General features: G+C 73.0%; 50 protein-coding genes (2 of these 50 running past the window's edge). 25 read left to right on the top strand and 25 right to left on the bottom strand.

From position 1 onward, the window contains the following. A protein-coding gene (locus OEIGOIKO_RS04765; protein WP_218039977.1) for an amino acid permease crosses the window boundary here: on the bottom strand, positions 1-914 show its 5' portion. It extends 514 nt beyond the left edge of the window; the window shows 914 of its 1,428 coding nt (coding positions 1-914); the start codon lies at positions 912-914; its stop codon lies off the left edge, out of view. Positions 915-1,161: 247 nt separating this feature from the next. Here OEIGOIKO_RS04765 and OEIGOIKO_RS04760 point away from each other — a divergent pair, with 247 nt between their 5' ends. Next, positions 1,162-2,247 carry a tetratricopeptide repeat protein gene (locus tag OEIGOIKO_RS04760; protein ID WP_125052144.1) on the top strand — a complete coding sequence of 362 codons (1,086 nt, stop codon included), beginning with the start codon at positions 1,162-1,164 and terminating at the stop codon, positions 2,245-2,247. On the opposite strand, the gene OEIGOIKO_RS04755 is transcribed toward OEIGOIKO_RS04760, so the two are convergent. Further along, complete coding sequence (locus OEIGOIKO_RS04755; RefSeq protein ID WP_125052142.1) at positions 2,144-3,571, bottom strand: lipase maturation factor family protein; 1,428 nt, start codon at positions 3,569-3,571, stop codon at positions 2,144-2,146. The genes OEIGOIKO_RS04760 and OEIGOIKO_RS04755 overlap by 104 nt on opposite strands. A gap of 95 nt (positions 3,572-3,666) precedes the next feature. On the opposite strand from OEIGOIKO_RS04755, the gene OEIGOIKO_RS04750 reads away from it, so the two are divergent. After that, complete coding sequence (locus OEIGOIKO_RS04750) at positions 3,667-4,542, top strand: Fpg/Nei family DNA glycosylase (protein WP_125052140.1); 876 nt, start codon at positions 3,667-3,669, stop codon at positions 4,540-4,542. Between the two features lie 345 nt (positions 4,543-4,887). After that, the gene (locus OEIGOIKO_RS41400; protein ID WP_154806360.1) at positions 4,888-5,058 is read left to right on the top strand and encodes a hypothetical protein; all 171 of its coding nucleotides are present in this window, start codon (positions 4,888-4,890) and stop codon (positions 5,056-5,058) included. Between the two features lie 90 nt (positions 5,059-5,148). On the opposite strand, the gene OEIGOIKO_RS04745 is transcribed toward OEIGOIKO_RS41400, so the two are convergent. Further along, the gene (locus OEIGOIKO_RS04745) at positions 5,149-5,781 is read right to left on the bottom strand and encodes a TIGR03086 family metal-binding protein (RefSeq protein WP_125052138.1); all 633 of its coding nucleotides are present in this window, start codon (positions 5,779-5,781) and stop codon (positions 5,149-5,151) included. Positions 5,782-6,211: 430 nt separating this feature from the next. On the opposite strand from OEIGOIKO_RS04745, the gene OEIGOIKO_RS04740 reads away from it, so the two are divergent. The 3 genes from OEIGOIKO_RS04740 (at position 6,212) to OEIGOIKO_RS04735 (ending at position 9,257) form a co-directional block, all read left to right on the top strand. Next, positions 6,212-7,762 carry an AMP-binding protein gene (locus tag OEIGOIKO_RS04740; protein ID WP_125052136.1) on the top strand — a complete coding sequence of 517 codons (1,551 nt, stop codon included), beginning with the start codon at positions 6,212-6,214 and terminating at the stop codon, positions 7,760-7,762. Between the two features lie 218 nt (positions 7,763-7,980). Beyond that, the gene (locus OEIGOIKO_RS42495; protein WP_246177203.1) at positions 7,981-8,124 is read left to right on the top strand and encodes a hypothetical protein; all 144 of its coding nucleotides are present in this window, start codon (positions 7,981-7,983) and stop codon (positions 8,122-8,124) included. Next, positions 8,121-9,257, top strand: coding sequence for a methyltransferase domain-containing protein (locus OEIGOIKO_RS04735; protein ID WP_246177202.1), 1,137 nt, complete (start codon positions 8,121-8,123; stop codon positions 9,255-9,257). The genes OEIGOIKO_RS42495 and OEIGOIKO_RS04735 overlap by 4 nt, the downstream gene beginning before the upstream one ends. A gap of 43 nt (positions 9,258-9,300) precedes the next feature. On the opposite strand, the gene OEIGOIKO_RS04730 is transcribed toward OEIGOIKO_RS04735, so the two are convergent. The 3 genes from OEIGOIKO_RS04730 to OEIGOIKO_RS04720 form a co-directional block, all read right to left on the bottom strand. Then, positions 9,301-9,729: a VOC family protein gene (locus OEIGOIKO_RS04730; protein WP_125052132.1), complete on the bottom strand. Its 429-nt coding sequence runs from the start codon at positions 9,727-9,729 to the stop codon at positions 9,301-9,303. Between the two features lie 58 nt (positions 9,730-9,787). Further along, complete coding sequence (locus OEIGOIKO_RS04725; RefSeq protein WP_125052130.1) at positions 9,788-10,690, bottom strand: LysR family transcriptional regulator; 903 nt, start codon at positions 10,688-10,690, stop codon at positions 9,788-9,790. Between the two features lie 102 nt (positions 10,691-10,792). Then, complete coding sequence (locus tag OEIGOIKO_RS04720) at positions 10,793-11,317, bottom strand: hypothetical protein (protein WP_125052128.1); 525 nt, start codon at positions 11,315-11,317, stop codon at positions 10,793-10,795. Between the two features lie 208 nt (positions 11,318-11,525). Here OEIGOIKO_RS04720 and OEIGOIKO_RS04715 point away from each other — a divergent pair, with 208 nt between their 5' ends. Next, complete coding sequence (locus tag OEIGOIKO_RS04715) at positions 11,526-12,578, top strand: serine aminopeptidase domain-containing protein (RefSeq protein WP_125058440.1); 1,053 nt, start codon at positions 11,526-11,528, stop codon at positions 12,576-12,578. A 109-nt stretch (positions 12,579-12,687) separates the two neighbouring features. Here the strand turns inward: OEIGOIKO_RS04715 and OEIGOIKO_RS04710 are convergent, their stop codons facing one another. Further along, entirely contained in the window at positions 12,688-13,215 is a 528-nt protein-coding gene (locus OEIGOIKO_RS04710; RefSeq protein WP_125052126.1) for a DUF6790 family protein, read from the bottom strand. Between the two features lie 56 nt (positions 13,216-13,271). Here OEIGOIKO_RS04710 and OEIGOIKO_RS04705 point away from each other — a divergent pair, with 56 nt between their 5' ends. Beyond that, on the top strand, positions 13,272-13,778 hold the full coding sequence (locus tag OEIGOIKO_RS04705) for a MarR family winged helix-turn-helix transcriptional regulator (RefSeq protein WP_246177201.1): 507 nt from the start codon (positions 13,272-13,274) through the stop codon (positions 13,776-13,778). A 219-nt stretch (positions 13,779-13,997) separates the two neighbouring features. Further along, on the top strand, positions 13,998-14,924 hold the full coding sequence (locus OEIGOIKO_RS04700) for an SDR family oxidoreductase (protein ID WP_125052124.1): 927 nt from the start codon (positions 13,998-14,000) through the stop codon (positions 14,922-14,924). Positions 14,925-14,946: 22 nt separating this feature from the next. On the opposite strand, the gene OEIGOIKO_RS04695 is transcribed toward OEIGOIKO_RS04700, so the two are convergent. From OEIGOIKO_RS04695 to OEIGOIKO_RS04675, 5 genes are all read right to left on the bottom strand, one after another. Further along, positions 14,947-15,144 carry a hypothetical protein gene (locus OEIGOIKO_RS04695; protein WP_125052122.1) on the bottom strand — a complete coding sequence of 66 codons (198 nt, stop codon included), beginning with the start codon at positions 15,142-15,144 and terminating at the stop codon, positions 14,947-14,949. 37 nt (positions 15,145-15,181) lie between these two features. After that, positions 15,182-16,195, bottom strand: a complete 1,014-nt coding sequence (locus OEIGOIKO_RS04690; protein WP_125052120.1) for a zinc-dependent alcohol dehydrogenase family protein — start codon at positions 16,193-16,195, stop codon at positions 15,182-15,184. Between the two features lie 52 nt (positions 16,196-16,247). Next, positions 16,248-16,724: an RpiB/LacA/LacB family sugar-phosphate isomerase gene (locus OEIGOIKO_RS04685; protein WP_125052118.1), complete on the bottom strand. Its 477-nt coding sequence runs from the start codon at positions 16,722-16,724 to the stop codon at positions 16,248-16,250. Between the two features lie 10 nt (positions 16,725-16,734). Then, on the bottom strand, positions 16,735-17,574 hold the full coding sequence (locus tag OEIGOIKO_RS04680; protein ID WP_246177200.1) for a triose-phosphate isomerase family protein: 840 nt from the start codon (positions 17,572-17,574) through the stop codon (positions 16,735-16,737). Positions 17,575-17,700: 126 nt separating this feature from the next. Further along, complete coding sequence (locus OEIGOIKO_RS04675) at positions 17,701-19,020, bottom strand: aldehyde dehydrogenase family protein (protein ID WP_125052114.1); 1,320 nt, start codon at positions 19,018-19,020, stop codon at positions 17,701-17,703. A gap of 152 nt (positions 19,021-19,172) precedes the next feature. Between OEIGOIKO_RS04675 and OEIGOIKO_RS04670 the strand changes: the two genes are divergently transcribed. The 3 genes from OEIGOIKO_RS04670 (at position 19,173) to OEIGOIKO_RS04660 (ending at position 22,963) form a co-directional block, all read left to right on the top strand. Continuing rightward, positions 19,173-19,601, top strand: a complete 429-nt coding sequence (locus OEIGOIKO_RS04670) for a MarR family winged helix-turn-helix transcriptional regulator (protein WP_125052112.1) — start codon at positions 19,173-19,175, stop codon at positions 19,599-19,601. A 220-nt stretch (positions 19,602-19,821) separates the two neighbouring features. After that, the gene (locus tag OEIGOIKO_RS04665; protein ID WP_125052110.1) at positions 19,822-21,951 is read left to right on the top strand and encodes a restriction endonuclease; all 2,130 of its coding nucleotides are present in this window, start codon (positions 19,822-19,824) and stop codon (positions 21,949-21,951) included. A 28-nt stretch (positions 21,952-21,979) separates the two neighbouring features. Next, positions 21,980-22,963 carry a phosphotransferase family protein gene (locus OEIGOIKO_RS04660; RefSeq protein WP_371858885.1) on the top strand — a complete coding sequence of 328 codons (984 nt, stop codon included), beginning with the start codon at positions 21,980-21,982 and terminating at the stop codon, positions 22,961-22,963. A gap of 3 nt (positions 22,964-22,966) precedes the next feature. Here OEIGOIKO_RS04660 and OEIGOIKO_RS04655 read toward each other — a convergent pair whose 3' ends face one another. Beyond that, positions 22,967-23,914, bottom strand: a complete 948-nt coding sequence (locus OEIGOIKO_RS04655; RefSeq protein ID WP_125052108.1) for an aminoglycoside phosphotransferase family protein — start codon at positions 23,912-23,914, stop codon at positions 22,967-22,969. A 165-nt stretch (positions 23,915-24,079) separates the two neighbouring features. Between OEIGOIKO_RS04655 and OEIGOIKO_RS04650 the strand changes: the two genes are divergently transcribed. The 8 genes from OEIGOIKO_RS04650 (at position 24,080) to OEIGOIKO_RS04615 (ending at position 33,840) form a co-directional block, all read left to right on the top strand. After that, the gene (locus OEIGOIKO_RS04650; protein ID WP_125052106.1) at positions 24,080-25,258 is read left to right on the top strand and encodes a CapA family protein; all 1,179 of its coding nucleotides are present in this window, start codon (positions 24,080-24,082) and stop codon (positions 25,256-25,258) included. Positions 25,259-25,443: 185 nt separating this feature from the next. Then, complete coding sequence (locus tag OEIGOIKO_RS04645) at positions 25,444-26,070, top strand: TetR/AcrR family transcriptional regulator (protein WP_174857285.1); 627 nt, start codon at positions 25,444-25,446, stop codon at positions 26,068-26,070. 244 nt (positions 26,071-26,314) lie between these two features. After that, positions 26,315-27,559, top strand: a complete 1,245-nt coding sequence (locus OEIGOIKO_RS04640; protein WP_125052102.1) for a cytochrome P450 — start codon at positions 26,315-26,317, stop codon at positions 27,557-27,559. Positions 27,560-27,602: 43 nt separating this feature from the next. After that, entirely contained in the window at positions 27,603-27,797 is a 195-nt protein-coding gene (locus tag OEIGOIKO_RS04635) for a ferredoxin (RefSeq protein ID WP_030022493.1), read from the top strand. Next, the gene (locus tag OEIGOIKO_RS04630; RefSeq protein ID WP_125052100.1) at positions 27,794-29,077 is read left to right on the top strand and encodes an NAD(P)/FAD-dependent oxidoreductase; all 1,284 of its coding nucleotides are present in this window, start codon (positions 27,794-27,796) and stop codon (positions 29,075-29,077) included. The genes OEIGOIKO_RS04635 and OEIGOIKO_RS04630 overlap by 4 nt, the downstream gene beginning before the upstream one ends. A gap of 83 nt (positions 29,078-29,160) precedes the next feature. Next, positions 29,161-31,584 (top strand): excinuclease ABC subunit UvrA, encoded by a 2,424-nt coding sequence (gene uvrA, locus OEIGOIKO_RS04625; RefSeq protein ID WP_125052098.1) that lies wholly within the window; start codon positions 29,161-29,163, stop codon positions 31,582-31,584. A 138-nt stretch (positions 31,585-31,722) separates the two neighbouring features. After that, positions 31,723-31,935, top strand: a complete 213-nt coding sequence (locus tag OEIGOIKO_RS04620; RefSeq protein WP_125052096.1) for an EF-hand domain-containing protein — start codon at positions 31,723-31,725, stop codon at positions 31,933-31,935. A 1,230-nt stretch (positions 31,936-33,165) separates the two neighbouring features. After that, positions 33,166-33,840: a transglycosylase SLT domain-containing protein gene (locus OEIGOIKO_RS04615; RefSeq protein WP_125052094.1), complete on the top strand. Its 675-nt coding sequence runs from the start codon at positions 33,166-33,168 to the stop codon at positions 33,838-33,840. A gap of 192 nt (positions 33,841-34,032) precedes the next feature. On the opposite strand, the gene OEIGOIKO_RS04610 is transcribed toward OEIGOIKO_RS04615, so the two are convergent. After that, positions 34,033-35,478, bottom strand: a complete 1,446-nt coding sequence (locus tag OEIGOIKO_RS04610; RefSeq protein WP_125052092.1) for an amino acid permease — start codon at positions 35,476-35,478, stop codon at positions 34,033-34,035. A gap of 189 nt (positions 35,479-35,667) precedes the next feature. On the opposite strand from OEIGOIKO_RS04610, the gene OEIGOIKO_RS04605 reads away from it, so the two are divergent. Next, the gene (locus OEIGOIKO_RS04605) at positions 35,668-35,889 is read left to right on the top strand and encodes a dodecin (protein WP_125043833.1); all 222 of its coding nucleotides are present in this window, start codon (positions 35,668-35,670) and stop codon (positions 35,887-35,889) included. Positions 35,890-35,951: 62 nt separating this feature from the next. Here the strand turns inward: OEIGOIKO_RS04605 and OEIGOIKO_RS04600 are convergent, their stop codons facing one another. The 8 genes from OEIGOIKO_RS04600 to OEIGOIKO_RS04565 form a co-directional block, all read right to left on the bottom strand. Continuing rightward, positions 35,952-36,827, bottom strand: a complete 876-nt coding sequence (locus tag OEIGOIKO_RS04600; protein WP_125052090.1) for an ABC transporter permease — start codon at positions 36,825-36,827, stop codon at positions 35,952-35,954. Continuing rightward, on the bottom strand, positions 36,824-37,744 hold the full coding sequence (locus OEIGOIKO_RS04595; RefSeq protein WP_125052088.1) for an ABC transporter ATP-binding protein: 921 nt from the start codon (positions 37,742-37,744) through the stop codon (positions 36,824-36,826). Before OEIGOIKO_RS04595 ends, OEIGOIKO_RS04600 begins: the two co-directional genes overlap by 4 nt. Further along, on the bottom strand, positions 37,741-38,499 hold the full coding sequence (locus OEIGOIKO_RS04590) for a PIG-L deacetylase family protein (protein WP_125052086.1): 759 nt from the start codon (positions 38,497-38,499) through the stop codon (positions 37,741-37,743). The genes OEIGOIKO_RS04595 and OEIGOIKO_RS04590 overlap by 4 nt, the downstream gene beginning before the upstream one ends. 8 nt (positions 38,500-38,507) lie before the next feature. Continuing rightward, positions 38,508-39,191 (bottom strand): DUF1796 family putative cysteine peptidase, encoded by a 684-nt coding sequence (locus tag OEIGOIKO_RS04585; RefSeq protein WP_125052084.1) that lies wholly within the window; start codon positions 39,189-39,191, stop codon positions 38,508-38,510. An 86-nt stretch (positions 39,192-39,277) separates the two neighbouring features. Continuing rightward, positions 39,278-40,795, bottom strand: coding sequence for a glycoside hydrolase family 3 protein (locus tag OEIGOIKO_RS04580; RefSeq protein ID WP_125052082.1), 1,518 nt, complete (start codon positions 40,793-40,795; stop codon positions 39,278-39,280). Between the two features lie 232 nt (positions 40,796-41,027). After that, positions 41,028-42,224, bottom strand: coding sequence for a methyltransferase domain-containing protein (locus tag OEIGOIKO_RS04575; protein WP_125052080.1), 1,197 nt, complete (start codon positions 42,222-42,224; stop codon positions 41,028-41,030). A gap of 341 nt (positions 42,225-42,565) precedes the next feature. After that, a complete protein-coding gene (locus OEIGOIKO_RS04570; RefSeq protein WP_125052078.1) occupies positions 42,566-43,027 on the bottom strand; it encodes a universal stress protein in 462 nt (153 codons plus the stop codon). A gap of 139 nt (positions 43,028-43,166) precedes the next feature. Continuing rightward, entirely contained in the window at positions 43,167-46,025 is a 2,859-nt protein-coding gene (locus OEIGOIKO_RS04565) for a peroxidase family protein (RefSeq protein ID WP_125052076.1), read from the bottom strand. A gap of 518 nt (positions 46,026-46,543) precedes the next feature. Here OEIGOIKO_RS04565 and OEIGOIKO_RS04560 point away from each other — a divergent pair. Next, entirely contained in the window at positions 46,544-48,214 is a 1,671-nt protein-coding gene (locus OEIGOIKO_RS04560; protein WP_125052074.1) for a bactofilin family protein, read from the top strand. A gap of 174 nt (positions 48,215-48,388) precedes the next feature. Here the strand turns inward: OEIGOIKO_RS04560 and OEIGOIKO_RS04555 are convergent, their stop codons facing one another. Then, positions 48,389-49,039, bottom strand: a complete 651-nt coding sequence (locus OEIGOIKO_RS04555; RefSeq protein ID WP_125052072.1) for a PAS domain-containing protein — start codon at positions 49,037-49,039, stop codon at positions 48,389-48,391. Between the two features lie 105 nt (positions 49,040-49,144). Between OEIGOIKO_RS04555 and OEIGOIKO_RS04550 the strand changes: the two genes are divergently transcribed. From OEIGOIKO_RS04550 to OEIGOIKO_RS04540, 3 genes are all read left to right on the top strand, one after another. Next, positions 49,145-52,369, top strand: coding sequence for a cytochrome P450 (locus OEIGOIKO_RS04550; protein WP_125052070.1), 3,225 nt, complete (start codon positions 49,145-49,147; stop codon positions 52,367-52,369). Between the two features lie 133 nt (positions 52,370-52,502). Then, the gene (locus tag OEIGOIKO_RS04545) at positions 52,503-53,678 is read left to right on the top strand and encodes an FAD-dependent monooxygenase (RefSeq protein WP_125052068.1); all 1,176 of its coding nucleotides are present in this window, start codon (positions 52,503-52,505) and stop codon (positions 53,676-53,678) included. A 99-nt stretch (positions 53,679-53,777) separates the two neighbouring features. Then, a complete protein-coding gene (locus OEIGOIKO_RS04540) occupies positions 53,778-54,206 on the top strand; it encodes a hypothetical protein (RefSeq protein ID WP_125052066.1) in 429 nt (142 codons plus the stop codon). Positions 54,207-54,242: 36 nt separating this feature from the next. Here the strand turns inward: OEIGOIKO_RS04540 and OEIGOIKO_RS04535 are convergent, their stop codons facing one another. Together OEIGOIKO_RS04535 and glgX are read right to left on the bottom strand one after the other, a co-directional pair. Then, entirely contained in the window at positions 54,243-54,761 is a 519-nt protein-coding gene (locus OEIGOIKO_RS04535) for a DUF2165 domain-containing protein (RefSeq protein WP_125052064.1), read from the bottom strand. Between the two features lie 60 nt (positions 54,762-54,821). Then, positions 54,822-55,530, bottom strand: the end of a protein-coding gene (gene glgX, locus OEIGOIKO_RS04530) for a glycogen debranching protein GlgX (protein ID WP_125052062.1). It continues 1,313 nt past the right edge of the window; 709 of the gene's 2,022 nt are visible here — the last part of the coding sequence; its start codon lies beyond the right edge, outside the window; it ends in the stop codon at positions 54,822-54,824.

Below are 55,530 nucleotides of genomic sequence, written 5' to 3'. Positions count from 1 at the left end.
GCGGCGGGCACGTCCAGCCGGTCCAGGACCGCCGCGTACGGACTGACCTCGACGGCCGGTGACGTCCACGGCACGACCGCCACGACGACGAGGACCGACAGCACGTAGAACCCCACCACGCGCAGCACGATCGAGCGGATCGCCGCCGCCACGGCGCGCTCAGGTTCCACCGACTCGGCCGCCGCGATGGTCACGATCTCCGCGCCGGTGAAGAAGCCGACACAGGGCACGACCGCCGCCAGGACCGCGCCGACGCCCGCGGGCGCGAAACCACCGGAGTCGGTGAGGTGCGCCAGGCCGCCGTCGGCCTGCGGCCACAGTCCGGTCAGGTACAGCGCGCCGAGGAAGAGGAACACCACGATCGCGATGACCTTGACCGACGAGAACCAGTACTCGAACTCGCCGAAGGACCGGGCCGAGACCATGTTGGTCGCGGTCAGCAGCGCCATCAGCGCCAGGCTGACGGCCCACAGCGGCACGCCGGGCAGCCACAGCCGGACGATCCGGCCGCCCGCCACCGCCTCGACGGCCACCACGATCACGAAGAAGTACCAGTACAGCCAGCCGACCGTGAAACCGGCGCGGTGTCCCAGGGTCTCCCGCACATGGGCGTAGAACGAGCCGAGGGCGGGCCGGGCCACCGTCATCTCCGCCAGCATCCGCATGATCAGGACGGTGAGGAGACCGGCCGCGAGGAAGGACAGCACGGCGGCCGGACCGGTGGCCCGGATGACCACGCCGCTGCCCACGAAGAGGCCCGCGCCGATGACGCCGCCCAGCGCGATCAGGCTCATGTGGCGCCGGCGGAGACCCTTGCGCAGCTCTCCGCCGGCCTGACCGCCGTCCTGACCGCCGGCCTGTCCGCCGTCCGGCCCGGTGGCCGGTGCCGTCTCCCGTGATGTTCCCGTACTCATGCGGGCCGACGCTATCGGCGGATTCCTGCGGGGCTGTTGCCGCAGTGTTTCGGCTGCCGGGACGCGGGCTCGCGGGCGGCGGGGTCGGCCGAAGGCCGGGTGTCCCGTACGTCCCGATGATGACCAGGTCCCTCTCGCGTAGGACCGGAGGCATACGGCACGACCCATCCGTGGAGTGATTCGCCGGACCCTCTCCCTTCCGTAGCTTCGTGATCAAGCACATGCACGACCAGGAGGCCACGGATACATGTACGGCAAGGCATTCGCCCCGGAGTACCAAGGCGAGCTGGGCACCGCCCTCAGCGTGAACTCGTCCTACGAGGACGTGCTCGCCACGGCCCGCCGCGCGCGGCACGACGCCGGTACGGACCTGGAGCGCGCCCGTGCCTCCCTCGCCGTCGCCGAGGCCAACCGGCGCCTGGGACGGGTCGACGACGCCCGCACGGCCTGGCGCGACAGCTACCGCAGCGCCCGCCGGGCCGGTGACCGCGGCGCGATGTCCTGGGCCCTGTGGAGCGGCGGCACGCTCGCCCGCCAGTGCGGCTCCCTCGCGCTCGCCCGCAGGCTGCTGGCCCTGGCCGTCACCCTCGCCGACGAGGGCGGCGACCGCCTCGCGCACGGCTACTCCCTCGCCGGACTCGCCGAGACCGGCCGCATACAGGGCGACTACGCCGCCGTCGCCGACCTGCACGAGCAACTGCTCGAACAGGCAAGGGCGCACGGCGAGGCCCGGCACATGGTGTGGGCGATGTCCGGCATCGCGCAGATGCACCGCAACACCGGCGACTACGCCAAGGCCCTGGAGCTGTTCGAGGAGTCCACGCGCATAGCCGCCGACGGCGACGACGCACGGGGCCGCGCCTGGTCCCTGCGCGGCGTGGCCGACGTACTGTCCGTACAGGGCCACACGGAACAGGCCCTGTCCCTGCTCAGCGAGGCCGAGACCATCTGCCGCACCATGGACCTCGCGAGCGCCCTCGCCTACAACCACAAGATGCGCGGCAACGTCCTGTTCCGGGCCGGGCGTTACGCCGAGGCCGGCGCGGTCTACGACGGCGCGCTGCGCGAGTTCGAGGACATGCGCGAGCCGCGCGGCACCGCCCTCTCCCGCCTCGGACTGGTCAAGTCCCGGTCCCGGATGGGCGGCTCGAAGGACCGGACGCTCACCGAACTGGACGAGCTGGAGCGCGACTTCGGGCGGATCGGGCTGCGGCATGCCCGGGACATGGTCATCGCGTTCCGCGCGGAACTGCTTTCGTCGGTGGGAGAAAGTCCCGCAGCTCCGTACGGTGCCACCACGCTCCGGTCTCCCGCAGTTCCCGCCACGTCGTGAAGCGGTACTGGAACAGCCGGGCCCGCACCAGCGCGGGCGGCGCGTCCGGGAACGGGTTGTGGCGCAGCAGCCGCAGCGTGTCGGGGTCGTTCTCCAGCAGCCGTTCCACGAACGGCCCGAACCAGCTGCGCGCATAGCCGGGCGACAGCGCCGCGAACCACATAAGCCAGTCCAGCCGCAGGTGGTACGGCGCGAACTGGCGCGGCAGCCGCCGTACCCCGCCCGGCTTGCCCCGGAACTCGTACTCCCGCCACACCGTGTCCGGCGTGGCCACCGCCGAGTCCGTGCCCTCGATGACGATCTCCCGGCGTACGCGGGTGACGCTGCCGAACGCACCGTAGGAGTTGACCAGGTGCAGCGGGTCGAAGGAGGTGTTCATCAGCTGCTGCCGGGACAGCAGATTGCGTACCGGGCGGTAGCTGCGGTAGGCGACGAAGGCGGTGACGGCCACGGTCGGCACCGCGAACCAGACCGGGGGAGCGGCGGCCGCGGAAGCGGGCGTGCCGGTGAGCCACGAGACGTCCACGGCGGACAGGGCCAGGGCGACGGTCAGCCAGTTCAGCCAGGCGAAGTTGCCGGACAGCACCAGCCACAGCTGCGTCACGGCGATCCCCAGCGCCGCCCAGGTGGCCACCGGCTGCGGCGTGAACAGCAGCACCGGCAGTACCAGTTGCGCGAAGTGGTTGGCAGCCGTCTCCACCCGGTGCAGCGGCTTGGGCAGCCGGTGGAAGAACCAGCTGAGCGGGCCCGGCATCGGCTGCGTCTCGTGGTGGTAGTAGAGGCAGGTCAGATCGCGCCAGCAGCGGTCCCCCCGCATCTTGATCAGCCCGGCCCCGAACTCCACCCGGAACAGCAGCCAGCGCAGCAGCCACATCACGAGCACCGGCGGCCCCGTGTCGTCGTTGCCGAGGAAGACGGCGAGGAAGCCGGTCTCCAGCAGCAGCGACTCCCAGCCGAAGCTGTACCAGGTCTGCCCGACGTTGACGATCGAGAGGTACATCGCCCACAGCACCGCCCACATCGCCATCGCCACGCCCAGTGGCACGGCGTCGGCCGCCCCGGCGGCCATGGCGGCGGCCAGCAGGGCGCCCGCCCAGGACCACAGGGCGAAGAACCGGTCCGAGTAGCGCCAGTGGAACACCGAGGGCGCCTTGCGGAACGGTGCCCGGCGCAGGAAGTCCGGCACCGGCGTCATGCCGCGCTCGCCCATCAGCGCCCGGAACTGCCGCGCCGCCGCCACGAACGCCACCAGATACAGCACGGCCAGCATCCGCTGGAACACCAGCCGCCCCAGCCATACGTCGCTCTCCGTGAACCAGTCCACAGGACCATCCCTAACATCGCCGGGCACCGCGCCGCCCGTCCGGCGCGCGGCGCGCACGAGATGTACCGTCCCGCCGCACCGTGCAGGCTGGAGCCATGCCCGAACTGCCGGAAGTCGAAGCCCTGCGGGAATTCCTGGACGGGCACGCCGTCGGCCGTGTCCTGGTCCGCGCCCAGCCGGCCGCCGTCAACGTGCTCAAGACGTACGACCCGCCGCTGACCGCCCTCGAAGGCGGCACCGTCACGGCGGTGGCGCGGCACGGGAAGTTCCTGGACCTCACCGTCGGCGGCCTGCACCTGGTGATCCACCTGGCCCGCGCCGGCTGGCTGCGCTGGCAGGACGCCCTGCCCGACGCCCCGCCGCGCCCCGGGAAGGGCCCGCTGGCTCTCCGCGTCCGCCTGAGCACCGAAGGAACCGGCCCGGCGCCCGGCTTCGACCTCACCGAGGCCGGTACGCAGAAGCGGCTGGCGGTGTACTGCGTGACCGCCCCGGCGCAGGTCCCCGGCGTCGCCCGGCTCGGCCCCGACCCGCTCGCGGCGGACTTCACGGAGGAGTCCCTGGCCGCCCTGCTCAGGGGCGAGCGGCGGCAGATCAAGGGCGTACTGCGGGACCAGAGCGTGCTGGCCGGCATCGGCAACGCCTACTCCGACGAGATCCTGCACGCGGCCCGGATGTCCCCCTTCAAACCCGCCGCCCGCCTCGGCCCCGAGGACACGGCCCGGCTGTACGCCGCCGTACGGGACACGCTCCTGACGGCGGTGGAACGGTCCAGAGGGGTGGCGGCCGGGCAGCTGAAGAAGGAGAAGAAGAGCGGGCTGCGGGTGCACGGCCGTACCGGCGAGGCGTGCCCGGTCTGCGGCGACACCGTCCGCGAGGTCTCCTTCAGCGACTCCTCGCTCCAGTACTGCCCCACCTGCCAGACCGGCGGCAAGCTGCTGGCCGACCGGCGGATGTCCCGGCTCCTGAAGTAGGGCCCGGTACGGTGGCGGGTACGGCAACCGGGTGAACGCCGGGCGGCAACCGGAAGGACGCCGGGCGCTGGGCGGGCGGAGCCGCGGAGCCCGCCGGACACGGTGCGGTGACCGGCGTGCGGGGCGAGGCGGAATCTCTGCTTTGTCCCCGACGTGACCTCATATCCGGTAAATGTCGAGCGCTCACCGGTCGCGGTCGCTAATCTGGTGGACGACGGACGGCCTGTCCGGTAGATGCCAACACCCTTGGCCCGTCGCGGGAAGTGCCGCAAACCCTGGCCGACATCCCGGTTTGTGCGAAGGCGCCACCGCGTCGGAAGTGTTCCCTCGATGAAGGAGTGCGTGGTGGCATTGGAAAACGCGCAACGCAAGCAGCCGCGGCCCAAGCCGGGCGAGCGGCCGGGTCGGATCAAGGAAGTCCGCAATCTGGAGGTCTGGGGCCGCTGTGTCCCGGTCAGAGTCGCCGGCTGCGACGACGACCCCACCGAGACCCACATCTTCCGCGGCATCGACTGACCGGGGGCGCCGTACCGGACGGCCGGTCCGCAGGCCGCGCACGGCCCGCGGGTTCCGGCCGGCCGGCGCCGCGGCCGGCGTCGGCGGTCGTCACGGCCGGCGGCCCAGCAGACACAGCAGCCGGGTGAGGTCGTCGGCACCGGGCGGCGGCGTGACGGGATCGGCGAACATCGACGTACCGGCGAGCTCGTCCGCGTACGGCTCGACCTCGCGCAGGGCGGCGGCCGCCAGGTCCTGCGGCAGGTGCTCGTCGGCGCGGATCGCCCGGGACAGGTCCCAGGAGTGGACCACCGCGTCCATCATCATCTGCGAGCAGTACCCGGCGGCCGTACCGGTCCCGGACGACAGATGCACCATACGGTCCAGCGCACCGGGCTCGGAGAACGCCGCGACCGCGGCCACCGCCGCCCGGTCCCAGGCACCGGCCGGATCGTCACCGAGCTGGTCGCCCTCGTAGGCATCTCCCACTTCTTCGATCGTGGCGCCGTCCCGCACCAGCCGCGGCACCCACAGCTGCTCCACGGTCAGATGGCCGACCAGGTCGCGTACCGACCACTCGGCGCACGGGGTCGGGGCGTCCCACTGGTCCTCGCGCACCCGGTGGACCCGGCTGCCGAACAGGGCGATGGCCTCACCGTGCCGCCGCAGAATCTCGGCATGCTCTCCGGTCCCTTCCGTATCGGGACCGTTCTTGTCCTCTTCGTGTCGTTCGTGTTGGCTCATGTTCACCGAGGATAGGAGCGGGCACGGCGGCCACCGCGGCGCGACGCACGGACACGATCAGGACGGATACAGCGCGTCTTCGATCGGTGACCGGCCGGTCATGTCCATGCCTGTGATGCAGGCCGTCCCGCATGGTGCCGCCCCCGGCTTCCCGCCGGAAGCGCCCCAGCGCGACAGACATCGGAACACCGGCCCCGAATCCGTGGCGCAATGGGCACGACGGGCAGCCCTGTGGGAGTCGGACCTCGGCCTTCACCGGCATCCGGTCGCCCGCCGCCCCTCTCCAGCGCCACAGGCGCCCCTTCCGTACCACTGCCGAGACCGCCCCGCCGTCCGGCCCCCAACAGTTTGCTGACAAGGCGTCAGCACTCTGGCGGGCCGCCGGAAGCGCTTGTTCAATGGGCGCCAGCCGCAACTGTCTGGAGGCTACATGGACGTCGCCGTCACGCCCCCCGCCATCCGCTGTGCCGGAGTGGAGCACACCTACCCCACGTTCCAGGAACGGTCCGCCCGCATCGCTGCCGGGCTGCGCGCCCTGGGTGTCGAACCCGGGGAGCGGATCGCGATCGTGATGCGCAACGAGCCCGCGCACCTGGAGATAGCCGCCGGAGCGGCCCGGCTGGGAGCCTCGGCCGTCCCCGTCAACTGGCACTTCCGCCACGACGAGCTGCGGCACGTGCTCGGCGACAGCGACAGCAAGGTCGTCTTCGCCCACACCGACCTGGTGCCGGGCGTCGCCGCGGCCCTCCCGGAGCGGGCCCGCCTCATCGAAGTGCCGGTACCCGACGGCACGGCCGCCGCCTGCGGTTTCCCGCCGCCCCCGGTGACCGGCGACCACCCCCTCCTGGACTCCTGGCTGTACGGCCACCCGCCGCTCGCCGAGGAAGCCGCCCGCCGGCCGTCCACCGTCATCTACAGCTCCGGCACCACCGGCCGGCCCAAGGGAGTGCTGCGCGACCCGGTCGGCGCGGAGCAACTGGCCGACGCCGTGGCCAAGTTCCACGAATTCTTCGCCGTGGAACCCGGCGGCCGCACCCTGATCCCCGCCCCGCTCTACCACGCCTCACCCAGCCAGCACGCCGTCCTCGCCCTCGCCGGCGGCCTGGACATCACCCTGATGCCGCGCTTCGACGCCGAGGAGTTCCTGCGGCTGGTCGAGCACCACCGCATCCAGCAGGCGCAGGTGGTGCCGACCATGTTCGTACGGCTGCTGCGGCTGCCCAAGGACGTCCGCGAGCGCTACGACCTGTCCTCGCTCACCTCGGTCGTGCACGCCGCGGCACCCTGCCCGCCGCACATCAAACACGCCATGATCGACTGGTTGGGCCCGATCCTCCGCGAGTACTACGGCGGCAGCGAGACCGGCGCCGTGACCTGGTGCGACAGCCAGGAGTGGCTGGCACACCCCGGTACGGTCGGCAGAGCCGAAGGGACCTGCTCGGTGGTGGTCCTGGGCCCCGACGGCGTGGCACTGCCCACCGGCCGGACCGGCGAGGTCTACATCAAGCCGTCCGACACCTGGCCGCAGTTCACCTACCTCGGCGACCCCGCCAAGCGCGCGGCGATGGAGGCCGACCGGCTGCCCGGCTACGTCACGATCGGCGACATCGGCCACCTCGACACCGACGGCTACCTCTACCTCAGCGACCGCCGCAACGACCTGGTCATATCCGGCGGCGTCAACATCTACCCGGCCGAGATCGAAGGCTGCCTGCTCGCGCTCGACGGACTGCGCGACGCAGCCGTCTTCGGCATCCCCGACGAGGAGTTCGGCGAAGCCCTCGCCGCCCACGTGGAACCCGAACCGGGCGCCGCCCTCACCACCGAGGACGTACGGGCCCACGTCGCCGACCGCCTCGCCTCGTACAAGGTGCCCAGAACCGTCGTCTTCGAGGAGCGCCTGCCGCGCGACGAATCCGGCAAACTCTTCAAACGACGGCTGCGGGAGCCGTATTGGGCCGGGCGGGACCGTACGATCTGAGGATCCGGCGGACCGCAGCGGCATCGTGTACGTCAGCCGCATTCGGGCAGGTGAGCGCCGTCTCGCCCCATGGCGACCCGGACGACGGTGTGCTGTCCGGCCACGTGCTTCCGTGCACCCCCTCGTGCCCGCGCCGGTCTGCTCTCGTCTTCACCACTGAGCCGAGCCCTCCCCTACTGTGACGAACAGGACTTCAGGAGTCATGAAGGAGGTAATCCGTGCGCGAACTTCGCGTGGCGCCCCTGGCCGACGACGGCAAGCACGCCGGTCCGCCGAGCGACAAGCCGTGGACACCACCGCCGAGCCCGCCGTCCCCGGACGGCAACGGCAGGGTGCTCATGGACGAAGACCTGAAGTGGTGACGACCGTTCCACCGCACGTCCACGAAGGGCAGGCCGCGCTGGTCGGCAAGCTGGCCGAGCGTGGTCTGCTCGCGCCGCCGTGGCGGGAGATCTGGGAACGCATCCCCCGCGAGCACTGGCTGCCGGAACAGATCTGGGTCCAGCGGCCGGACCGGTGCGAGCCCGTACCCGTGACCGACGCGGACGCGCGGTACCGGCTGACCTACAGCGACTCGCCCGTGGTGACCCAGGTGGACGACGGCCGGACCGGCGGGCCGGGCGTGGCGACCTCCGCCAATTCGATGCCGTCCATGGTCGCCAGGATGCTCGGGCTCCTCGGCCTCCAGGACGGGATGACGGTCCTGGAGATCGGTACGGCGACCGGGGACGTGGCGTCCAAGCTCTGCCTGCGGGCCGGTGACGGCAAGGTCACCTCCGTGGAGATCGACGCGGGCCTGGCGACGCAGGCCCGGGCCAACCTCGCGCGGGCCGGCCTGGCGCCTGCCGTCCACGTCACGGACGGCGCGGGCGGGTGGGCGCCGGGAGCGCCGTACGACCGGGTCGTCGCGACGTGCGCGCTGCGCACCGTTCCGGCCGCGCTCCTGCGCCAGCTGCGGCCGGGTGGCGTCCTGGTCGCCCCGCTGGTGCGCGACTTCGCCTCCGGCCTCCTGGCCCGGTTCGTCAAGGACGCCACGACCGGGACCGTCACGGGCTCCTTCCACGGTGGCGCCTCGTACATGCCGCTGCGGGCCCACCGGTCCACGGTGTCGTCAGCCGTGGACGGAACCACGCCGCGTCACTGTCACGCACTGCTCGACGGGCAGCCGGACGACTTCACGGACCCGGCCTTCGGCCTGTACGCCGGTACGCGCCTGCCCGGGGTCCACATGACCGGATCGCCCGGCCGGCTCTTCCTGTGGGACGGGGCCGGGGCCGGAGTCCTGGCCGAGGAGGGCTGGGCCGCGGTCTACGGCCGCGGCCGCGACCTGTGGCAGGAACTTCTGCGGGTATGGCAGGAGTACGTCACGGGCGGCCGGCCACCGCTCGGCGACTTCGGGGTGACCCTCACCGAGGACGGCGAGCTCCGGACCTGGCTGCGCACACCCGACGCCGTGGTCGGGCCCGCCCACACCGTTCCGACGCCCCGGCCCTGAAGCGAGACGGCTTTCCGGCTCTCCGGTCCGGGCCGGAGAGCTCTCAGTCGATGCAGAACTCGTTGCCCTCGATGTCCAGCATCGGAATGCACGCATCATTGCCGTCGTACAGCGTTCGCACGTGGACGGCGCCCAGCGGGATCAGCCGTGCGCACTCGGCTTCGAGGGCGGCGAGGCGCTCTTCCCCCACGAGTCCGGTGCCGACCCGTACATCGAGATGCACCCGGTTCTTGGCGGCCTTCCCTTCGGGGACGCGCTGGAAGTACAACCGCGGGCCCACACCGGAGGGATCACTGCAGGCGAACCACGCGTCCCGCTCCTCGGGCGCCTGCGCGTCCTTGAACGCGTCCCACGAGGCGAATCCCTCCGGTGGCGGCGGTACGACGTACCCCAGCACCTCGCACCAGAAACGAGCGAGACGCTCGGGTTCCGCGCAGTCGAAGGTGACCTGGAACTTCTTGATCGCAGACATCGGCGCACCCTAGCAAGGGCAGCCGCGGCTGGTCCCCGGTATTTCCACCTGCGCGGCCTCAGGCGGGGACGGGCCCGGTGAGACAGGCACGGGCCGCCTCGCGGAACGCCGTGACCAGGCGGCCGCGGTCGCCCGCGCGGGTCGCCAGCAGGACGTGGCTCGGTTCGACGCCGTGCAAGGGAACACCGGTGACGTCCGGACGCATCGTGGCCGCGTGCAGGCCGGCCGCGACGGCCACGGCCTCGCCGGCGGCGATGAGTTCGAACTTTTCCTCCAGCGCGTCGATGAAGGGTCCGTCGGGTGCCGGGCGCCCGTCGGGCCGGGGATCGAAGCGCCAGTAGGCGTTCCAGGCCGGGTCGGCCTGCCGCAGGCGGGGGAGGGGCTCGTCGGCGATGTCGGCGAGGGTGACGGACTCCTTGTCCGCGAGGCGGTGGCCGAGTGGTACGAGCAGTACCCGCGGCTCGTCGTACAGCACCGTCACCCGCAACCGGTCGGCGGGGAACGGTGACCGGGCGACCATCGCGTCCACCTGGTGGTCGAGCAGCGCCGTACGGATCGCGTCGCAGCCCACGAACTGGGTGTGCACCTCGGCGTCCGGATGCCGTCGGCGCAACTCGCGTACCGCCGGGGTGACGATGACGCCCGTGCTGTACCCGATGCTGATCCGGGACGGGTCGGCGGCGGCGCGGGCGCGGGTCACGGCCTGCGCGGCGGACCGCAGCAGCGCTTCGGCGCGGGGCCGGAAGATCTCCCCGGCCTCGGTGAGGCGGCTGCCCCGCGGGGTACGGTCCAGCAGCCGGGCGCCCACCTGCTGTTCGAGGCGGCGTATCTGGCGGCTCAGGGAGGGCTGGGTGATACGGAGGGCCTCGGCGGCGCGGCCGAAGTGCCGGTGCTCGGCGACGGCCGTGAAGTAGCGGACGAGGCGCAGGTCGAGGTCGGGCGTGGAAGCTGGGTCGGGCATGTCCGCAGCGTAGCCCGGGGTGGTCCGGGCAGGCCGGGAGCTTTCAGTGAGGTCTGCCGGGCCGGTCCACGCCGGTGCCGAGGACGGGTCCGCGAGGCAGCGTCAGCATCCGGGGCCGATCGGCGCCGACGACGTCAGGGCGAGGGCGGCGTTCCGCAACTGCGCCTCCCAGGTCTGCCGGTCGAACCCCGTGGTGTACTCGATGCAGCAGTCACATTGCGGGATCAGCGCCATGAACGATTGCTCCGCCGCGGTCTCGACCTCGGTCTCCCACCAGTGCTCCGTCACCAGGTCAGCGAGAGTTGTCCCGCCCGCGACGAGCCTCGCCGCCATCCGGCGCAGCGCGTGGCGCCGTGCCAGGCCCCTGTCCGGCAACTCGATCGCGGACTCGGCAAGTGCTTGCTCGAACGCGTCGCGAATGTCGCGGACCTCCGCGTTGCGGGACAGACCGGCGAGCTCGCACCATGCCGGGGTGTCCAGCCCGGCTGCGAGCGCCTCGGCAGCGATCATCGGCAGTTTCTCCGGGGGTACCTCGTCCGCCTGATAACGGCACGCCACCTCACCCAGGGACGTGAGCGCACGCTGCGCAGGGTTTTCCGGTTCTGCTGTCGTTTCTTCTGTTCTCATGATCCCTACGGTGTCAGCACCGTTTCCGGGGAGGAGATGCAGGGTGCGCGCACGCCCGGCAGCCACCTCGCGGTTCCGCCCTCGCCCGGGGGCGCACCACCAGGGCACGGCCGTCCATCGACCTCCCACTTCCTCCGACCACTTCGGATCACCTGGAGAACACATGCGTTCACGCACCCCTTGGCGCGGCAGATTACTCGCCGTGCTCATGGCGGCGGTCGCCGCCGTCACGGCCGGATCGGTACCGGGCACGGCCTGGGCGTCCGCTGCGCCCCGAGCCGCCCGCACACCCGCCGTGGACCGCGAGATCCACTTCACCGCGGACGGTGTCACCGCGTACGGCACCCTGCACATACCCGCCCACCGCGCGGGTCGCAAGCTCGCCGCGGCGCTGCTGCTCCCCGGCAGCGGCCCGACCGACCGCAACGGCGACGAGCCGCCAGGACTCACTCCCCACACCCTGTCCCTCATGGCCGGTGTCCTCGGCGGTGACGGTGTGATGAGCCTGCGGTTCGACAAGTACGGCACCGGACGCACGGGTCTGGGCGGGCGCGACCGCGCTCCCGACATGGCCGCCTACACCCGGCAGGCCGTGGCGGCGTACAACACCCTGCGCGCCCAGCCCGAAGCCGACCCGCACGCGCTGCTCGTGGTCGGGCACAGTGAGGGCGGCCTGCAAGCACTGCTCGTCGACCGCGCCGTGCAGCAGAAGCCGGCCGGGCTCGCGCTCATCGCCCCGCAGAGCATGCGGCTGCTGGACCTCGTCCGCCTCCAACTGGCGGACGCGCTGAACCAGGCGGTTGCCGCAGGGCACCTCACCGCACGGCAGGCGTGGTCGAACAACCGGGGCGTGGCCAGGGCCGTCGCGGACTTCCGCGCCCGGCGCCCGGTGGACACCTCGGCGCTGCTGCCGTCCCTCGGCGCCCTCCTCCAGGGCATGTTCGGGCCGGTCAACGCGGATTTCGTCCGCAGCGACGACGCTCTCTTCCCGCCGGCCGTCGCCCGAGGTGTCGCGCCCGGCACACGGACGCTCGTCACCTGCGGCACCGAGGACGCCAATGTGCCCTGCCGGACGGTGCCCGCTCTGCTGACGGGCCTCGCCGCCGCAGGCACCACCGGCCCGGGACTGCGGGTCCTTCCCGGGATCGATCATCTGCTCCACCCGGCCGGCACTCCCGTCAACGATCCGGTGCTCGCCCCGGCCGCACAGCAGGCCCTCCACGACTTCGTGGGTCCTTGGCGGCACCCCGCACAGGGCTGAAAACCCCACCGCGGGGCACGGCCGTGCGGCCGTGCCCCGCTTCCCGCGCCGGGCCCACCGCGCCGCACACGGCGCCGTCGACCGCTGCCGGGTGGTCGGGCCGCCGTGGTCAGGCGGCCAGGCGAACCGCGTGGCCGCGGCCGGAGCCGGCGCGGCGGAGATCCCGGGCCGCCAGGGCGATCATGACGGCGGGGATGAGGATGTCGTTGGCCAGGATGCCGCCCGTGTTTCCGGCGGCGTGGTCGCCGTGGGCGAACCACTGGTAGACGTGGCCGATCGCGGCTCCCCACAGGAACGCGGCCGCCGCCAGCCCGCTCGTGAGGCGCTCGCGGGGCGACGCGGACGCGCCACGGAAGCCCAGCAGGGCGAGGCCGAGGTTGGCGAAGGCGATCTCGAACTGGAACGGCGAGGGGGTGAAGCCGATGGCGTCGGCCATGGCCTCCGGGATCGCCAGGAACGAGAGCGTGATCCACAGGCTGCCGATGCCGAGGGCGCCTACGGACCACCAGCGCTGCCAGATCTCCGCCGCCGGACGGTCCGGGCTGCGGCGGCGGCAGCTCAGCAGCGCCCCGAGGGCCGGGATCAGCATGAAGAGCAGGGGAAATGTGGTCTGAACGGCGTACGGGAGAGTGTCCATGCCTTGAGTGTTGCATGGTTAATATTAACGGCGCAAGTGTCCGGTAGGGTGGACCCATGGACGAAGGACTGGCAGAGCTTCTGTACCGCGTGGTCATGCTGATGGGCGAGGCGGCCCGGCGCCGCTCCGGCCCGGACCAGCGCCTCACCCCCAGCCAACTGCGGCTGCTGGGCACCCTTGAGGAGATCCAGCCCGCCACCCAGCACCAGCTCGCCGAAGCCCTGACCGTGTCCGACCCCGCCATCAGCCGCGCCCTGCGCCCGCTGGAGGCGGAGGGGTACGTGACGGTCAGCGTCGACCCCGCCCACCGGCGCCGACGCCTGGTCGCCCTCACCCCGGCGGGCCAAGCCGCCTTCCTGGCCGAGGGCAAGCCCTTGGAGGAGGAATTCCGTACCGCCCTCCTGGAGGCCGGCTTCCCCTACGACCGCTATCTCGCGGACACCCACCGGCTCGCCGCGCTGCTGACACCCGCGGAGTCACGGCGCGGAGTCGAGTCGCGGCGCGGAGCCGCGGCCCGGCAAGCGGACGGCACACCGGATCGGGACGGAGCGGAGCCGGCGTGAGCGGACCGGGGCCGCATCCGCGTACAGCCGGTCCTGCCTGCGGTGATGCCTGAGGCGCATGACCCCATGCGGAAGAGGCCTTGGACGCGTGGCAGTCCGCACCCGGACGATGGAGCGGTACCCGGCCGGGGGCGGAGCAGCACCGGCCGGGGCGCCCTGTCGTCCCTCCGGCGGCCGGGCTCACCCTCCCTTTCGTTCGAGCACCAAAGGAACTCACCCATGCGCGTATTCGTCACCGGAGCGACCGGATTCATCGGGACCGCGGTGGTCCAGGACCTCCTGGAAGCCGGGCACACGGTCGTCGGCCTGGCCCGCTCGGAGGCGGCTGCCGCGACGCTGCGGGCGGCCGGTGCCGAAGCCCACCGGGGCTCCCTGGACGACCCCGGCAGTCTGTACGACGGGGCCGCCGCGGCGGACGGCGTCATCCACCTCGCCTACCGCCACGACTTCTCGGACCACGCGGCCTTCGTGGAGGCCGGCGAGCTGGACCTGCGCGCCGTCGAGGCGATCGGGAAGGCGCTCGACGGAACCGGCGACCCGTTCCTCGCCACCTCGGGAACGCTGCCGCTCGCGGCGATGGCGCCGGGCCGCGTCGGCACCGAGGACGTCCGGGCCGAGCCCGGGACGGACCGGCCCCGGCTCGCGACGGAGAACGCGGTCGTGGCGCTGGCCGGACGCGGCGTGCGTGCCTCGGTCGTACGGCTCGCGCCGTCCGTGCACGGTGAAGGCGACCGGGCTTTCGTGCCGTTGCTGATCGACACCGCCCGCGCGACGGGCGCCGCGGCCTACGTCGGTGACGGCGCCAACCGCTGGCCCGCGGTGCACCGGCGCGACGCGGCCCGCCTGTTCCGGCTCGCGCTGGAAGCCGCGCCGGCCGGCTCGGTCCTGCACGGAACGGCCGAGGAAGGCGTGCCGTTCCGTGACATCGCCGAAGCGATCGGTGCCGGGCTGGGCGTGCCCGCCGTCGGCATCACCCCCGAGGAGGCGGGCGGGCGGTTCGGCTTCCTCTCCGGCATGGTGCCGGTCGACAATCCCACGTCGAGCGCCCTGACCCGCGAGCTGGTGGGCTGGAACCCGGAGCGTCCGTCCCTCCTGGAGGACCTTGGAGCGGGGCACTACTTCTCGGGGCGGACGAGCATTTTCTGAGGGGTGAGGACAGTGGTGGCCGTCAGTCGGTCTTCTGCGGGGTCCGTTTCGCGGACCGGCGTTCCCGCCGCCAGTCCGAGACGGTGAGCACCACGGTCCAGCCGAACCAGGCGCTCAGCCCGCGTACCAGCATGTCGCTCCACGGCCGCCCGTCCCACCACACCGTCAACCATACGAAGACCAGTGCGGGCGGTACGGCCCAGACCAGATTCTGTGCCACTCGTCGCCACATGGCCGGCGCCTACCCGACGAGCCCCTCAGTCCACCGGCCCGTTCGGAACGATCTGCAGTTTCCGCCCGGTGCCCAGTTCGAAGGTCCGCAGGGCCTCCGCGTACTGGTCCAGCCCGAAGCGGTGCGTGATCATGGTTTCGCAGTCGATCACGCCCTTGCCCAGCATCTCGACCGCCCGGCCGTACGTGTGCAGGATCGCCATGCTGCCGACGATGCGGATCTCGTCGTTGTAGACCCGGAACGGTGAGAACCGCGCCATCTCCTGGTCGGGCGCGCAGCCGAACTGCTGGAACGTGCCGCCGCGGATCGGCCGGGTCAGGCCGTCCTCGATGGCCCGTACGTTGCCGGTGCAGTCGGTGACCACCTGCCAGCCGAGCGGATGCCCGGCGGTGAGGTGGTCGGCGCTGGTGGCGACGGCGTCCGCGCCCAGCTGCCGGGCGACCGCCAGCCGGTCCTCGTTGATGTCGACCACCGAGACCGACGCGGCGCCCGCGCGCTGGGCGACTTGGAGGTAGAGCAGGCCCATGGTGCCCGCGCCGTAGATCAGGAAGTGGTCGCCGAGCTTGGGGCCGACGATGTCGAAGCCGCGCAGGATGGTGGAGAGCGGCTCGATCAGCGGGGCGTGCCGGAGCGCGACGGTCTCCGGGAGGCGGTAGCAGTTGCCGGCCGGGACCTTGACGTACTCGGCGGCGGCCCCGTCCACCGTGATGCCGATGGTGCCCCACTTCTCGCAGAGATTGCCGTGGCCGATGGCGCAGAAGTGACACGTACCGCAGTAGACCGCCGGGTCGGCGGCCACGGCGTCGCCCTCGGCGAGACCGGTCACCGCCGAGCCCACCGCCACGATCTCGCCGGAGAACTCGTGTCCGGGGATCACCGGGTACCGCGTCGGCCCGAACTCGCCCGCCAGCATGTGCACGTCGGTGCCGCACAGCCCGGCGGCGGTCACCTTGACGACCACGTCGTCCGGGCCGGGCACCGGGTCGGGGACCTGGCTGACGGACAGCTTGTGCGGTTCCTCGATGACAACTGCACGCATGGTCGTGACCGCCTTTCGAAGGGGGAGGGGAGGGCGGGGCAGGGGGCGGGGCTCAGGCCGCGGGCAGGCCCGGGGAGGTCAGGTTGCGCGACTCGACCTGCTTGATCTTCTCCACCTTGGGCGCCGAACCGCCCCCGGCGAAGTCGGAGACCAGCCAGTGTTCCAGGCAGACCAGGGCGGCCTCCACGCCCATGGTGCGGCTGCCGAAGCAGGCGATCTGCGCGTCGTTGGACTTGCGGGCGCGCTCCGCGCTGTAGCTGTCCGGTATCTGGGCGGCCCGGATGCCCGGCACCTTGTTGGCGGCGATGGCCATGCCGATGCCGGTGCCGCAGACCAGGACGGCGCGCTCGTGCTCACCGCGTGCGACGCTGCGCGCGACCCGCTCCGCGACGTCGGGGTAGTCCTCGCCGTCCGCGGCGCTCAGGTCGGTGACCCGGTGGCCGCGTTCGGTGAGGTACGCGGCCATGGTGTCCTTCATGGCGGTCGCGGCGTCGTCGGCGCCGAGGGCGATGCGGTACGTGTCCTGCACGGTGAACTCCCTAGGGGCGGAGGGGAAGCGGGGCGGGCACGGTGGCCGCGGCGACTTCTTCGAGGACGTGACGCAGGTTGGCGGTGTCGTGGGCGAGCCGGCCGAGGAACAGGCCGTCGACACTGCCGGCCAGCCGGCCGAAGGTGCCCGGCCCGGCGGTGCCGCCGTAGACGACCCGGCCACGCACGCCGTGGTCGCGCAGGCAGGTGCGGACGGCCGAGGCCACCGTCCGTACGTGCCGGGCGGGCGCCGGTTCGCGGGCGCCGATGGCCCAGACCGGTTCGTAGGCGACGATCACCTCGCTGTCCGGTCCCGCGCCGCCGAGGGCGGCCCGTACCTGGATCAGCGTCTCCTCGACGGCCTGCGCGAGGCCGTTGTCGTGCCGCTCGCCCGCGCAGATGACGGGTACCAGCCCGGCCCGTACGGCGGCGCCGGTCTTGGCGGCCACGGTCGCGTCCGTCTCGCCGAAGTGGCGGCGCCGCTCCGCGTGGCCGACTTCGACGTACCGGGCGCCCGCCTCGGCGAGCATGCCCGCGGACACCTCGCCGGTCCACGCGCCGGACTCGGCCCAGTGCACGTCCTGGGCGCCGTACGCGACGCCGGTGCCGGCCAGCAGTTCCCGGGCGTCGGCCAGGGCGGGGAAGGACGGCAGGACGAACAGGTCGACGGGGCGGGGGAGTTCCGCGAGGGCGCCCTTCAGGGCGGCGACGTCCGCGAGCCACGTGCGCGTCGCGGCCAGACCGAAGTAGAGCTTCAGCGATACGCCGACGACCGGGCGGCGGCCCGCTTCCGGGGGCCCGGAGGCCCCGGAGAGCCGGACCGCCGCCGACGTCGCGTTCTCAGGGATCACGTCGTTCATGATGCTTCAAACAAAAGCACATGTGAAGTTCTCAGATCAAGACGTTACGTTTCCCAGTCTGGAGAGATTTTTATGGGGGAGAGGTGGAGGTGTGCCGGGTACGGCCGTACGTGGACCTCAGGCCAGCGGCTTGGAAAGGACGGCCTTGCGGTGGCTGAACGTCTCGATCGAGTACCGGCCGTGGTAGCGGCCCATCCCGCTCTCCCCGACCCCGCCGAACGGCAGGTCGGACACGGTCAGATGGGCGACCGGCAGACCGAAGCCGAGACCGCCCGACGAGGTCTCCCCGGTCAGCCGCCGCCGGGTCTCCTCGGACTCCGTGAAGGCGTACAGGGCCAGCGGCTTGTCCCGGTCGTTGACGAAATCGATGGCCGCGTCCAGGTCCGCCACCTCGACGACGGGCAAAATCGGCCCGAAGATCTCCTCCCGCATCACCGGGGCGTCGGGCGCCACGCCGCCGAGCACGGTCGGCGCGATGTACTTGCGGTCCCGGTCGTGGGTGCCGCCCGTGACCGTGCGGCCGGAGTCGAGCAGGCCGGTCAGCCGGTCGAAGTGCCGCTCGTTGACGATGCGGCTGTAGTTCGGCGCGGCGGCGGGGTCGTCGCCGTAGAGGGCGGTGACCGCGCGGGCGAGGGCGGACTCCAGGCGGGCTGCCGTCTCCGGGTCGGTCAGGACGTAGTCCGGCGCCACGCAGGTCTGGCCCGCGTTGAGGAACTTGCCGGCCACCAGCCGCGCGGCGACCGCGTCGGCGTCCGTGCCGCGGTCCACGAAGGCGGGTGACTTGCCGCCCAGCTCCAGGGTGACCGGGGTCAGGTGCTCGGCCGCCGCGCGCATCACGATGCGGCCGACGGTGCCGTTGCCCGTGTAGAAGATGTGGTCGAAGTGCTGCTCCAGCAGGGCCGTCGTCTCCGGGACGGCGCCCTCGACCACCGCGACCGCGTCCGCGTCCAGGAAGCGGGGCAGCAGGCGGGCCACGGCGGCGGAGGTGGCGGGCGCCATCTCGCTGGGCTTGGCGACCACGCAGTTGCCGGACGCCAGGGCGCCGACGATCGGCGCGAGCAGCAGTTGCAGGGGGTAGTTCCAGGGGGCGATGACCAGGACGACGCCCAGCGGGTCGTACACCGTCCACGCTTCCGCGCCGCTCAGGTGGGGCGGCACCGGCGCGGGCTCGGGCCGCAGCCACTCCTCCAGGTGGTCGAGGGTGTGGTCGATCTCGCGCAGCGTGAAGTCGATCTCGGTGCGGTACGCCTCGGTCTCGCCCTTGCCCAGGTCCGCGTGGAGGGCGGCGGCGAAGTCCGTGCCGTGCTCGGTGAGCAGGGCACGCAGCCGTCGCAGCTGGTCGGTGCGCCATTCCAGAGGGGCGGTGCGGCCGGTGCGGAAGGTGGCGCGCAGCCGCGCGACCACGGCGTCCGGCTGCTCGGGGGTGCTGCTGGTCATGGTGTCTCCGATGCGTACGGGGTGGAGCGGGGCCGGGTGGCGAGGGCGGGGTGCGGTCCCGCCACCCGGTCGGTTCGCTTGACAAGGTCAAGCACTCGTTCCATGTAAATACCAACGATTGCCGAAGTCAAGTAACCCGCTACCCTGGCCGCGTGTCCGACACCATCCGGCCCGCCCCCGACGACCTCCTCCCGCCGTTCGCCCGTACGGTCCGCGGCTACTACGACGACCTCGCCGCGGCCGCCCTGCGGCACGGCCTGAGCACCGCACAGGCCCGCGCGCTCATCGCCCTGGAGGAGCCGCTCTCGATGAGCGCGCTCGCCGGCCATCTGGTCTGCGACGCCTCGAACGCGACCCGGCTCATCGCGCGGATGCAGGAGCGCGGACTCGTACGGCGGGAGGCCGCGCCCCGGGACCGCCGGAGCAAGGTGGTCACCGCCACCGAAGAGGGCCGGGCGCTCGCCCTCCGGGTGCGCGCCGACATGCACGCCGTGCGCGGCGCGCTCGAAGCGCTCACGCCCGAGGAACGCACCGCGCTGCTGCCCCTGCTGGAACGCCTGGGCGCGCTCCTGGGGCGCTGAAGTCCCGCCTCCGGGGCGCCGCCGGACGTCCGCCTCCGGTCACTGACCGCCCTCCTCCGGGTCGCTGCGGCCCTGACCCGGCCGTCCCCGCCGGATCAGGTCCGACCCGGCGGGGGACGACCCGTCGGGATCCCGCTAAAGTCGGATGAATACCCGCTGGTGGACGGGCCTGCGCGGGCTGTTTCGGGGCGGGCTGCCCCAGGGGAGGACGTAGATCCACATGAGTCGCCGCTCCAACGGATTAGTGGCCGTCTGGGCCGAGGCGCAGCGTCAGCAGCAGCGCCGCCAGGAGGCTCAGCGGCGAGCCGGGGAACAGGCCCGCCGCGACCAGGAGCGGCAACAGCGCGACACCGAACGCGCCATGGCCCGCATGCAGCGCGAACGCCGGGACGCGTACCGGCAGCAGCGCGAGGCCGACGCCCGCCGCCGCACCGAGGAACTGGACGCGCGCATGGCGGAGTTGTCCGGCCTGCTGGCCGACGGCTGCCGGGCCCCGGCGTTCACCGCCGACGCGCTGCGCCGCCCCGAGTACGTCGAGGCGTTCGCACCCGGCCGGCTCGCCGTTCCCGTACCGATGCCCGACCCGTCCGCGTACCAGCCGCAGGCCACCGGCTGGAGCCTCGGCGGGGCCCGCCGCGCGCAGGCGCAGGAAGAGGCGCGGGTCCGTTACGAGCACGACTGGCACGCCGCGCAGGCGGCGGAGGCGCAGCGCCTGCGTCAACTGGAGGACTACCGGCGGCAGTACGACCAGTGGGCCGCCGGTCAGCTGGCGGAGATCAGGAGTTACAACGCCGCGGTCGAGGAGCTGCTGACGGGTCTGCGCGGCGGCGACCCCGACGCGGTGGTGGAGTACTTCTCCGCCGCGCTGTACGCCGCCACGGGCTGGCCGCAGGGCTTCCCGCGTCGGGTCCACGCCGCTTTCGACCCGGCGGCCCGTCAGCTCGTACTGGACTGGGAACTGCCCGGCTACGACATTGTGCCCGCGGCCAAGTCGGTGCGCTACATGTACGCGGCCGACCAGGACAAGGACGTCGCCCGGCCGGTGACCCAGCGGCGGGCGGCCTACCGCGACGTGCTGGCCCAGTCCGTCCTGCTGGTGGTGCACGACCTGTTCGCGGCGGACCCGTCCCGCACGCTCGGCTCCGTGGTGGTCAACGGCTTCGTCGACGACGTGGACCCGGCCACCGGGCGCCCCGCGCAGCTGTGCCTGGCCACCGTCACGGCCCTCAGGGACTCCTTCGAGGAGCTGCACCTGTCGCAGGTCAGCGCGGTGGACTGCCTCACCGGCGGACTGCGCGGCCAGTTGTCCGCGCGCCCCGACCAGCGGGCCACCGTCCGGCCGGCGCGGCAGCCGGGGGACGTCGGCGGCGGCGTGGTGACGCACGGCGGCGAAGCCGAGCCGGACCTGTTCACCATGGACCCGATCGCCTTCGAGGGGCTGGTCGCCGAGCTGTTCCGCGCGATGGGGATGCAGGCCGTGACGACCCAGCGGTCCGGGGACGGCGGGGTGGACGTGGACGCGCTGGACTCCGACCCCATCCGGGGCGGCAAGATCATCTTGCAGGTGAAGCGCTACCGCAACACCGTGCCGCCGACCGCCGTGCGCGACCTGTTCGGCACCGTCCAGTCCGAGGGCGCCAACAAGGGCGTACTGGTGACCACCTCCCGCTTCGGCCCCGGCGCCCACGCCTTCGCCAACGGCAAGCCGCTCACCCTCGTCAGCGGCCCCGAACTGGTCGACCTGCTGGCCCGCCACGGCCTGCGCGGACGCCTCGGCGCCGCCCCGGCCCCGGACCGGCGGCAGGCGCCCGCCGAAGCCGACGAGGAGGAGACGGCACAGGACCCGGCCCCGGAGGCGCAGCGGGACGCGAGCAGCATCCTCGGCATGAACTGGTCGGGCAGCGTCTCCCTCGACGTCTGCGCGCTGGTCTGCCAGGGCGACCGCGTACTGAGCGACGACCACTTCGTCTTCTACAACAACCCGCGCACCCCGGACGGCACCGTACGGATGCTGTCCGGCTTCGCCCCCGACCGTGCCGCCGTACAGGTGGACTTCGACGCCCTGCCCGCTGCCGCCGACCGGTTCGTCCTCGTCGCGGCCGTCGACCCGGAGACCGACCCGCACGCGGACCTGTCCGGCTTCACCGACGCGTGCATCCGCCTGGTCGACGCGTCCGGCACCGAACTCGGGCAGTTGGAGGTCTCCGACGGGCGCAGCGGCGAAACGGCGCTGGTCCTCGGCTCCTTCCGCCGCCGCGCCAACGGCGACTGGGACTTCGTCCTCGGCGGCAAGGGCTACGAGGGCGGCCTGGAGGCGCTGGTGCAGGAGTACGGAATCGAGGTGGCCTGAGCCGGGACCGGCGCTCTACGTTGTGGCCATGGTGACGAGTGGGAACATGGATGTCTCGGCAGCCGGCTGCGACGACCGCGGGTGGGAGGACACGCGCGCCTGGGTGGAGCAGCAGACCGGCGGCGGCTGCCGGGTCGAGGCCGCCGAACGGCTGCGCGGCGGCTGGACGTCGCAGATGCGGCGGCTGCGGATCGGCGGGTGTGGTGAGCCCCGGTGGCTGGTGCTCAGATCCTTCGTCCGGCCGTTCTTCGCGCGGCACGCGGAGGGTCTGCTGACGCGCGAGGCGGACGTCCTGCGTCTGCTCGGCGGGACGGACGTACCCGTGGCGGAGTTCCGTGCGGTGGACGCGACGGCGGCGCACTGCGACCACCCGTCGCTGCTGATGTCGCTGCTGCCCGGCAGCGTGCGCGTGGACGAGGAAGAGGCGGCCCCGCGGACGCCGTTGCTGGCTCGTCAGCTCGTCGGCATCCACCGGGTACGGGTCCCGGCCGAGGCCCGCCCGCGCGAGTACGAGGCGTGGGCAGCGCCGGACCGGGTGCGGCTGCCCGACCGCACCGGCCGCCCCGAGCTGTGGCAGCGGGCCGTGGACGTCATCCGCCGCGATCCCCCCGCGTACCGGCCGTGTCTCCTGCACCGGGACTTCCATCCCGGCAATGTGCTTTTCACCGGTCGGGGCAGTGGCCTGCGGATCACGGGCGTCGTCGACTGGGTGGAGACGTCCTGGGGGCCGGCCGACCTGGACGTGGCGCACTGCTCGACGGCCCTGGCCCTCCTGCACGGGGTCCCGGCGGGGATGCGGCTGGCCGACGAGTACCTGGCGGCCGGCGGAACGCTGAGCGAGGCACCCGCGGATCATCTGTACTGGCGCGTCCTGGACGCCCTCGCGTTCGCCCCGGACGCCGAGAAGGTCGGGATGCCCTGGCGGGAGCTGGGGCGCGACGATCTGACCCCGGCCCTGCTGGCGAGCAGGCTGGAGGACTGTCTCCAGGAGCTGTTCCGCCGCTACGGCTGAGCCTCACAGGCCCGCCAGCGCGGCCAGCGTCGCCGCCACCTCCAGCTCCTCCTCGCCGTCCTGGACGTCCCCCTGATCGGCGCACCACAGGGCGTTCTCCACCGTGCGGGCCGTCGCCCAGGCCAGCAGGCGGGCCGGGGGCTCGTCGAGGGCGTCGGCCACCAGGGCGAAGCGTTCGCGCAGGACCGGGCGCGGATCGTCGTACTCGAAGGGGTCGTCGATCTGTTCCAGCAGCGGCCAGGGGTCGTAACCCGGGTCGCCGACCATGGACTTGGGGTCGATGGCCAGCCACGGACGGCGCCGCGCGGAGAGGATGTTGCCGGGGTTGAAGTCGCCGTGCACCACGACCTCGCGGGTGGCGGTGGCGGGCAGTTCGCGCAGCAGCCGGGCGCCGAGCCGGACGAGCCCGGGGTCGTAGCCGGGCCGGATCCGGGCCATCCGGTCCTCGATCGTGCCGGCCCATTCGGCGCACACGTCGGCGACCCGCTCCAGTTCGCCGTCGGGCGGTGCGGGCGCGGCCCACAGCTCGCGCAGGACGCCGGCGGCGAGCAGCAGCCGTGCGTCGGCGGGCAGCGGACTGCCGTCCAGTTCGCCGCCCGGTGCGCAGCGCTCGACCAGCAACGCGTACCGCTCCCGGTCGTGGCGCAGCAGCCGTACGGCGCCGCTGCCGTCCCAGGCGCGCAGGGCCGGTGCCTCCCCGGCGGCCTCGCGGTGCGGCCAGGTCACCTTGAGCACCGCGTCGCCGCCGTCCGGAAGGTGCACGGGGGCGACCCACGAGCAGCTGCCGCCGTGCAGCGGCGCGCCCAGCCGCAGGTCCCACTCCTCCTGGACGGACCGGACGGTGGCGGGCAGCCGGTCCAGCCACGCGCGCCCGTCCGGGGTGCTGCCCACGGTGGCGTATACGGGGAGATCGGTGGGGAACAGGTCGTCGCTCGGTGGGACTCGTACCATCCGGGCACAGTAGCCGCGCGGCGTGCTCCGGTGCGCAGGAATTATGCGCGGGCGCCGCCGGTCCGCGCGAGCCGATGCGCCCCGGACGGGCGGTGGCGCTGGACAGTGGCGCAAAGAGGTGATTAATCGGTTTATTGCACCTTTTGGGCTGTTATGCGTGAGGGCATGAACCAGTACCGACCGTACGGCGCCGCCCTGCTCCTGATATCCCTGGCCATGGGCTGCGCGGCCCAGCAGGGCTCCGGACGGCCCGCGCGCCCCGCCGCCGAGCCGGGCGACCGCGCTTCCGCCGCCGCGACCGCCGCGCCGCAGCACTCTGGACACCGGGCCTCCCGGGGCTTCACCCTCGCCGCGTCCGGGGACGTCATCGCCTCGTACCCGTCCGTACTGGAGACGGCGCGCCAGGACGCCGGAGGCGGCGGGTACGACTACCGGCCCATCCTCGCCGGGGTGAAACCGGTGATCGAGGGCGCCGACCTGGCGATCTGCCACCTGGAGACGCCCTTCGGGCCCGACGGCGGCCCGTTCACCGGATATCCGGCCTTCAAGGCGCCGCCCCAGGTGGCCGACGCACTCAAGGCCACCGGCTACGACTCCTGTTCCACCGCGTCCAACCACACCCTCGACGACGGCGCCGAAGGCGTCCGGCGCACCCTCGACCGGCTGGACCGGGCCGGGATCAAGCACACCGGATCGGCCCGCGACGCGGCCGAGGCCCGCCGGCCCGCGCTGCTGAAGGCGCCCGGCGGGGCGCGGGTGGCCCAGCTCTCGTACACGTACGGCACGAACGGCGTCCCGCAGCCGCAGGGCAAGCCGTGGACCGTCGGCGTCATCGACGCCGGGAAGGTCGTCGCGGACGCGCGGGCCGCCCGCCGGGCCGGTGCCGACGTCGTCGTGGTCAGCCCGCACTGGGGCACCGAGTACCAGACGGAGCCGGACGAGCAGCAGCTCAAGGTGGCCAAGGCGCTCACGGAGTCGAAGACCGGCGGCCGGCCCGACATCGACCTCGTCGTCGGGACGCACGCGCACACCCCGCAGCCGTACGAGAAGCTGAACGGCACCTGGGTCGTCTACGGCATGGGCGACCAGATCGCCGGGATCATGGAGAGGCCGCGCGGCAACTGGGGCAGCATCGCCCGCTTCCGCTTCGAGCCGCCCGCGAAGGACGGGGAGCGCTGGCGGGTCACCAAGGCCGAGTACATCCCCCAGCTCTCCGCCCACGGGCCCCCGCTGCGCATGGTCAACCTCGCCGCCACCGGGGACCGTCCCGACGTCCGGGAGGGCATCCGCGAGGCCGTCCTCAGCCGGGGAGCGGAGGGCGCCGGACTGACCATGGGCCGCTGACGGGTGCGCGGCCGGCGGTGTCGCGCCGGATGGCCCGGTGAGGGAGCGTTCCGCGATGTGAAACCCTGAGGACCGGCCCGGACCGGTCGTGGACATCACGGCCACGGGCCTGCCGGGCGGCCGCTCCGCCCGGTGGACGGCGAACGGTGGACAGCGGCGCGGTGCGCGGAAAGGGCGTGACGGCGGTGGGTGAGAGTGCGGCCGTGCGGTCCCGTAATCCGCGCGGGCAGGGCGAGCGCCTGCGGGAGGAGCTCCTGCGCGCCACCGAGCGCCTCCTCGAAGAGGTCGGCAGTGAGGACGCCCTGTCGCTGCGCGCCGTGGCCCGCGAGGCGGGCGTCGCCGCTCCCAGCATCTACCGGCACTTCGCCGACAAGACCGAGCTGGTGTGGGCCGCGCTGGAGGTCAGCTACGAGCGGCTGCGGGCGGCGATGGCGCAGGCATCGGCGGCGGCGGACACCGACGACCCGGTGGACCTGCTCCGCGCCCAGCTGCGCGCGTACTGCCGGTACGCCGTCGAGCACCCCGCCAAGTACCGCCTCCTGTACGAGACCCGCCAGACGCCGGTCGAACCGGAGCGGCTGGCCGGGCACCCGGCGGGCCGCCTGGTGCGGGGTCTGCACGATGCCCTCACCGCCTGCGAGGCCGCCGGGTGGCGGGTGCGCGGGACGCGCGAAGAGGCGCCGTACGTGCTGTGGGCGGCGGTGCACGGCCGGGTCATGCTGTGGCAGGTCATGCCCAGCCGCAAGGACGCCGAGCGGCTGTACCGCTATGTGGACGAGATCCTGCGTCTGCTGATGGAGCGGGCGGACTGAGCTCCTGAACCGGGGGCTTTCGTTCCCGAACCAGCACTCCTGAACCGGGTGTTACTTCCCGAGCCGGGCTCTCCGGGAGCGATCCGGCCATTTCCGGCGCCCCGCCGACGCGGTGTGCCGCTCATCGATCACCACCCCCCACCCCCGCCGTCACACCCCTGCATTACGCATGTAAGTTTACGGGCGTTAGGTGAACGTCCGACACAGGGCGCACGCCCCTGCCCGCGTGCTCCCAAGGAGCGACATGACTCCCTCTCCCGCTTCCCCCGCTTCTCCCGCCCCCGCGCCGGCCGCCGCGCCCGCGCTGCCCGTGCAGCCGCCGCAGGGCTGCCCGTTCGACCCGCCCGCCGAGTTCGCCCGGCTGCGCACCGAGGCGCCGCTGTCGAAGATCTCGCTGCCGGACGGCACCGAAGCCTGGCTGGCCACCCGGTACGCCGACATCCGCGCCATCCTGGGCGACACCCGCTTCAGCTCCGACACCACCCGCCCCGGCTACCCGCTCAGCGGCATGACCGGCGGCGCCACCACCGAACACCGCGGCTTCATCCGCATGGACCCGCCCGAGCACACCCGGCTGCGCCGCATGGTCACCCGGGAGTTCATGGTCAAGCGGGTCGAGGCGATGCGCCCCGAGATCCAGCGCCTGACCGACGAACTGTGCGACGCCATGGAGCAGCGTGCGGGCCAGGACGTGGACCTCGTCGAGGCGCTGGCCCTGCCGGTGCCCTCGCTCGTCATCAGCCTGCTGCTCGGCGTCCCCTACGACGACCACGAGGTGTTCCAGCGGCTCACCGGCACCCTGCTCTCCCGCACGGTCAGCCACGAGGAGCGGGAGAGCGCGCGAACCGAACTGCGCTCCTACCTGCATCAGCTGGTGAGCGCCAAGGAGGCGGCGCCCGGCGACGACATCCTGGGCCGTCTGATCACCGAGCAGCAGGTGCCGGGCGAGATCACCCACGACGACGTGGTGGCCTTCGCCGCGCTGCTGCTCATCGCGGGTCACGAGACCACCGCCAACATGATCGGCCTGAGCGCGCTCACCCTGATGCGCGACCGGGAGGCCGCGGACCGGCTGCGTGCCGAGCCGAACCTGATCCGCGGCGCCGTCGAGGAACTGCTGCGCTTCCACAGCATCATCCGCAACGGCCCGCGCCGCGCCGCCACGGAGGACATCGAGATCGGCGGTCAGTTCATCCGGGCCGGCGAGGGCGTCGTGGTGGCCGTACCGTCCGCCAACCGCGACCCGGAGGTCTTCGCGGACCCCGACGCGCTCGACGTGTGCCGCCCCAACGCCCAGCACCACGTCGCCTTCGGCTACGGCATCCACCAGTGCCTCGGCCAGGCGCTGGCCCGCGTCGAGCTCCAGGTCGTCATCGGCACGCTGCTGCGCCGCTTCCCGGAGATGCGGCCCGCGGTCCCCGTGGACGAGATCCCGTACCGCAGCGACATGGCGATCTACGGCTGCCACAGCCTGCCCGTCACCTGGTGACACCCCTCCTTTCCGTCCCGTCTGCCTTCAGGAGCCACCTGCCATGAACATCACCCTCGACGCCGACAAGTGCTGCGCCGCCGGCCAGTGCGTGCTGATCGCGCCCGACGTCTTCGACCAGCGTGACGAGGACGGCGTGGTCGTCCTCCTCGACGCCGCGCCGCCCGCCGACCAGCACGACATGGTCCGCGAGGCCGCCGCCATCTGCCCGGCCGCCGTGATCCAGGTGCACGAGTGACCCCCCGCCGCATCGCCGTCGTGGGCGCCTCGGCGGCGGGACTCGCCGCCGCCGAGGCCCTGCGCCGCTTCGGCTGGACCGGCACGCTGACCCTCGTCGGCGACGAGCCGCACCCGCCGTACGACCGGCCGCCGCTGTCCAAGCAGCTCCTCCAGGGCGCCTGGCAGCCCGACAAGCTGCACCTGCGCGCCGCCGACCAGCTCGACACCCTCGCCCTCGACCTGCGCCTCGGCACCCGGGCGACCGGCCTGGACACCGCGACCCGCACCCTCACCCTGGACGGCGGCGAACGGCTGACCTGCGACGGTGTGATCGTCGCGACAGGCGTCGCGGCCCGCACCCTGCCGGACGCGGCCGGTCTGGACGGGGTGCTCACCCTGCGCACCCTGGAGGACGCGCTCGCCCTCAAGGAGCGCCTGTCCGGCACGGACCGGCGCCTCGTGGTCGTCGGCAACGGCGTCCTGGGCTGCGAGGCCGCGGCCGTGGCGCGCGAGCTGGGCCACCAGGTCACGCTCGTCGGCCGGGAAGCGCTGCCGATGGCCCGTACGGTCGGACCGCAGATCGGCGAGCTGCTGGCGGCCGAGCACCAGGAGCACGGCGTGCGGCTGCGCACCGCGGCCGTCGACGGCTTCGAGGCGGACGGCGACGGGCCGGCGCGGCACGTGACCGCCGTACGGCTGGCCGACGGCACCCGGCTGCCCGCCGACACCGTCCTCGTCGCCGTCGGCTCGGAGCCCGCCGTCGGCTGGCTGCGCGGCGACCCGGCCCTGGACACCGCCGACGGGCTGCGCTGCGACGCGTACTGCGCCGCCGCGCCCGGCATCTACGCGGCCGGTGACGTGGCCCGCTGGCAACACCCCGTGCACGGACGCCACCTGCGCGTCGAGCACCGGATGAACGCCACCGAGCAGGGCATGGCCGCCGCCCGCAACCTCCTCGCCGAACTGGAGGAGACCCTGCCGGACGACGGGGACGGGGCACTGGCCCCCGCCGCCGGACGGGAACGGCGCCCCTTCACGCCCGTCCCGTACTTCTGGTCCGACCAGTACGGTCTGAAGATCCAGGCGTACGGCGTGCTCAACGGCGCCGACCGGTCCGAGGCCACCGTCCTGGACCCGGACGCCCGGAAGGCCGTCGCCCTCTACGGGCGCGACGGGCAGGCCACCGGCATCCTGGCGATCGGCGTGCCGCCCCGCCAGGTCAGGGGCCTGCGGGCGCTGATCGCCACGCCCGCTCCCTGGGAAGAGGCCCGCGAAGGCGTACGCAACGCCCTCGCGTGACGGCCGCCGCGGGCCCGCCCCCACCCCGACCACGGGGGCGGGCCCGCGCGCTGCCGACCCGGCGGTGACCGATCATGGAAGGCATGACCGACTCGTACGTACGGGTGCGCGGCGCCCGGGAACACAACCTCCGCAGTGTCGACGTGGACATCCCGAGGGACACCGTCACGGTGTTCACCGGCGTGTCCGGCAGCGGCAAGTCCTCGCTCGCCTTCGGCACCGTCTACGCCGAGGCGCAGCGCCGCTACTTCGAGTCGGTGGCCCCCTACGCACGCCGCCTGATCCACCAGGTCGGCGCCCCGAAGGTCGAGGACATCACCGGGCTGCCGCCCGCCGTCGCCCTGGAACAGCGGCGCTCGGCCCCCACCTCCCGCTCCTCCGTCGGCACCGTCACCACCCTCTCGAACTCGCTGCGGATGCTGTTCTCGCGCGCCGGCACGTACCCGGACGACGCTTCGGAGCGGCTCGACTCCGACGCCTTCTCCCCGAACACCGCGGCCGGTGCCTGCCCGGAGTGCCACGGCCTGGGCCGCGTCCACCGGGTCACCGAGGAATCGCTCGTGCCGGACCCGTCGCTGTCCGTCCGGGAAGGCGCCATCGCCGCCTGGCCCGGCGCCTGGCAGGGCAAGAACCTGCGGGACGTACTGGCCGCGCTCGGATACGACATCGACAAGCCGTGGCGCGACCTCCCGGCCGCCGACCGGGACTGGATCCTGTTCACCGACGAGCAGCCCGTCGTCACCGTGCACCCCGTACGGGAAGCGGGCCGCATCCACCGGCCCTACCAAGGCCAGTACATGAGCGCCAAGCGCTACGTACTGCACACCTTCGCCGACTCCAAGAGCGAGACCCTGCGCAAACGCGTCCAGCGCTACCTGGTCTCCGCACCCTGCCCCGCATGCGGCGGGCGGCGGCTGCGGCCGGAAGCACTGGCCGTCACCTTCGCGGGCCGCGACATCGCGGAGCTTTCCGGCCTGCCGCTCAGCGGCCTCGCCGAGCTGCTGCGCCCGACGGCCGTGTCCGGCGGCGACGGGGTGGCGCCGACCTTGGCCCGCGACCTCGTCGCCCGTACAGACGTCCTCACCGAGCTGGGGCTGGGCTACCTCAGCATGGACCGGGCCGCCCCCACCCTGTCCTCCGGCGAACTCCAGCGGCTGCGGCTGGCCACCCAGCTCCGGTCCGGCCTCTTCGGCGTCGTCTACGTACTGGACGAGCCCTCGGCGGGCCTGCACCCGGCGGACACCGAAGCCCTGCTCACCGTCCTCGGCCGCCTGAAGGAAGCGGGCAACACCCTGTTCGTCGTCGAGCACGACATGGACGTCGTGCGGCACGCGGACTGGATCGTGGACGTCGGGCCCGAGGCAGGCGTGCACGGCGGGCGGGTCCTGCACAGCGGGCCCGTCGCGGACCTCGCGCAGGTCACCGAGTCCGCCACCCGCCGCTTCCTCTTCGACGCCGCGCCGCCCGCCGCGCGCCCGCCCCGCGAGCCCACCGGGCAGCTGTCCCTGCACGGCGTCACCCTGCACAACCTGCGCGGGGTGGACGCCGCCTTCCCGCTCGGCGTCTTCACGGCCGTCACCGGCGTCTCCGGGTCGGGCAAGTCCACGCTGGTCACCCGGGTCCTCGCGGACGCCGTGGCGGACCACCTCGGTGCCGGTCCGGAGGAGGACGAGGAGAGCGCCGCGCGGGCACAGCTCGCCGAGGCCGAGGGCCTGGAGGCGGTGGACCGCCTCGTCCGCGTCGACCAGAAGCCCATCGGCCGCACCCCGCGCTCCAATCTCGCCACCTACACGGGCCTTTTCGACGCCGTACGCAAGGTCTTCGCCGCCACCGACGAAGCGCGCGCCCGCGGCTACACGGCGGGCCGCTTCTCCTTCAACGTCGCGAGCGGCCGCTGCGAGACCTGCCAGGGCGAGGGCTTCATCGCCGTCGAGCTGCTCTTCCTGCCCGGTACGTACGCGCCCTGCACGACCTGCCACGGCGCCCGCTACAACGCCGAGACGCTGGAGATCACCTACCGCGGCCGTACCGTCGCGGACGTGCTCGGCATGACGGTGGACACCGCGGCGGACTTCCTCGCCGACGTACCGGCCGCCGCCCGCAGCCTGCGCACCCTCCAGGACGTCGGCCTCGGCTACCTGCGCCTGGGTCAGCCCGCGACCGAGCTGTCCGGCGGCGAGGCCCAGCGCATCAAACTCGCCACGGAACTCCAGCGCGCCCACCGGGGCCACACCCTCTACCTCCTGGACGAACCCACCACCGGCCTGCACCCGGCCGACACCGAGGTGCTGCTGCGGCAGTTGCACGGGCTGGTGGACGCGGGCAACACCGTGGTGGTCGTCGAGCACGACATGGGGGTGGTCGCGGGCGCGGACCACGTCGTCGACCTGGGGCCGGGCGGCGGCGCGGCCGGCGGACGCATCGTGGCCACCGGGACCCCGGCCGAGGTGGCGGCGTCGCCGGACAGCCGTACGGCGGTCTACCTGGCGCGCCGGACCGGCGGCTGAGCCGGGGAGGCCGGGCCGGCGGCTGCCCCGGGCGCCGGGGCCGGGAGAACGGGCCGGGGCGGGGGCGGGGGTGTGGTGACAGTCGGTTAATGTACCCAGGTCAATTCAGTGGCACAGCGACTTCAAGGGGGCACTCCCATGGCAGACATCGAGGCGGCCAAGGCGGCGTTCGACCGGTTCGACGCGGACGGCGACGGCCTGATCACCGCGGACGAGTACAAGCGGGCGATGGCGGAGATGGGGGACCCCTACGTCACCGGGCCGGTCGCCGAGGCCGTCATCGCGGCCAAGGACGCGAACGCGGACGGCAAGCTGTCCTTCGAGGAGTTCTGGAAGTCGCTTCAGGGCTGAGGGCCTGTTCCGGGGCGGCGGACTGTGGCTTCGTCCCGGCCCGCTCCGGGTAGGCCCCCGGTGGGGGGATGCGGGCGCGCGCCCCGTATGGCGGGCGGCCTGGCCGCGGTTCGAGACCGGCTCGGCTCGGCCCCGGTTCGGCCCCGGTTCGGTCTGGACGCGTGAGCTTCGGCCCCGGTTCGGTCTGGACGCGTGAGCTTCGGCTCCGGTTCGGTTCGGCCGCGCGGCGTGGGCTTCGGCGGGGCTACGCCCGGGTAGGCCCCCGGTGGGGGGATGTGCGCGTGCGTCCCGTGTGGCGGACGGGTCGGCTGGCCCCGGCTCGGTTCGCGTGCGGCTCGGACGGGCCGCGTGAGCTTCGGCCCTGGTCCGGTTCGGCCGCGTGAGCTTTGGCCCTGGTCCGGTTCGGCCGCGCGAGCTTCGGCCCCGGCTCGGTTCGGCCGCGCGGCGTGGGCTTCGGCGGGGCTACGCCCGGGTAGGCCCCCGGTGGGGGTACGTGTGCGATCGCCCCGTGTGGCGGACAGGTCGGCTGGCCCCGGCTCGGTTCGCCGCCCACCCGCCCCGCCCCGCCGCCCGGCCGCGCCCCGCCGTCCGGCCGCACCCTCCACCGCACCACCCCCACCGCACCACCCCCACCGCACTGCCCCGCACTGCCCCGCACCCCCGCCCCCACAGGCCGCCCCCGCGGCCGGCCGACCGGTCGGCCGTGTTTTTGTTTCCCGAACGCCTATTGCGCTCATAGATTCCCCCGATCAATCCCTTTTCCAGGTGACCGGCACCACTTACCGGTGCAGCCCCACGTCAAACGGTGACGCGGGCCACAAGGTTTTCCGTAGGTGGCTCGAAAACCGGGTTCCGAGGCCATTTCAAGGGGTTTCCGGTGGACGGCGTGCCCGGCCCCGAACGTGACGCGCAGCACGGGACTTCAGTCCCGTACGGCCTTACTTAGTAAACCGCCGTGGGCGCGTTACGGCCCGCGCTCATGGACTGAGACGCGCCGAAAGGCCCTTTCTACGTAAAGGGGCCGTAGCCGGGGCCCGATGAGCGGCTATTGCTTTCCAATTTGGCCGTCGCTAATCATTGCTGAGGCGCCGGGTTGATGCGTCGCGTAAATGCCCTCGGGGCGGACGCGGACAAGAACTCGGTTCTCGTGCCGCCAGTGGCTTCCTGCTCGTACCTCCCGCCAATGGCTGCCGCCCGCTCATTTCAGTGATTGGAAGAGGAATCCCCCGCATGACCGCTCACACCCTGCTCCGCTCCGTCCGCGTGACCAAGACCCACAAGCTCTCCGTCGCCGTGCTGGCCGCCGCCGGTGCCACCGCGGCCCTGACGGTCCCCGCCGCGACCGGTGACGCGCACGCCGCCGCCTCCGCCGCGGTCAAGCCGGTCTCCGCGAACGGCCAGCCCACGGGTGCGAACACCAAGGCCGCCGACGCGCCCAAGGCCGGCGACGCGAAGGACGCGGCGGACACCAAGACCCTCGCCGACTCGGTGAAGGTCACCGCCGTGGCCGGCCAGGGCCACACCGCCAAGGAGGCCGCCAGCCGTGCCGCCGACCGCAAGCCGGTCGAGTCCAAGCCGCACTACGCGAACAACCTGGACGGCTGGATCAAGGAATCGCTGGACATCATGAAGAAGAAGGGCATCCCCGGCAGCTACGAGGGCCTGCACCGCAACATCATGCGCGAGTCCAGCGGTAACCCGAACGTCGTCAACGACTGGGACATCAACGCCAAGAACGGCATCCCGTCCAAGGGTCTGCTCCAGGTCATCCAGCCCACCTTCGACCGCTACCACGTCGAGGGCACGGCCAACGACCTGACCGACCCGGTCGCCAACATCACGGCCGCCGCCAACTACGCCGCCGATCGCTACGGCTCGATGGACAACGTCAACTCGGCGTACTGAGCCCGGTGAGCAGGCAGCCGCAGCCGCAGCCGCAGCGGCACACGGACCGCACCGCCCGGGGCCACCCTCCCGGGCCGGGCCGGCCACCGCCGCACACGGAAACGTGAGCGCCCCAGGACCACGGTCCAGGGGCGCTCCGTCGTGTTCCGGAAAGGCCGTAGTGTCCGGGGCCCGGCGGGTCGGCTCCGGCCGTCACAGCCGCCCGTCGCGGCCCTCCGGGCCGGTGTTCTCCCGCTCCGCCTTACCCAGCTCGGAGTGCCGGCGGGAGTACGCGAAGTAGATGACCAGGCCGATCAAAAACCACACCGCGAAGCGCACCCAGGTCTGCCACTCCAGGAACGTGATCAGCCAGAGCGAGAAGACCACCCCGATCGCGGGCACCACCGGCATTCCGGGGGTACGGAACGTGCGCGGCAGGTCGGGCCGCTTGTACCGCAGCACGATCACCGCGACGCACACCACCACGAACGCCAGCAGAATGCCGATGTTGGTCAGCTCGGCGGCCTCCCCGATGGGCAGGAAACCCGCGATGGCGGCCGAGGCGATGCCCACGGTCCACGTCACCCGGGTCGGCACGTGCCGCCGCGGATGGGTCTTGGCGAACCATTTCGGCAGCAGTCCGTCCCGGCTCATGCTGAACCAGACACGGGTGACTCCCAGCATGAACGTGAACATCACCGTGAGAATGCCGATGATCGCGCCCACCGCGATCACATCGGCCAGACTGCTCAGCCCCACCGATTTGAACGCCGAGGAGAAGCCGCTCTCCGGGTCGATGTCCGTGTAGTTCTGCATACCGGTGAGCACCAGGCAGGCCAGCACGTACAGCACCATCGAGATCATCAGCGAATACAGGATCGCCTTCGGCATGTGCCGCTGGGCGTCCTTGGACTCCTCCGCCGCGGTGCTCATGGCGTCGTAACCGAACACGGCGAAGAAAACCGTGGCAGCACCCGTGAAGGCACCGCTGACGCCGAAGGGGAAGAACGGTGTGTAATTGCCGGTCCGGATGTGGAAGAAACCGACACCGATGACCAGCAGGACGACCAGGACCTTCAGGCCCACGACGATGGTCTCGAAGCGGGCCGCGTTCTTGATGCCGAGGTTCAGCAGATACGCGATGAACAGGCACAGCGCCGCAGCGAACAGGTCCACCCGGTGCCCCTCGCCGGTCCCCGGCGCCCCCAGCATCCAGGTGGGCAGCTCCACCCCCATCTCGCCGAGCAGGAAGCTGAAGTAGCCGGAGATGCCGATCGCGACCACCGCCACGATCGCCGTGTACTCCAGCAGCAGGTCCCAGCCGATGAACCAGCCCGCCAGCTCGCCCAGCACCGCGTAACCGTACGTGTACGCCGAGCCCGCCTTCGGGATGAGGCCCGCGAACTCGGCGTACGAGAACGCGGCCGCCGCGCTGGCCACGCCCGCGACGAGGAACGACAGCAGCACCGCCGGTCCGGCCTTGCCGTTCGCGACGGTCCCGGCGAGCGTGAAGATGCCCGCGCCGATGAGGCCGCCGACCCCGATGGCGGTCAGCTGCCACAGGCCCAGCACCCGGTTGAGCTGTTCGCCCGAGCCGCCTTCCGTCTCCTGGACGACTTCGATCGGTTTACGCCGCCACACTCCTTGTCCCCCGCGCATCCCCGTGCCCCTCCCTCTCGATGACGGCCGATGGCCGGTCATCATGGCCCTTCGGGGGCGGCAGGGGAAGGCGACTGCCCGGCGGGGCGGAGTGGAACCGGTGAATCCGGGCACCCGGGGCGTGCGGCGGTCCGTACGAGGCCGCGTACGGACGGCCGGCACGGACACCGGCAGGACGAAGGAGCGGACATGTCGAATCACACGTACCGGGTGACGGAGATCGTGGGGACGTCCCCGGAGGGCGTGGACGCCGCGATCCGCAACGGCGTCAAGCGGGCGGCGCGGACGCTGCGGGGCCTCGACTGGTTCGAGGTGACCCAGGTGCGCGGGCACATCGTCGACGGGGACATCGAGCATTACCAGGTCGGGCTGAAGGTCGGGTTCCGGCTGGAGGACGCCGACGAGGGGTGACGGGGCCAGGCACCAGGTAGCGGCTGAGGGGCGCGCCGGGAGTCCGGCGCGCCCCTCTGCCCTCACGAGTACCGGGTCACCAGCCCGCGGCGCCGGAAGGAGGCCACCATGCGGCCCAGGAAGAACAGGGCCAGAAGGAGCAGCGTGACGGTGCCCAGCGTGGCCACCGCCAGTTCGCGCCACGGTGTCGGCCCGCCGCCGGCCAGGGCCCGCCCGGCCGCGAAGACATGCGTCGTGGGCAGCGCCTGGGCGACCGGCTGGAGCGCCCCCGGCAGCGTCGAGACGGGATAGAAGACGCCGGACAGCGGCATCACCACCGACAGCCCGCCCCAGACGAGGGCCTCCGCGCCGCTGCCGTAGCGCAGCACCAGTCCCACCACCGCCAGGGCCACCGCCCAGCCGCACAGCAGGAGCAGCGCGGCGACCGGGATCAGCCCCAGGCCCAGGGACGTCACGTCGAAGGCGTACGCGCTGAAGGCCAGCGTGGCCACCGCGAGCGTGCTCAGCGCCGTCCGCACCAGGGCGAAGAGGCCCACCCCGGCCAGGTACTCCCAGCCGCGCAGCGGCGTGGTGAGCAGTCCGATCACATTGCGTGACCAGGTCTCCTCCAGGAAGCCGGTGGCCAGCGAGATCTGCGTCTGGTGGACCAGATGCCACAGGACGGTGCCGCTGAGCAGAAAGACCGCGAACGCGGTCCCGGTGCCCAGCTCCGTGCCGGAACCCGGCTCCGTCCCGCCGCCCGCCGCCCCCGTCGCCTTCGCGGCGAACAGGCCGATGGAGCCGTACAGCAGCGTGTCGACGACCGGCCACACGAGGACGTCGAAGATCCGGTGCGGGCTGCGGCGCAGCACCAGCCAGTGACGACGGGCGACGGCGCGCACCCGGTGCGCGCTGGCGGCGGCGGGCCCGCGCAGCTCCGGGACCTCTACGGCGCTCATACGGCACCGGCCCCTTCCCGGTCGGCGGCGCCGGTACGGGCGTCGGCCCCAGTACCAGCACCCGTCCCAGTACCGGCATCCGCCCCAGTACCAGCACCCGTCCCAGTACCGGCATCCGCCCCAGTACCGGCATCCGCTCCCGCCCCGGCACCGCCCCGCGCCCGCTCGCGGTCCCGGGCCTCCGCGAGGTGCAGGAAGACCCCTTCCAGGTCACGCTGCTCGAACTGCCGCGCCACCTCCTGCGGCGTACCGTCCGCGGTCACCCGCCCGGCCGCCAGGAAGACCACCCGCTCGCACAGCCGCTCCACCTCGACCATGTCGTGGCTCGTCACCAGGAGCGCGGTGCCGTGCCGCGCGCACAGGTCCAGCAGCCCGGTGCGCACCCGCAGGGCGATGTCCGGGTCCAGCGCCGCGGTGGGCTCGTCCAGGACCAGCAGCCGGGGCGTGTGCAGGGACGCCTTGGCGATGCTGACCAGGGTCCGCTGACCGCTGGACAGCTCGGTGCCGATCGCGTCGGCGAGGTGGCCGATGCCGAAGTGGTCGAGGGCGCCCTCCACCGCCGCGCGCGGGGCGCGCAGCCCGTACAGGTCCGCGTACAGCCGCAGGTACTCGCGCACCCGCAGCCGGTCGGGGAGCGGCAGGTAGCCGGCCGCGAAGCCGACGCCGCGCATGGCGGCCGGGCGCCCGGCGGGCAGCCGGTGGCCGAGGACGTGCACACGGCCGGCGTCCGGCGCGACCGCGCCCAGGCACATCAGCAGGGTGGTGGTCTTGCCCGCGCCGTTGGGACCGAGCAGCCCGACCCGCTCGCCCTCGCGCACGGTCAGCCGTACGCCGTCCACGACGCGGCCGCGGCGGTACTCCTTCACCAGGTCGTGGGCTTCCAGGACGGGCGGCGGCGCGGCGCCGTGCGCGGTCATGCGTCCGCCCCGGCCGGCTGCGGGCGGCGTACCGGCGACCAGACGCGCTCGGCGCGCAGCGGGCCGCTCCGGGCCAGCAGCCTGCCGTGGTCGGCGGCGAGCGGGGCGAGCTGCGAGCTGTAGCAGTGCACCGCCTCCCGCTTGCGGGCCCACTCCTCGTCGGTCAGCACGAGGTCGTGCGCGAGGTCCATGCGGTAGCGGGTCGCCAGGTCCTGGTAGGAGAGCCCGAAGGTCTGGTCGCCGCCGAGGGCGAGGTCGGTGTCCGGGGTGCCCCACTCGGGCAGGTGGCCGGTGTACGGGAGGTCGGCGTACAGGTGGGGCAGTGGTGCGCCCAGTTCGTCGAGGACGTGCAGGGCCCGGTCGCGTACCCGCCGGTGGTCGGCCTGGTTGGTGCCGATGGGCAGGAGGACGAGTGGGAGCGGCGTCGGCAAGGAGCGCAAGTAGGCGTCTATGTCCGTCAGTTCGTCCCCTTCGTCGTACGGCCCGTCGGGGTGGCTCAGTACGGTCCGGTCCACGCCGAGCAGGGCGGTGGCCCGCGCGTCCTCGGCGAGCCGGGCGCGGTGTGCCTCGGCGGCGCTGGAGAAGCCGCAGGTGCTGTCCCACCAGGAGACGGCGTGGTGGCCGACGGGGGCGCCGCCGAACACGGTCACCACGGTCACCGGGGCCGGGAGCCGGGGGATCAGACCGGCGAGTGAGAGGACGGCGTCGTCGAAGTGCGGGGAGAGGATGACGGTGCGCGGCGGGGGAGGCGTCATGCGGTTCCTTAGTGCTGCGAGTGCTGGGACTGCTGGGGCGGTTGCGAGTCGTGGGGAGGGGCGAGTACGGGGGTGAGGGCGGCGTCCCAGGCGTCGTCGTCGCCCTCCCAGCGGCCGGGGGCGGCGGCGACGGTTCCCCAGGTGATGCCGGGGCCCGTCGCGTCGGCGTCGGGCGGCGCGGTGCGGCGCAGCCAGTGCAGGTCGAAGCGGTGGCCCGGATGCTGGGCCGCGATCACCGCGCGCAGCCGGCGCAGGTCGGCGGCGGTCAGCTCGTCCCAGGCGTCGTGGTGGACGTAGAGCACCCGGGCGGCGGAGCCGGCGAGGGTCCGCCAGCGCCCGGCCAGTGCGGCGAACTTGGCCCGCACGCGCGGGAGTTGGGCGTCGATGTCCGCCTGGGTCAGGGGCGTACCGGCGCCGGCGGCGGGGTGGAACTCGTGGTAGAAGCGGATGTCGGAGCCGCGGTCCAGGGCGCACCGGCCCTCGTCGAACGGCTCGACCAGGCCGGGGCGCAGCACGGTACGGAAGTCCTCCGCCACGGCCTCGACGACCGACTCGAAGTCGAGGTCCAGCCAGTCGAAGAAGTGGGCGCGGGTGACCCCGGTGACGCGCCGGATCTGGTACGTCGACTCGCAGTGGTAGCCGAGGCCGACGCAGTGGTCGTAGCCACGTCCTCGGGGAGACCCGGCGGCCACCCCTTGCCCGTACCCGGCCGCCGACCCCCCTCCAGCGGGACGGGCCGGGAGCAGGTCCACCGCCCGTGCACGGGCCTGCCGGGCGCTCACGGCCGCAGCGGGCCGTGCCAGGCCCGGCCGGTCAGGTACTCCGCCGCCGCGGTGGCGTTGGCCAGACCGGCGCCGCGGGTGAACAGGGTCGCGGGGGCGTCCGAGGGCAGCGGACGGGCCGGTGCCAGGCCCATCTCCACGGTGACCACGTCCGGGCGCCGGGCCCGCAGTTCCCGCAGGACCGCGCGCTGCCAGGGGTCGCGCTCCGCATCCCGTACGACGACCGCGAGCAGGTCACCGTCGTCCGGGGGCGGGACGACCGCGGCCGGGTCGGTGCCCGGTTCCACCTCGGTGGCGGAGGCCAGTGCGCCGAGGCGCCGGAGCGGGGCCTCCAGGCCCCACGGGGCGTCACCCACCGCCAGGTTGGCCGCGGTGGCCAGTCGTACGGTGTGCAGGCGGCGGCTGTCGGCGGCCCGGGGCACGCCGTGCGCGAGCAGGGCCCGGCGGGCGGCGGTCAGGCCGACGGGCTCGCGGTGCCGGTCGGGCGCGGGCCCGCCGGGGCCCGGTGCGCCGTTGCGCCGGGCCGGGTCGGCCCAGGCGCGCAGCGACGCGACCCGGCAGGCCGCCTCCGCCACCCGCTCCAAGGTCAGCGTGCCCCGGTCCAGCGCCTCCTGCACGGCGTCGTGGACTTCGGGCAGCAGCTTCTCCCCGTCGGTCGCGCCGAGCACCACCAGGTCCGCTCCGGCGGCCAGCGCGGCGACCGCCGCCCCGCCGTACCCCCAGCGCCGTACGATCGGCGCCATTTCCAGCGCGTCGGTCATCACCACGCCCCGGTAGCCGAGCTGTTCGCGCAGCAGGCCGGTGACGATCCGCCGGCTCAGCGTCGCGGGCAGGCCGTCCAGCCGGGAGAGCCGGATGTGACCGGTCATCACGGCCCGGGCGCCGGCCGCGATCCCGGCGCGGAACGGCGGCAGGTCCACCGCGTCGAGGGACGCCGCGTCGCGGTCGATGTCCGGCAGTTCGGCGTGCGAGTCGGTCCGGGTGTCGCCGTGCCCGGGGAAGTGCTTGAGGGTGGCGGCGACCCCGGCGTCCTGGACGCCCCGGACGTACGCCGCGGTGTGCCGCGCCACCAGGTCCGGCCGGTCGCCGAAGGAGCGGACGCCGATGATGGGGTTGTCCGGGCGGGAGTTGACGTCCGCGCACGGGGCCAGGCACAGGTTGATGCCCTCGGCCCGCAGGTCGCGGGCGATGGCCGCGCCCACCTCCCGGGTGAGCCCGGTGTCGTCGACGGCGCCGAGGGCGTGACTGCCCGGGTAGACGCTGCCGCGCAGGTAGTCGAGCCGGGTGACGTCACCGCCCTCCTCGTCCAGCGCGATCAGCAGGTCGGGGCGTACGGCGCGGAGCGGGCCGGTGACCTCCTCGCGCAGCGAGCCGGAACCGGCGGGGAAGTTCGTCCCGAACAGGCCGACGCCCGCCAGACCCTGGTCCGCCGCGCGCAGGATCCAGTCGGCGGGCGAGCGGCCCGCGTAGGCGGGGAGCAGGCAGGCGTTGACCAGGGAGACGTCGGCACGCATGGAGACCTTCCGGTACGGGGCGGCGGGGGCGGCGGCAGCCCGGCGGGAACGGCCGGGCCGCGGCCGGTGGCGGCGCGGCGGAAAGGGGCGGTGGGCGGGCACGCCCATCGGTGGCGGGACGGCGGGCGGGGAGGTCCGCCGGTGCCGGTGGGAGGGCCGGCGGGCGGAGTGCTCACCGCTCACCGGTGACGGAACGGCGGGCGGGAGGCCCACCGGAAAGGGCGCGGTGGAGTCAGCCGCCGGTCCGGCGCAGTACGAGCCCGACACTGCCGCGCTTGCTCAGATACGCGCGGCCGCCGCAGACCGGCTCCACCCGGGGCGCGACGAGCCGGGTCTCCTCCACCACGTGCCACACCGCGGAGGCGGCGAGCCACGGCCGCAGCCGCGCCTCCAGCGCCTCGGGTTCCAGCGCGAGGAAGAGCAGGCCGGTGGGCAGGTCGTCGAGGAGTGCGAGGTCCTGGCCGTAGTAGAGCATCTCGACCAGCAGGTACGCGGCGCCTTCCGGCCCGTCCTTGGCCAGTTCGGCGAGGTCTTCGGTGCCGATCTGTACGGCGCCGGTGTCCCGCTGTGCTGCGTCGAGGCGGTCCCGGAAGTGCGGGTTGGGTTCGGTGGCGTACACGGAGAAGCCGTCCGCCGCGAGCCGGGCCGTCAACGCGCCCTCGCAGGCGCCGACTTCCACCAGCGGTTTCCCGCCGGGCGGACAGTGCCGCCGTACCCAGGCGGCGGTCGCGTCCAGGCGCCGGGCCTCGTACGGGGAGGTGGCGAACTCCCACGGATCGGTGACGGCGGCGGCCTCGTCGCCCAGACTGGCGAGCAGGGCGAAGAGCCGTTCGCGTTCGGTGGGGTCGGCGCCGAAGAACCGCTCGGCGGCCGGGATGCGGGGCGTCTGCACCATGAACTCGGGCGACGGGGTGTCGAGCAGTCCGGGCGCGGCATCGTTGACGAAGTCCAGCTTGGCCGCGATCTGCGCGCGGTCGAGCGGGCGGTCGAGGTCGCTGACGAACTGGAGGAACGGGGAGTACCCGACGGCGTGCCGGACGGTCAGCACCGGCACGGCGGCGTCCCTGGCGGCGTCCGTCAGACGGGCGCAGGCCAGGGCGGTGTCCCGGCCCACGCGGCCCCGGCTGCGCCGGTTGTCGGCGGGGGAGTGGGTCCATACGCGGGCGGAGTGGCCGTCGGCGGCCCGGCGTATCAGGCCGGCGAGGGCGTCCGGGCCGGGCGAGACGGCGTCCTCCTCGGCGGACCGTACGTACGGGGCGAGCAGGGCGAGCCGTTCGGCCGGTGGCGTACCGGCCGGCAGGGGGAGGACGTCTCCCCGGTCGGCGAGGACCACGGCGGCCGGGCCGGCGCCGGGGTCGGGGTCGGTGAGGACGGAGAGGAAGTCGAGGACGGCGTCCTCGACCCGGAGTACGACCACGATTTCGATCATGGACCGGTCCCAGGTGCGGAGCTGGCGGGGGCGGCGAAGCGGGGTGCCGGCGACAGCGCGGTCCGCGTCAGGTCCTGTCGTCGCGGTCGCGGCAGGCGACAGGTGACGACAGAGCCCGGGCGCGCCGGACCGGACCGGCGGGGCGGTGCTGTGAGCAGGGCGGTGCGGGGTCGGTACGGCCGGTGCGCCGTACGTGGAAGGACCCTAACCGCCCCCACCTTCGTGGTCCAGACCAATCTGGTTGACCCCTGCATTCCGGCCAACGCGGTGGCCGGAAATCGCCGGTGGACGTGCCTCGCGCCCGTACCCCCGCCTCGTACCCGTCCCCCGTCCTCGGCCGGCTACGGCACGACCGTCACCGGCCACCGCCCCGCCTTGACCAGCCGGACCGCCACCGACCCCATGATCCGGTGCCCCGCGGACTCCGACGCCCCCACCACCACGGCGTCCGCCGTCAGCTCGTCGGCCATCTGCACCATGCCCGAGTACGGGTCGCCCCGCAGCGTGTGGAACTCCCAGCGCAGGTCGTAGGTCCCCTGCGCGCGCTCCGTCGCCGCCCGGATCTCCGCCATCAGCTCGTCGGCTACCTCGTTCGTCGCGTCCACGACCGGCGCCCCCATGGCCGCGCCGGCCGGAAGTACCGGCTGGACGTACACCAGGGCCAGCATGGACCCCTGCCTCCGGGCCAGCCCCGCCGCGTAGGCGGCGGCGCGCCACGACGAGTCCGACCCGTCGACGCCGACGACGATGACCTTCGGGCCGTCCGTACCGCGCTCGAAGGGCGCGGGCGTGTTCTCCTCCACACGAGGAGGTTATCGGGCGCCTTGTACGCGTTTTACGCAGGGCCGTGCGTGCCGTGCGCGCCCCGTGCACAGGGCTGCGCGGGACCCGTGACAGGCCCCGCGCCCCAGCCCCACCGGAACCGCGGCCCGGCCGCGCCCCTCACGAACCCGCGCCGCCGCGCCCCGGGAGCACCGGCCGCCACGGCGCGAAGGCGGTCGCGCCGCGCGGCAGCATCGCGGCCAGCTCCGGGCAGTGCCGCAGGATGACGGAGTTCATCCCGCCGCGGGCGATCCAGTCCATGCCGAGCGGCGTGTACAGCTCCGGCCGGAAATCGACGGTCAGGAACCGGTCCGACTGGATACGGCGGGTGGCCATCAGGATGAAGATCCGGAAGGCGGTGTCGCTGAAGCCGAAGCCCTCCGGCGGGTTCTCGGCGAACAGCCCCACCATGGTGTCGACCTCGTCGACGTTCCGGTAGACCTCTTTGAGCTGCGCGACCGTCTCCGGGTCGGAGCTGATGTCCTCGAAGCGGCGCACCCGCGACTTGTGCAGCCCGGCGCGGAAGTCGTTGTAGCGCGGCACGCCACGCCGCCGGGTCCGTACGAGGTCGACCACCGACAGGTCGATGATCTCCCCGTCCCGCTCGAAGCGGGTCAGCGCCTCCGGGTAGTTGTGCAGGGTGATGGCGCCCGGGTGGGCGATGCCGAGCGAGTACAGCGTGTCGGTCAGCCCGGTCTTGCGGGCCACCGCCTCGGCCGCCGTGCCCTGGACGTCGTCGAACGTGACGGTCTCCACGCGCTGCCCGAAGCGGTGCTCGCGCAGCTCGTAGTCGTCCGGGATCAGCGGGTGCATCCGGTAGACCGTGACGAAGTCCTCGGTCAGGGAGTACGGCACCTTGTGGTGGTCCGGCAGGGTCTCCGGGATGCCGCGCAGCGCGTGCGACTCGACCAGCCACAGCCCCAGCTTGCTCAGCCACTCGTCCGGCGGACCCTGCCAGTTCGTCTTCAGGCCGACATCGATGGCCTCGGTGGCCAGGATCGCCGGCGTCCACTCCACGGTATGGATCTTCGCGATGAGAGCGGAGACGATCAGCCGGGCGGTGTGGTGAATCCGGTCCTGGCTCATCGTGGGGTACTCGGCGTGCAGCGCGTCGCACAGCGCGTTGTGCTCCCGTGCGAAGAGCGTGTGCATCACACTCAGACCCAGCCACCAGTTCTCGTTGAAGCCGGTCAGCGGGATGCCGCCCGCGCCGACCGGCAGATGCCCGTCCTCCAGTCGCAGCTTGGCGCCGTCCGGCTCGCGCAGCGACCGCGCGGTGGCCTCGTCGCCGCCGTACACCTCCGAGCCGTCCCACCACGGCGAGGTGGTGTTGGTGAACAGCAGCGGCGGCTCGCCGGGCCGCTCGACCCCGATGTTCTCGGCGAACCGCATCACGTCCTCGGGCTGCCCGCCGGGCGTGTTCGTCCAGGCGCTGCCCGGCGGCATCGGGATCTCCACCGACCGTTCGCCCGGCTTGTACCGCCGGTGGTTGACCCAGTCGTGCACCTGGAACTGGATCCACGCCGCGGCCAGGATGTTCAGCGAGGGCGCCGGCCGGAACGCCGTACGGTGCAGCAACTGGCGCGCCGTCGTGACCGGGTTCGGGACGAGGTCCAGGTCCGGCCGGTACACCGGCTTGAGATTGCGTCCGAAGGCCGAACCGATCGCGCCCATCCGCGGCTCCGACAGGTCGGTGGACGAACCGTCGTACGTACGGGCAGTCCGCGCGCCCTCGTCCACCGTCTCCGGCACCGGCACGGCCTGCGGCGGCGCCTCCGGGACCTCGGTGTCGATGAGGTTGAAGCGGCGCAGCGCCTGCCGCAGCGCCACCAGGTTGAGCAGACTCAGGTTCAGCGGCAGCCGGTGCCACGGAACGTACCGGTTGACGGCCCGGAAGGCGGCCCGCACCGGCACCCCGAGGACGGTGTTGCGCAGCGGCTCCTCCGTACGGAACCGGGTGCCGAGCCGGTGCCCGGCGCTCGCCCGGTACGCGGCCTTGCGCGCCCGGTTCAGATTGCCCAGCGGACGGAACTCGTCCGTGGTGTGCCACGGGTTGAACGCCAGCGCCTCCACCCGGCGGGCCGCGGAGCGCGCCTCGGCGGTGGTCACGTCCTGCCGCGGGATGGTCAGCCGCCCGACCGGCACGACCGGCGCGTCCGTCTCCCGCCACTGCGCCGCCCCGTCCTCGACGGGCGTGCGCTCCTCGCTCACGTACCGCTGCACGCACAGCTCGAACTCGACGTCCCCCAGCGCCAGCCGCCCCGCCAGCTCGTGGCGCAGGTGGTCGGGGTCGTGCCGGTCCGGCCGCGGCGCGGGGGCGCCGCCCGGCGCGGGCCGCAGCTGGTAGCGGACCGGCCCCGCGTCGCCCCACATGACCGCGCCCCGGCTCCAGTACGTCTCGCGCGCCAGCGAACCGACCACGTGCCGGGTGGCGGCCTGCACGTTGCGGCGCATCCGCGCCGCCGTGCCCCAGCCCACCGCCAGCGGCAGCTTCACCAGCAGCCCGAACGCCTTCTGCAGGGTGCTCTCGGCGCCCGCCATCGCCCGGGCGAACGCCACGAACTCCCGCGCGTCACGCGCGTGCGACACCGGGAAGTTGGTCGCCAGCAGATCGTGCGTCTCCTCCGCCGACACCTCCACCCGAACGGCGATACCGCGCAGATCGGGCGAGATGTCCGCCTGCGCCGTACCGCTCGCGTTCGACAGCCGCACCACGGCCGGATACTGCGCCCCCGCCCGCACGAAACCGGACGCCAGCGCGGCGGGCAGCCCCTCGTCGAACCGCAGCCGGGCGTTCTCCACCCCCAGCACCGCCTTGGCGTGGAAGGCCCGCTCGACACCCTGCGCCCCACCGCTCTTCCGGTTCGCGAGCTGCACCCGCATCAGCTGCCGCGCCAGCTCCTCGAAGACCACCCGCTCGGCCTCCGGGCTGCCGCCCTCGTACCTCTCGTACTGCGTGTGACTCACGGTGTCGGCCATGGCAGGACACCCTCCGTACGGAAGAAGGGCGCCCGACGCTACTCGCCTCCTCCGCGGCCCGACAGGGTTCGTTTCGGGCTGATTCGTGGATCTTTGCGGAGGGGCGGGGCGAGGGCTGCCGGGAGGCGTTCGGCGGCCGGGCCGGTGAGCAGGCCGCCCGGGCGGTCCGGGCCGTGGTCCGGCCAGTCAAGGGCTCATTTCGGGCCGGCTGGGCACTTCGCGGTTCCCGGGCTGCCGGTCGGGGGAGTGTTTTCGGCAGTTCTGTGTGGGCCGTGTTTCTGGGGAGGGAGGGCTGCTGGAGCGGGCGCGTCGGTCAAGTCGCCGACGACGGCGCCTGTTTGCATCCCGCGAACCGTGAGGGGCGGCCCATGGGCCCATCGGTGACCGCGGGCTGTTTCCAGCGCTTGCGGCGTTCCCTGCGAGCCCGGTGCCGCACCGGCCCGGCACCCGCCGGTGCCGGGTCCGCACGCACGCCATCCGTCCGAATGGTGTGAAATGCCGAGACAGGGAGTCTCCTCATGTCGTTGCTGCACTACGACGTCGTCACCGATGCGTCATCGCTGCAGGCGTCCCAGCCCGGGATGCCGTCCGTGGGGGCGGTGTACGTGATCGCCTCCAATGCCGGCACGGACCTGGTGCACGTGAGGTCCGTCGAAGTGGAGGTGCCTGTCGGCGACGGCGCCGGCCATCTGACTCCCCACCCCGAGAAGGTCAGAAGCGGCTTCGAATTCCGCCCCGCCGCCACCATTCCGGTGAATTTCGCGTGGGACGGGGCGAACCGTGTCTTCCGCCTGGCGTTCTCCTCGCCGAAGATGTCGCTCAACCTGGATCCCGGTGACTGTGTGGTCCTGAAGCTGGAAGACATGACCGTTTCCGCTGCCGGCGGACCGGCGTTACTGAAGGTGATCGAGCGTGCTCACGGCCCCGGGAAAGGGGCCACTTTCGAGTCCCGCAGAGTGACGCTCGGCCTGGTCAAGGACACCCCGAAGGCTCCGCGCAACTTCCGCCCGGACAAGGACAGGGTGGACGTGGACGACGCGAACGAGAAACTCACCCTGTTGTGGGACGGACCCGACAACATCGACTACTGGGTCATGGCTCCGGACGCGCAGCCGGTGAGAATTCCCGCGGCAGCCGCGGGAACTCCGGTGGCCCAGAAGCCTTACCGCTTCGAGGTGCAGCCCGTCCCGAAGCGCGGCACCACCTACACGCTCATGGCCGGAACCGGCCCCGGGCAGCCGAACGGACAGGGCTGCATCTTCACCACCACGGTCCATGCGCGCATTCCGGCATTCGAGAAAGGAGTGCGCACTCCCACGGTCGAAGGGACCCCGGCCAAGGGGCTTATCACCTTCACCGGGCAAGGCGTCGACATCGGCAACGAGAGCGGCGGGCCGGGAACCGTCACGGCCGGCCAGGTCAGCGCGACCGGCGTCAACACCGAGTGGGTGCAGGGCCGCAGCACCGGTGACGGATGGATCTCGTTCCCGCCGTCCGGCGTGCACGTCTACAAGGACGGCAAGCGGGAGTGGGGAACCGTCGAGGCCGACCGGGTGGACCTGAACGGCGTGATCACCAAGTGGGTGCAGGGCCGGGGCGACAGCGCCGGGTGGATCGAGTTCCCGTCCGCCGGGCTGAACGTGTTCCAGGGCGCCGGGAACCGGCAGTGGGGAACCGTCGCGGCCGACAAGGCGGACCTCGACAACGTGGTCACCGGCCAGGCCCTGGTGAAGGGCCGGCTGGACGCCGAGGGCGACCTGCACGTCGGCGGGAACACCGTCGCCGGTGGCGACCTCACCGTCAACGGTGATCTGCGGCCGATGCGGAACCTGGACGTCGGGGGATCGGTCACCGCGAGCGACCTGACGGCCAGGGGCAAGCTGACGACCGACGACGCGAAGTTCAACCTGGTCGTCCACGGCGCGTCGCAGTTCACGGGGGAGGTGAACGCCGACGGGCACCTGTCGGTCCGTGACGCGAACGGCTGGATCCTGCACTCCAGGGACGGTCTGGTGCGGATCCAAGGGGACCTGCGCGTCCACGGGGAGTCGGTGTTCAAGGGGAAGGTCAACGCCAACGCGCTCCTGTCGGTCCGGGACGAGAACGACTGGATCGTGCATGCCAACGACGGCCAGGTGTCGATCCAGGGTGACCTGCGCGTCCACGGCGCACTCCGCTCGGACAACTGACGGCCGAAGGCGGAGCGGGGCAGCGGAAGTCATGCCCGAGGCGCAAGGCCGGGACCGTCACGGGGCCCACGGATGCACGTCCGTGGGCCCCTGGCCGCCGGCTGTCGGACGCCACGGCTGACACGACGGCTGTTCCGGTCGCGGGCCGGTCGCGGGCCGGCCCCTGACGGGCGCTCACTCGAAGGGCTCCGCCGGAGCCGGCGGCCACACCCCCTGCGCCAGCACGCCCAGCACGTACGCCTTGGCGACCAGGGCGGTACGGCCCTGCACGCGCCAGCGGCGGGAGAGGCGGGTGAGGTGGTAGTTGACGCCGTCGACGGTGAGGCCGAGGTGGCCACCGATGCTGGCCGTGGTCGCGCCGGCGGCGGCCAGGGCGAGAATGCGGGTTTCGACGGGGCTGGCCGTCTCGCGCCCAGGGGGCGGGGCGGGCGGTGTGTCCTCGTGGACCCGGAGCAGGGCCAGCAGGACGGGCAGGTCCTCCGACGGGGCGCCGACCGGGTCCACCGTCAACTCGCCCGCCCGGTCGCCGCCGTTCGCGCCGGCCCGCCAGAGCACCTCGACCGGGTACCGGGACCTGCGGCCCAGGCGCAGCGCGTCGATCAGCCGGTCCACCTGCGCCTGGGAGCGGGGCCGGAAGAGGTCCAGCAGGTTGCGGCCGCGCAGTTGCCCGGGGGCCGCGCCCCACTCGGCGGCCATCGCGGGGTTGGCGATCAGCACCTCGCCGTGCGCCGTGCACACGGCGGTCGGTACCGGGATGCGGTCCAGCAGGATCAGGAAGTAGTTGCGCCACGGGCCCGCCGCGCCGTCCGCCGTCGCCTCGTCCATTGCCCCTTCTCCGGTCCGGCCGCAAGAGCGGACAGCGAAAAACCACTGCACAATCATGCAGTTACCCGGCGTCGCACGGTACACCGGGCGGGTCACGCTGGAGACATGACCGAGACGATCCCGTTCGAAGCAGCCGACGGCGCGGTGCGCCCGTACGAGGAGGTGCCGGTCGTCGACCTGTCGGCCACCGGCCTCACCTCCACCCCGCTCCAGCAGGCCATGGACCTGGTCCGCGAACACGGCCCGATCTACCGGCGACGGCTGCACGGTCACGAAGCGACGTTCGTCTCCTCACTGGAACTGGTCACCGAGCTGGCCGACGAGGAGCGCTTCGCCAAGGGCATCGCGGTCGCCCTGGAGAACGTCCGCGAGTTCGCCGGGGACGGCCTGTTCACCGCGTACAACGACGAACCGAACTGGGCCAAGGCGCACGACATCCTGATGCCGGCCTTCGCGCTCGGCTCGATGCGCACCTACCACCCGGCGATGCTGAAGGTCGCCCGCCGGGTCCTCGGCAGCTGGGACCGGCGCGCCGCCGACGGGACCCCCGTGGACGTCGCCGACGACATGACCCGCATGACCCTGGACACCATCGGCCTGTCGGGTTTCGGCTTCGACTTCGAGTCGTTCTCGCGCGACACCCCGCACCCCTTCGTCGAGGCGATGGTCCGCTGCCTGGAGTGGAGCATGACCCGCCTCGGCCGGGAGCCGGGCGGCGACTACACCGAGCAGGACGCCGCCTTCCGGGCCGACGCCGACTACCTCGCCTCGGTCGTGGACGAGGTCATCGCCACCCGTACGGGCGGGAGCGGCGACGCGGCCGGGACCCCCGGCGCCCGCGACGCCTCCGAGGCCGCCGACGACCTGCTCGGGCTGATGCTCGGCGCCACCCACCCCGCCGACGGCACCACCCTCGACCTGGCCAACATCCGCAACCAGGTCATCACCTTCCTCATCGCCGGCCACGAGACCACCTCCGGCGCCCTCTCCTTCGCCCTGCACCACCTGCTCAAGGACCCGGCCGCGCTGCGCCTGGCCCAGCGCGAGGCGGACGAACTGTGGGGCGACGCGGCCGACCCCGACCCGTCCTTCGAGGACATCGGACGGCTGCCCTTCACCCGGCAGGTCCTCAACGAGGCACTGCGGCTGTGGCCCACCGCCGCCGCCTTCAGCCGCCAGGCCCGTGAGGACACCCTGCTCGGCGGCCGCTACCCGGTGAAGGCGGGCCAGCTGGTCACCGTCCTCACCCCGATGCTGCACCGCGACCCGGTGTGGGGCGACAACCCCGAGCTGTTCGACCCCACCCGGTTCGCGCCGGAGGCCGAGGCGGCCCGCTCCCCGCACGCGTACAAGCCCTTCGGTACGGGCGAACGCGCCTGCATCGGGCGGCAGTTCGCGCTGCACGAGGCGACGATGCTGCTCGCCATGCTGGTGCACCGCTACCGCCTCATCGACCACGCGGACTACCGGCTGCGCATCAAGGAGACCCTGACCCTCAAGCCGGACGGCTTCACGATGACCCTCCGCAGGCGCACGCCCGCCGACCGCGCGGCCCTGCGCGCCGCGCTGGCGGTCCTGCCCGGCGGGACGGCGGAACCGGACGACGCGCAGCCCGGTACGGACGACGGGCTGCCCACCCGGGTCCGCCAGGACACCGGACTGCTGCTCCTCCACGGCACCAATTACGGCACCTGCCGCGACTTCGCCGAACGCCTCGCCGACCAGGCCGCCGGCCTCGGCTTCACCACCGAGGTGGCCCCGCTGGACGCCGCGGCCGGCGCCCTCCCCACCGACCGGCCGGTCGTCATCGTCACCGCCTCCTACAACGGCCGGCCGACCGACGACGCGGCGCAGTTCATGGAGTGGCTGGAGAGCGCGCAGGCGCAGGGCGAAGGCGTGCCGTACGCCGTCCTCGGCGTCGGCGACCGCAACTGGGCCGCCACCTACCAGCGCGTACCGACCCTGCTCGACGAGCGGCTGGCCGCGCTGGGCGCCGAGCGGCTGCTGCCGCGCGGCGAGGCCGACGCGTCCGGCGATCTGAACGGCGCCGTCAAGGCGTTCACGGCCGCGCTCCGCACCGAACTGCTCGTACGTTACGGCGACCCGGCCACGATCGGCGCGAGCGCGGCAGCCGACGCCACGGACACGTCCTACACCGTCCGCGAGGTCACCGGCGGCCCCCTGGACGCCCTCGCCGACCGCCACGGCCTCCAGCCGATGACCGTCACCGAGGCCCACGACCTCACCGCCCCCGGCCACCCCCGCGTCAAGCGCTTCCTGCGCCTCGCCCTGCCCGAAGGCGTCACCTACCGCACCGCCGACCACCTGGCCGTGCTCCCCGCCAACGGAACGGCGGCCGTGGAGCGCGCGGCACGGGTGCTGGGCGTGGACCTCGACACCGTCCTCGACATCCGCGCGGGTGCGGGCCGGGCGAGCCGGGACGCGCTGCCCGTCGACCGCCCGCTGACCGTACGGAGTCTCCTCACCCACCACGTGGAACTGGGCGCCCGCCCCACACCGGACCAGCGCGCCGCCCTCGCCGCCCACAACCCCTGCCCGCCCGAGCGCGCCGCCCTCGAAGCGCTCCCCGCCGACGACCCGCGCAGCGTCCTGGATCTGATCGAGTCCTACCCGGCCCTGCGCGGCGAGCTGACCTGGCCGGTCCTCCTCGACCTCCTGCCGGCGATGCGCATCCGCCACTACTCCCTCTCCTCCTCACCGGCCACCGACCCGCGCCACGCCGACCTGATGGTCTCGCTGCTCCCCGGCGGCACCGGCTCCGGACACCTGCACACCCTCCGGCCCGGCGACACCGTCCTGGCCCGCGTGCAGCCCTGCCGGGAAGCCTTCCGTCTCGACCCGGCCGACCCGACCCCGGTCATCCTGGTCGCCGCCGGAACCGGCCTGGCCCCCTTCCGGGGCGCCGTCGCGGACCGCGCGGCCGCCGCCGACGGTCAACTCCCCCCGGCCCTCCTCTACTTCGGCTGCGACGCCCCCGACGCCGACTACCTGCACGCCGACGAACTGCGGACCGCCGAGGCCGCGGGCGCGGTGTCCCTCCGCCCGGCCTTCAGCACGCGGCCCGTCGACGACTGCCGCTACGTCCAGCACCGCATCGCCGCCGAAGCCGACGAGGTCGGAGCCCTGCTGGACGCCGGAGCACGGGTGTACGTCTGCGGCGACGGCAGCCGGATGGCCCCGGGCGTACGGGCTGCCTTCCGCGAGCTGTATGCCGCTCGCACGGGCGCCACGGAGGAGCAGGCGGAGACCTGGCTGCGGGAACTGACGGACGCCGGGCGGTATGTGGAGGACGTGTACGCGGCGGGGTGACACCCGGCGCCACGGCGCTCCCGGCGGGAGCCGGCCCCACGCACGGGGTCTGGCCCCCGCCGCCCGCCAACGGCAAGGTGGACGATGGCGGAGCGGACCTCCGCTCCGCGGCCGACTCACCTGGGGGCGCGCCATGACCAAGGCTCTGATCATCGGTGGGGGCATCGCGGGAGCGGTGACCGCGATGGCTCTGCGGCAGGCGGACATCGACGCGGAGGTCTTCGAGGCGTACGAGGAAGGGGCCGACGACGTCGGGGCGTTCCTCGTCGTGTTCGCCAACGGGCTGGAGGCGCTGCGCGTCCTCGGCGCCCACGGTCCGGTCCTGGCCAACTCCTTCCCGGCGGAGCGGGTGGAGTTCCTCAGCGGGTCGGGGAAGCGGCTCGGTGAGCGTGCCATCGCCGGCTCCTCCGACGAGACCGGCATGGGGCCCCGTACGCTCACCCGGGCCACCCTCTACCGCGTACTGCACGACGAGGCCCGCCGCCGCGGGATCTCCGTCCGGCACGGCAAGCGGCTGGTCGCCGCCGAGACCGTCGGCGACCGCCGGGTGGTGGCGTCCTTCGCGGACGGCAGCCGGGCCGAGGGGGACCTGCTGATCGGTGCGGACGGCATCCATTCGGTGGTCCGCAAGATGATCGATCCGGCGGCGCCCCGGCCTCGTCACACCGGCCAGACCACCGTCTGCGGCTACACCCGCGACGTCAAGCCGGCGTCCGCGCCCGACACGTACACCATGATCTACGGCAGGCGGGCCTTCTTCGGGTGCACGGCGGCGCCGGACGGGGAGGTGTGGTGGTTCTCCAACGTGCCGGGGCCGGAGCGGTCCCGGCAGGACCTGGCCGCGGTCACGGCCGGCCAGTGGCGGCAGCGGGTCGTGACGCTGCTCGACGGTGACCGCACCCCGGCCGCGGCCGTCGTCCGGGCCACCGGGGAGCACATCGTCGCCTCGCCCGCCTACGACCTCGCCACCACCCCGCGGTGGTTCTCCGACACCATGGTGATCATCGGTGACGCGGCACACGCCGCCGCGCCGAACGCCGCCCAGGGCGCCTCGATGGCGATCGAGGACAGCGTCGTGCTCGCCAAGTGCCTGCGCGACCAGCACGAGCCCCGGCGGGCCTTCGCCGCGTACGAGGAACTGCGCCGGGCGCGCGTGGAACGGGTGGTGGCGCACAGCGCGCGGATGGCCCGCCGGTCGGCGCCGGGACTGGTACGGAGGCTGGTCCGCGACGTGATGCTGCCGCGCGGCGTCGAGCGTGGGGGCGACGGGGCCGACGCCTGGCTGACCGGTTACCGTATCGACTGGTGAGCGTCGGAGGCCGACAAGATCGGGTCGGCCCGCGCTCTTGAGTGAGGAGCATGTTTCGTGACGGGTCTCGCAGGGCTTCTGCGGACAGGAGTACTGGGTGTGGCCGCCCCCGGAGTCCAGTACAGCGACGTGGTGGCCAGCTGGGGCGAGCCCGAGGCGTTCGCCGCGCAGCCTCCCGACCCGGTGTACTGCCTGTACGGCGATCTGGAGCTGGGATTCACCACCAAGGGACGGCTCTGGCATCTGCAGATCGAGCCCGGTGGCAGCGTCGTCTCCCTGCCCAGCGCCCCGGGGCAGTACGTCCGGGAACCCGTTCCGGACATCCCCCAACTGCTCGCCGAGCTGACCGCGGACGGCTTCCGGACCACTCGGCACACGCCGTTCGACCCGGAGGACGACCCCTGGCACCGCGTCGACCGGTCCGGCGTGCTGTTCCGCCGGGACGCACCGGACGGCCCGACGAGGATTCACAGCACGGCCAAAGACATCTGCGACGCGGACCACAAGGACCTGCCGCGCTGGGACTGAGCGCCCTGGAGCGAGCGTCCGGGCCCCCGTGTCCGGTCACCGCTCGTCGGCCGTCCGCAGCTGAACGACCACCAACGCCACCCCCGCCACCACGAAGTTGCGCGTGGCCGCCTCCAGGCCGTTCCAGGTCTTGGACTGCCACATGGAGAACCACTCGCCGCCGATCGCGATGAAGCCCGCGCCGAAGAGCAGCAGCACCATCAGCAGCCCGGCGGTGGCGGCGCGGCGCGCCCCGGCGTGACCGGATCCCCGGCGCAGTTCGCGCGCCCACAGCACCGTAGCGGCGACGAGGACCAGTGCCGCGACCGTCTCCCACGCGATGATCAGCACGTACGCGATGTTCTGGAGCGTGCGGGACTCGACGGCCCGCCACATCAGGTCCGGGTCCTTGAAGGTGGTGTCCATGGCCAGGACGTGCTGGACGAACGCCTGGTTGGTGCCGAAGTCGGTGATGTTGCCGAACGCGACCAGCGCCATGTAGAGCGCGACCGTGCCGGTGAGCACGGTCGCGGCGAGCGGTAGGGACGGGAGTGGTCTGGCGGTGCGTATCGGCATTCCGGTTCTCCCTGGCCTGCGGTGGACGTGCGTGCTGTCCAGGGCACTTTACGGGCGTCGTCAACCGCCGGGCAGCGCGGCCGTCGCCACCCACACCGTGCGGGCCGGGACGGTGCAGACGTCGCCCGTCTTCAGGGTGGCCGAGGCCGCCGGGGCGCCGTCCGGTGCGGTGGTGTCCAGTACCACTTCGTACACCGCGCCGGGCCGTCCCGGGACCGGGAAGTCCACCGCGTCGGCACCCGAGTTGAGGAGGGCGAGGAGGTCGGTGTCCGGTGCTGCCGCGCGGTCTCCGGCGAGGAGGAAGGCCAGGAAGCGGGTGGCCGGGTCGTCCCAGCGGGCCGGGGTCATCGGGCGGCCTTCGCGGTCGTACCAGGCGATGTCCGGAGGGGTGCCGGAACCTGTCAGGAAGGCGGTGCGTCGGAGTACCGGGTGGTCGCGTTGCAGGGCGACGGCCCGCCGCACGAAGTCGGTGAGGGGGGTGGGTGCCGACCAGTCGTACCAGCTCGTGGGGTTGTCCTGGCAGTACGCGTTGTTGTTGCCGCCTTGCGTACGGCCGATCTCGTCGCCGCCGTGGAGCATCGTGCAGCCCTGGGAGAGGAGCAGGGTGGCGAGCATGTTGCGGCGCTGGCGTTCGCGGACGGAGACGATCGCGGGGTCGCGCGTCGGGCCCTCCACGCCGTAGTTGGCGGAGCGGTTGTCGTCCGTGCCGTCGCGGTTGTGCTCGCCGTTGGCCTCGTTGTGCTTCAGCGCGTAGCTGACCAGGTCGGTC

Origin of the sequence: Streptomyces paromomycinus, from assembly GCF_003865155.1 — a bacterium.
Taxonomy (GTDB): domain Bacteria; phylum Actinomycetota; class Actinomycetes; order Streptomycetales; family Streptomycetaceae; genus Streptomyces; species Streptomyces chrestomyceticus.
Note: the sequence above shows the minus strand (reverse complement) of the source record. Positions and strands in the feature narration are given on the sequence as shown.

What these genes read in the sequence shown, in the direction of transcription:
- OEIGOIKO_RS04640 (WP_125052102.1), top strand. Translation starts at nt 26,315, where the DNA reads ATGACTCCCTCTCCCGCTTCCCCCGCTTCTCCCGCCCCCGCGCCGGCC.
- OEIGOIKO_RS04660 (WP_371858885.1), top strand. Translation starts at nt 21,980, where the DNA reads ATGGTGACGAGTGGGAACATGGATGTCTCGGCAGCCGGCTGCGACGAC.
- OEIGOIKO_RS04650 (WP_125052106.1), top strand. Translation starts at nt 24,080, where the DNA reads ATGAACCAGTACCGACCGTACGGCGCCGCCCTGCTCCTGATATCCCTG.
- OEIGOIKO_RS04580 (WP_125052082.1), bottom strand. Translation starts at nt 40,795, where the DNA reads ATGCGTGCCGACGTCTCCCTGGTCAACGCCTGCCTGCTCCCCGCCTAC.
- OEIGOIKO_RS04605 (WP_125043833.1), top strand. Translation starts at nt 35,668, where the DNA reads ATGTCGAATCACACGTACCGGGTGACGGAGATCGTGGGGACGTCCCCG.
- OEIGOIKO_RS04620 (WP_125052096.1), top strand. Translation starts at nt 31,723, where the DNA reads ATGGCAGACATCGAGGCGGCCAAGGCGGCGTTCGACCGGTTCGACGCG.
- OEIGOIKO_RS04590 (WP_125052086.1), bottom strand. Translation starts at nt 38,499, where the DNA reads ATGACGCCTCCCCCGCCGCGCACCGTCATCCTCTCCCCGCACTTCGAC.
- OEIGOIKO_RS04740 (WP_125052136.1), top strand. Translation starts at nt 6,212, where the DNA reads ATGGACGTCGCCGTCACGCCCCCCGCCATCCGCTGTGCCGGAGTGGAG.
- OEIGOIKO_RS04600 (WP_125052090.1), bottom strand. Translation starts at nt 36,827, where the DNA reads ATGAGCGCCGTAGAGGTCCCGGAGCTGCGCGGGCCCGCCGCCGCCAGC.
- OEIGOIKO_RS04655 (WP_125052108.1), bottom strand. Translation starts at nt 23,914, where the DNA reads ATGGTACGAGTCCCACCGAGCGACGACCTGTTCCCCACCGATCTCCCC.
- uvrA (WP_125052098.1), top strand. Translation starts at nt 29,161, where the DNA reads ATGACCGACTCGTACGTACGGGTGCGCGGCGCCCGGGAACACAACCTC.
- OEIGOIKO_RS04720 (WP_125052128.1), bottom strand. Translation starts at nt 11,317, where the DNA reads ATGAGAACAGAAGAAACGACAGCAGAACCGGAAAACCCTGCGCAGCGT.
- OEIGOIKO_RS04760 (WP_125052144.1), top strand. Translation starts at nt 1,162, where the DNA reads ATGTACGGCAAGGCATTCGCCCCGGAGTACCAAGGCGAGCTGGGCACC.
- OEIGOIKO_RS04705 (WP_246177201.1), top strand. Translation starts at nt 13,272, where the DNA reads ATGGACGAAGGACTGGCAGAGCTTCTGTACCGCGTGGTCATGCTGATG.
- OEIGOIKO_RS04690 (WP_125052120.1), bottom strand. Translation starts at nt 16,195, where the DNA reads ATGCGTGCAGTTGTCATCGAGGAACCGCACAAGCTGTCCGTCAGCCAG.
- OEIGOIKO_RS04550 (WP_125052070.1), top strand. Translation starts at nt 49,145, where the DNA reads ATGACCGAGACGATCCCGTTCGAAGCAGCCGACGGCGCGGTGCGCCCG.
- OEIGOIKO_RS04615 (WP_125052094.1), top strand. Translation starts at nt 33,166, where the DNA reads ATGACCGCTCACACCCTGCTCCGCTCCGTCCGCGTGACCAAGACCCAC.
- OEIGOIKO_RS04610 (WP_125052092.1), bottom strand. Translation starts at nt 35,478, where the DNA reads ATGCGCGGGGGACAAGGAGTGTGGCGGCGTAAACCGATCGAAGTCGTC.
- OEIGOIKO_RS04545 (WP_125052068.1), top strand. Translation starts at nt 52,503, where the DNA reads ATGACCAAGGCTCTGATCATCGGTGGGGGCATCGCGGGAGCGGTGACC.
- OEIGOIKO_RS04575 (WP_125052080.1), bottom strand. Translation starts at nt 42,224, where the DNA reads ATGATCGAAATCGTGGTCGTACTCCGGGTCGAGGACGCCGTCCTCGAC.
- OEIGOIKO_RS04535 (WP_125052064.1), bottom strand. Translation starts at nt 54,761, where the DNA reads ATGCCGATACGCACCGCCAGACCACTCCCGTCCCTACCGCTCGCCGCG.
- OEIGOIKO_RS04725 (WP_125052130.1), bottom strand. Translation starts at nt 10,690, where the DNA reads ATGCCCGACCCAGCTTCCACGCCCGACCTCGACCTGCGCCTCGTCCGC.
- OEIGOIKO_RS04665 (WP_125052110.1), top strand. Translation starts at nt 19,822, where the DNA reads ATGAGTCGCCGCTCCAACGGATTAGTGGCCGTCTGGGCCGAGGCGCAG.
- OEIGOIKO_RS04560 (WP_125052074.1), top strand. Translation starts at nt 46,544, where the DNA reads ATGTCGTTGCTGCACTACGACGTCGTCACCGATGCGTCATCGCTGCAG.
- OEIGOIKO_RS04730 (WP_125052132.1), bottom strand. Translation starts at nt 9,729, where the DNA reads ATGTCTGCGATCAAGAAGTTCCAGGTCACCTTCGACTGCGCGGAACCC.
- OEIGOIKO_RS04745 (WP_125052138.1), bottom strand. Translation starts at nt 5,781, where the DNA reads ATGAGCCAACACGAACGACACGAAGAGGACAAGAACGGTCCCGATACG.
- OEIGOIKO_RS04555 (WP_125052072.1), bottom strand. Translation starts at nt 49,039, where the DNA reads ATGGACGAGGCGACGGCGGACGGCGCGGCGGGCCCGTGGCGCAACTAC.
- OEIGOIKO_RS04710 (WP_125052126.1), bottom strand. Translation starts at nt 13,215, where the DNA reads ATGGACACTCTCCCGTACGCCGTTCAGACCACATTTCCCCTGCTCTTC.
- OEIGOIKO_RS04750 (WP_125052140.1), top strand. Translation starts at nt 3,667, where the DNA reads ATGCCCGAACTGCCGGAAGTCGAAGCCCTGCGGGAATTCCTGGACGGG.
- OEIGOIKO_RS04565 (WP_125052076.1), bottom strand. Translation starts at nt 46,025, where the DNA reads ATGGCCGACACCGTGAGTCACACGCAGTACGAGAGGTACGAGGGCGGC.
- OEIGOIKO_RS04700 (WP_125052124.1), top strand. Translation starts at nt 13,998, where the DNA reads ATGCGCGTATTCGTCACCGGAGCGACCGGATTCATCGGGACCGCGGTG.
- OEIGOIKO_RS04715 (WP_125058440.1), top strand. Translation starts at nt 11,526, where the DNA reads ATGGCGGCGGTCGCCGCCGTCACGGCCGGATCGGTACCGGGCACGGCC.
- OEIGOIKO_RS04675 (WP_125052114.1), bottom strand. Translation starts at nt 19,020, where the DNA reads ATGACCAGCAGCACCCCCGAGCAGCCGGACGCCGTGGTCGCGCGGCTG.
- OEIGOIKO_RS04635 (WP_030022493.1), top strand. Translation starts at nt 27,603, where the DNA reads ATGAACATCACCCTCGACGCCGACAAGTGCTGCGCCGCCGGCCAGTGC.
- OEIGOIKO_RS04595 (WP_125052088.1), bottom strand. Translation starts at nt 37,744, where the DNA reads ATGACCGCGCACGGCGCCGCGCCGCCGCCCGTCCTGGAAGCCCACGAC.